Raw genomic sequence first — 55,951 nt, 5'->3', positions numbered from 1 at the left:
CCGATCGTGGGCTCCTCGACGACCATCGTGGAGCTGGGGGCGGGGACCTGCACCAAGACGCGGGTCCTGCTGGACGTGATGGCCGGTGGCGCGGACGCCGATTCCCGGTCGGAAGCGCGGTACGTGCCGGTGGACATCAGCGTCGAGGTGCTGCTCGACGCCGCGCGGTCGCTCGGCGAGGAGTACCCGGGGCTGGAGATCGAGCCCGTGATCGCCGACCTGACCGCGCTCGATCCGCCCCTTCCCGGCGAGCCCGGGCAGCGGCTCGTGCTGTTCCTGGGCGGTACCGTCGGCAACTTCGGCGAGGCGCAGCGCACGGGGTTCCTCCGGATGATGCGCGAGGTCATGGCCCCGGGCGACCGGCTGGTGGTGGGCTTCGACCTGGTCAAGGACCCGGCGCGCCTGGTCTCGGCCTACGACGACGCCGCGGGCGTGACCGCTGAGTTCAACCTCAACATGCTCGACGTGATCGCGCGGACCGTCGAGTGCACGGGTCTGGACCGACGGGATTTCCGGCACGAGGCCGTGTGGAACGCCGGCGAGAGCCGGATCGAGATGTGGCTTCGCGCGGTGCGGGACGTACGGATCGACTTCCCCACGCTGGGTCGCACCCGGACGCTGGCGGCGGGGGAGGGCATCCGCACCGAGATCGCGCGGAAGTTCCACGGCGACGCCCTGATCGACGAGCTCGCCGGCCACGGGTTCAGCCGGGAGGCGCTCTGGGCGGACGAGGGCGGCGACTTCGGGCTGGCCCTCGTGGTGGTCGACTAGGGTCCCGCAGCGGTTCCCGCAGTGGACTTCTCGGTGGACGCGGATGGGGTGTGGCGGGTGTACGAGGTGTGCCGGACGCCCGGCGCTGCAACAATGCCACCGTGCCCGATTCCCTCCCGTCCGAGTCCCTGAAGTCCGAATCGTCCGCTCGCCCGCCCGCGGCGGCCGGGGCGTCCGGCCCCGACGCCGAGGTGCCGACGATCCCGTCCCCGGTCGGTGGCGAGCCGCTCTCGTCCTCCGCCGTCTACGTGGTGGCGCCCGAGGGCGACACCGGGAAGTCGACGGTCGCTCTCGGTCTGCTACGCATCCTCGCCGGAACCGTGCAGAGGGTGGGCGTGTTCCGGCCCGTCACGATCGCCCCCAGGTCGGGCGACGAGGAGCCCGAGCGCGACCGGATCGTGGAGATGCTGCTGCAGCACACCACCGTCGAACTCGACTACTCCGAGTGCATCGGCGTCACCAACATGCGTGTCCACGAGGACCGCGACGCAGCGCTCACGGAGATCGTCGACCGGTACCAGGCCGTCGCCCGGCAGTGCGACGTCGTGGTGATCCTCGGCACCGACTACACAGGTGTGCCCAGTCCGACCGAGTTCGACTTCAACGCCACCCTCGCCGTCAATCTGGGCGCCCCCGTGCTCCTGGTCCTGCGCGGCGCCGACCGGACGCCCCGGGAGATCGGCACCAACGCCCGCCTCACCCTCGACGAGCTGCGTGTCGAACACGCGCACCCGGTGGGGATCGTGGCCAACCGGTGCGACCCCGAGGACCTCGAGGCGATCCGGGCCGAACTCGCGCCCCTCGGACTGCCCGCCTGGACCCTGCCGGCCCAGGCCCTGCTCACCGCACCCACGATGGGTGAGCTGATGCAGGCGGTGGACGGCAGCCTCTACTCCGGGGACCCGGCCCTCATGGACCGCGAGGTCATGGCCGTGATGGTGGGCGGCATGACCGGGGACCGGATCCTGGAGCGGCTGGTCGACGGCATGGTGGTGATCGTCCCCGCCGACCGGACCGACGCCGTGCTCGCGATCCTGGGCGCCCATGCCGCGGAGGGCTTCCCCTCGCTGGCCGGCATGATCTGGAACGGCGGTCTGATGCCGAACTCGGCGATGGCCCGCCTGGTGCACGGGATGCGGTCCACACTGCCGATCGTGTGCACGGACCACGGCACCTACGACACCGCCCGGGTGGCCGCGGACACCCGGGGCCGCGTCTACTCCGGGTCCGGCCGCAAGGTCGAGACGGCGCTGAGCCTGATGGAGAAGCACGTCGACACCGAGGAGCTCCTCGCCCGGCTGCGCGTGGAGACCCCCGACGTGATGACGCCGCAGATGTTCGAGCACCAACTCCTCGAGCGGGCCCGCGCCGACAGGCGCCACATCGTGCTGCCCGAGGGCGACGACGACCGCATCCTCCACGCCGCCGGCCGGCTCCTGCGCCGCGACGTGGCCGACCTGACGATCCTCGGTGATCCGGAGGCGGTGCGGCGCCGCGCGGACGAGCTGGGCATCGACTTGTCCGGGGCGCAGATCCTCGACCCGCGCACCAGTGAGCACGCAGACCGGTTCGCCTCCGAGTACACCGAGCTCCGCGAGCACAAAGGCATGACCCTGGACGTGGCCCGTGACCGCATGCTCGACATCTCGTACTTCGCCACGATGATGGTGCACACGGGGCTCGCCGACGGCATGGTCTCCGGCGCCGCCCACACCACCGCGCACACCATCCGCCCGGCCCTCGAGATCATCCGCACCCGGCCCGGCGTGGAGACCGTCTCCAGCGTGTTCCTGATGTGCCTGGCCGATCACGTGTTGGCGTTCGGCGACTGCGCGGTCGTGCCCGACCCGACCGCCCGACAGCTTGCGGACATCGCCCTGTCCTCCGCCGAGACCGCCTCCCGGTTCGGCGTGGACCCGCGGGTCGCTCTGCTGTCCTACTCCACCGGCGACTCCGGCACGGGGGCGGATGTCGACAAGGTGCGGGAGGCCACCGAGATCGTGCGTGCGCGCATCGCCGAGGCCGCCGCGGACGATCCGGTGGCGGACCTCGTCGTGGACGGGCCACTCCAGTTCGACGCCGCCGTCGACCCCACCGTGGCAGCCAAGAAGATGCCCGAGTCGCCGGTCGCCGGACGCGCCACCGTGTTGGTGTTCCCCGACCTCAACACGGGGAACAACACCTACAAGGCCGTCCAGCGCACCGCCGGCGCCGTGGCGATCGGCCCGGTCCTGCAGGGGCTTCGCAAGCCCATCAACGACCTCTCCCGCGGCTCGCTCGTCGAGGACATCGTCAACACCGTCGCTATCACCGCCGTTCAGGCGCAGAGCACGGCCGTTCAGGCGCAGAGCACCGCCGAGGTCCGGGGGAGCGACTCATGACCCGGGTCCTCGTCATCAACTCCGGTTCCTCCTCCCTCAAGTTGCAGATCCTCGACACGGCGACGGAGACCGAACTGGCGTGGGCGCTGGTCGAGCGCATCGGCGAGCCCACCGGAACCCTGACCGTGCGTCGGAGCGACCTCGCCGGGTCGCCGGCCGGGGAGCGCACCACCGAGGCCGGGTTCGCGGACCACTCCGCCGCGCTCGGCCGCGTCCTCGAGTCGGCCGCCGAGCTCGGTGTGCACCCCATCGATCTGGGTGTCGAGGCGATCGGACACCGGGTGGTCCACGGCGGCCCCGCCTTCCACGCGCCCGTGGAGGTCACGCCCGAGGTGGAGGCGGACATCGAGGAGCTCGAGCTGCTCGCGCCGTTGCACAACCCCGCCAACCTTCGCGGGATCCGGGTGGCCCGTGAGCTGCTGCCGGGCCTGCCCCATGTCGCGGTGTTCGACACCGGGTTCTTCCACACCCTGCCCGCGGCAGCCCACACCTACGCGATCGACAGGGAGGTCGCCCGCAAGTGGGACCTGCGCCGGTACGGGTTCCACGGCACGAGTCACGAGTTCGTCTCCCGGCGCACCGCCGAGATCCTGGGCACGCCGTACGACGAGCTCGACCAGATCGTGCTGCACCTGGGAAACGGCGCGTCGGCCTCGGCGATCTCCGGAGGCCGGGCGGTGGACACCTCCATGGGATTGACCCCGCTCGAGGGCCTGGTGATGGGAACCCGTCCCGGTGATCTCGACCCCGGGCTGATCATCCATCTCATCCGTGACCGCGGCATGTCGCCCGAGGACGTGTCCACGCTGCTCAACCGCGACTCCGGACTGGAGGGACTGTCGGGCGCCCGCGACTTCCGCGAGTTGCTGGGTCGGGTCGATCACGGCGACGACGACGCGACGCTCGCCTACGACGTGGTGATCCATCGTCTTCGCCGGTACATCGGCGGGTACTGGGCGGTCCTCGGGGAGGTCGGCGCCATCACCTTCACCGCCGGAGTGGGTGAGAACGTGGCCAGGCTGCGCGCCGATGCGCTGGCCACCCTCACCACCTGGGGGGTGGAGATCGACCCGGAGGCCAACGAGACCGGTTCCGGCGAGCGCATCATCTCCACCCCGGACAGCCGGGTGGCCGTCCTCGTGGTTCCCACGGACGAGGAACTGGCGATCGCGCGGGCGTGCGACGTGGTTCTCGGACTGGGGGAATGATCAGCGGCCTTTCATTAAATCCGTTTTAGACTTACAGTGAGGGCCGATCCCGGGCTCGGTCCGGGCCTGTAGAAGACGGTCGATGCCTAACCCCACTCCCGCCCCGCATGTCACCGAGCCCTCCCGCGATACGCGGCCCGGCCGGTCGCGGAGTCGACGCAAGACGGGATTCGTCCCGGTTGCGCTCGCGATGGCGCTCACGCTGGCCCTCGGCGGAGCGTCCGTGGCCCGCGCCGTCACCGCCACGCCACTGGACGCCCATACCGCCCTCGAGTTCTCCCTCGACGGCGCCACCTGGTCGGACGCGCCCGACCTGGTCCTGGGTTCGTGGGGCTGCGACCTGGGCGGCGGACCGACCGTCCCGGACCCCGGTGGCGCGATCGGCGGACCGCCCGAGGTCGATCCGTGCAGCATGACGCCCGGAGAGTCGATCGACAGGACCTATCACGTCCGCAACGCCACCGACACGGGACGGACGGGGAGGTACGCGGTCGGCGTCGGCGACTACGTGGTCTCCGATGAGGCCGAGTTCGAGGTGAGCAGCACCATCACCGGCGCCGTCGACGTGCGATCGCAGACCGTCACGCTCTACGGCGCGGACACCCCCCGGGCCGCCGACTCCCCGGCCCCCGGCAGCACAGTGACCTCGCTCGACCTCGCCCCCGGTCAGACGGCGAAGGTCGTCGACGAGGTGGCCGTGCCCCTCGAGGCGGAGAACCACACCCAGCGCCAGAGTGTGACCCCGATGATGTGGGTGTCCTTCTCCGAGACGGTAGTGGTGGACACCGACGGCGACGGCCTGCCCGACAGCGTCGAGGACGAGCTGGGAACAGATCCCGCGGACCCGCTCAACACGCTCCCGGACGGCACGGTGGGGCAGCACTACGGGCCGGAGCGGTTCCTGCCGACACCCCCGCCGGGGACCGAGCTCGACGTGGACACCTCGACCCTCCCGCCGGGCCTGCGTCTGGAGGACGGGGTTCTGGTGGGCACACCCACCCGGGCGGGAACCTTCGACGTCGGGTTCACGGTCACCCTGCCCGGCGGCGGTACCCACTCATCCGTGCGTCGCGTGGTGATCCGGCCCGGCCCGGGCGGCTCCGCGGAGCTGCCCGATCTCGTGGGACCGATCGTGGTCGTCGGGGTGATCGGTCTCATCCTCGCGATTCTCGGGCCCGGGTTCGGGTCCCTGGGCGGGGCGATCGGCGGGTCCCTGGGGGGCGCGGGTTCCGTCCCGGGTTCACCCGCCGACTCGACGACGCGGTCCCCGGAATCGTCCGCCGACCAGAGCGGGGCCAACCAGAGCGGCGTAGACCCAAGCGGCGTGGACCAGAGCGGGGCGGGTCGGGACGGTTCCGACGGGGACGACGACACCGGTCAGGTCGCCGTGGACTCGGTGACACCGCGCGAGGGCTCGCCGTCGTCGGAGTGGGCGCGTGCCAACTCGCAGGTACGCGAGTCCCTCGCCGACACGGGGGTCGGGGCGACCGACCTGCTCCTGTGGGCACTGACGGCCGCCGCGGCCGGAGCGACCCTCATCCTGCTGGCGTCGCTGCGCCGCCGAGACCCGGACGACCCGCCGCGGTGACCTCGACCGGCTGACGAGGGCGGGCCGCCCGCTCAGAACGCCGCCCGCTCAGAACGCCGCCCGCTCAGAACAGGGTGCGGGGCCGGATGCTATTGGCCTGGTCCACCAGGCGGAAGCGCTGCTGACGAGTCTCGGTGGAGCGGGCCAGGGTCCGCAGCACGGTCTCGGCGCCGGACCTCAACCCGAACTCGGTGAACGGCACCCCGCGCATCAACGGTGACGGCGAGGGTTCGTTCCCGGGCAATTGGATCCACGAGAGCGCGGTGGTCAGCACCGTCAGGCGGATCTGGAACGACCTGTGTTCGCCGGCGGACAGGTTGGAGACCCGTCGCGCGGCCTCGCGCAGGTGGGATTCCTCGGTCTTGTCCAGCGGGCGTCCCTGGCACAGCAGCAGTATCGCCGTGAGGTTGGCCAGCGCGGAGTAGCGCGAGTTGGGGGGTACCCGGTCCAGCTCCTCGATCGCTGAGGTCACCTCGCCGCGCCGCTGCAACTGCCGGGCCAGGCCGAACGCGGAGCTGACCACCGACCGGTCGACCGACCACACGGTGCGGTAGAAGTGCTCGCTGGAGCGCGCCCACCGGGCCCGGTCGCCCTCCGGGCACACGTCGAGGATCAGCTCTGCGGTGGCGGCCAGCGCCAGCTTGGGCCCGTTCTCGCCCGGCATGGCCGTGAGGACCTGCTGGAACCTCGGGTACGCGCCGACGGGGTCGCCCTTGAGCAGAGCCACCACGCCGTCGTACCAGACCAGGCGCCATTCCGAGCGCCGCCGGTAGGCGTTCTCCTCCAGCAGGGCCTCGGCCGCCGCGAGGTCGCCGCTCTCGAGATACGCGCGCGCCAGCGACATGACCACGCCCACGCTCTCGTGGGCCTCGGACTCGGAATCGGAGTACAGCTCGCGGAGCGTGTCGATCCGCTGCTCGACGGAGGTGTACGAGGTGGCCGCCAGGATGCGCCCGGCGGGATCGGAGGACTCCATCAGCGGAACGGGCAGCGCGTCGACGAGTTCGGAGCCGGTCAACGTGGTGTCGCGGGCGTGGCCGTCGACGAGGAAGTCCGTCGGTTCCACGGTGTACAACGTGCCGAACGTGGACCGTTGTGGCGAGAACACCGAAGAGAACGCCGGGTGCGGCACCCCGGTGCGCAGTGCCAGGACCTCCCGCAGCACGCCCATCAGCTGACCGGCCATCCCGGTGGCGCTGCGGAAGCGCATGTCGGGGTCCGCGTTGGTGGAGCGCAGCAGGAACCGGTAGAGCGAGTCGTACCGGCTGAACACCGGTTCCTCGACAGGGGAGGGAATCCCGTCGGCGTACCGGCCGTCGACCACCGGGAGGCGGACGATGAGCGAGGCCAGGGTCCGCCCCACCGTGTACAGGTCGGAGGCGATGGTGGGGCCGGTCTCGGGGATCTCCGGGGCCTGGAACCCGGGAGTGCCGTAGATGTGCCCGTAGTCGCCCACACCCGAGACGGCTCCCATGTCGATGAGCTTGACGTGGTCCTCGGTGAGCATGATGTTCTCGGGCTTGAGGTCGTTATAGACCAGTCCCACCGAGTGCAGGTACGACAGCGCCGTGAGGGCCTCCAGGACGTACGCGATCGCCTTCTCCACCGGCAGGACCCGGCCGGGCGCCGATCGTCGCACGTCGCGCAGGCTGGGGCCGCCCACGTACTCCATGACGATGTACCCGCCGTGGGTGGGCGAGGTGGCCCAGTCGTCGTGGATGAAGTTGTAGATCCTCACGATCGACGGGTGGGAGAGCTCGGCCAGGATCTCCCGCTCGGCCACCGCCACCTCCTGCGCCTCCGCCTGGTCGGCGTGGAGCAGTCCCTTGAGCACCACCCACCGGTCGGAGACGTTGTGGTCCACCGCCAGGTAGATCCACCCCATCCCGCCGTGGGCGAGCGCGCCGCGGACCTCGTACTGGTCGGCCACGATGTCGCCTGGTCGCAGTTCGGGTCGCGGCAGACGACCGTCGGAGGCCTCGCACTCCGCCTCGATCTCCTCCGGGGCGAGCATGGCGGAGGTGGGGTCCACCGGGATGATGTACGGCAGGTCCACCAGGCCCTCGGACGCCGGACTCGGCCGGTCCTCGGGCTTGCTGGGCTGCCGCAACCGGAACGGCGCCGACGTGCCGCGGTCGCCGGTGGCGACCTCACCGGTCCGGGCGGAGGGGCGGATGCCGGGTACGGACCGGGTGCGGGACTCGGGATCGTCATCGGTGGAGCCGCCGTCCACGGTGATCTCCCCGGTGGCCACGGGTCCGGTGACGGCGCCCGTCTCGGCCGGCCCGGTGTCCGCTGCCCCGGTGACAGTTGCCCCGGTGTCGGCCGAGCCCGCGGTGTCCTCGAGGAAGCCCGTCATGGACACCGCACCCGTGGCCGCGACGGCGTCGGTGTCCTCCGTCGCCCCCGTCGACTCGACTGCGCCGGTGACCGGTACCGCGTCCGACCGGAAGGTGGCCTGGGTGCCGGCGGTCGGTTCGTCCTCGCGGGGCTCGATGTCCCACCTGCGCTCGCTCATCGAGGTCCCTCCGGCGCGTACTGCGGGGCCGGCATCCCTGGGCTCGGGCCGAGGCCGGAGAGCCACGTGGAGTACATGCGGTTCCACGTGCCGTCCGCCCGGATGCGTTCGAGCGTCGAGTTGACCTGTCGCACCAGTCCGTCGGTGTCGTCGCCGGGGGTCGACTTGGCGATGCCCACCCCGTACGGCTCGGCGTCCAGCTGGGGGCCCACGATCTCGAGGTACGGGTCCTGGGCGGTGATGCCCACCAGGATGGCGTCGTCTGTGGTGATGGCGTCCACCTGGTTCTGTTGGATGGCCACCAGGCAGTCGGCCCAGGTGTTGACCGACAGCACCGTGAGCCGGTCCAGCTTCGACCACAGGCGGGAGGCCGACGTCGTTCCGGCCGCCACACACACCCGCCGGCCCTCGAGGTGTTCGATCTCGGTGATGCCGGAACCCCGGACGGCCAGCACGCGCTGGTAGGCCTGGTAGTACGGGACGGAGAAGGTGATCCGCTCGCGCCGCGCGCAGGTGATGGACATCGACCGGATCACCACGTCCACCTGGTCGTTCTCCAACGCCTCGATCCGGTTGACCGAGGTCAGGGAGCGGAACTCGACCTGGCCGGGATCGCCGAAGATGTCGCGGGCGATCTCGCGGGCCAGGTCCACGTCGAATCCGGTGAGTTGACCGGTGGCCGGGTCCCGGAAGGAGAACAGGTTGGAACCCTGGTCCAGCCCCACGATCAACCGCCCCCGCTCCTTGATGCGGGGGACCCGCTCGGCGGGCGGGGTGTCGTCCGGGCGGAGGCTGAGCAGTGGGTCGCAGGACTCGTCTGCGGTGACCTGGGGCTGCTCGGACGGGCGCTCCGTGCGGATCACGGCCCCCGCGGGCAGCGGCATCACCGCTGACACCTCCGGGATCCCGATGTGATCGGATTCGGTGGTCGCCGGCCCTGCGTCCCGGCCCGGGCCGACGTCGTCGACCCCACACGCGCCACCGGCCGCCAGGGCGGCGGTCAGCATCACCCCGGTCACCGCGCGGGCGGCCCTGCGCCGCCCCGCTCTCCACCGGAACCGCGTGCTCACAGGTACTCCCGGATCCGGGGCGCCACCCCGACGACCACGCCGAACGCGGCGAGCGTGGACAGTGCCATGATCAGGTCCGGACCGTTGGACGACGTGCGTCGGGCATTGTCGATCCGTGTGCGCAACGTGTCGCGGGCCTCCTCGATGGCGTCCTGCATGGACTCGTCGAACTCGTCGAACGCGGCACCGGAATCGCCCTCGGACTGGCCGGTGGAGATCGTGATGGCCCCCTGGTAGTCGCCCTGCTGGTACAGGGAGTCGGCGCGGTTCTGCGCGGCCATCCACTCGTCGAGCGCCTCGATCGCGTCGGTGACCGCGCCGTCGTCGTCCAGGCTGATGCGGCTGCTGGACTCCTCGTCCTCCGGATCGAGGTAGACGGTCAACGTGTCGCGGACGTCGCCGAGGATGGCGGCGCGCTCGCCCGCCGAACCCTCGGGATCGGTTCGTCGCACCAGGTTGAGGGTCTCCTGCGCGCGCACCTTCTGGGCGTTGATGCGCTGCCGGGTGAGCTCGTTCATCGGTGCCGCCCCCTCGGACAGGCCGCGTGCGTTGTTGTTGGCCGCCAGGAACCCGGCGATCATCGTGAGCAGGAAGGTCGCCACCATGAGCACGGAGGCCAGCGCCAGGGCGGGGTTGACCCGCCGCCCCGTGATCTTCCACAGCCACTGCTGCATCAGCACCAGCACGGCGATCGAGAGTCCCAGCAGGAAGAACGACCCCCACGGGGGCGATGACCACTCGTTGTCCGACTCGCCCACCGACGAGGACTGACGGTCGTAGAGGTCGGCGGCCGCGGGCAGGATCGTGTCCTGCATGAGCGTCGAGGCCGATGCCAGGTACGCGGAGCCGACGGGATTGGCCACCCGGTTGTTGGTCCTCGCCGTCTCCACGAGGCCGGTGTAGGTGGTCAACTGGGCGTTGATGTCCGCCAACTGGTTGACCGACACGTCGTCGGAGCGGTCCAGGCCCTGGGAGGCGGCGATGATCGACGCCGACGAGGTGGCGATGGCCTGGAGGTAACGCTCTCTCAGGTCGGGAGGTTCTATCCCGCCGGTGATGAAGGCGGTGTTGGCCGCCGAGTCCGCGATGGTCAGGGAGCTGTACAGCGTCTGCGAGGCGTTCGCGACGGGTTCGACCTCCGCCAGCAGCGTCTCGTGGTGACTCTGACGCTGGGTGATGGTCTGCGACGCCACGATCCCACCGATCAGGACGGTGACGACCGCCAGCACCGCGAACACCGACATCCGCCCCGGTGTGGTGAGGGCGTCGTTCCAGAACCGTGCGGCACGGCGGCGCACCGGCCGGCGGGGATGGAAGACCGGGTCCCGGTCCGCGGAGCCGGTGGAGCCCGCGGTGTCGGATCGGGAATCGGACCCGGACCGAGAGCCGGAGCGTGATCCCGGGCGCGCGCGGGTCCCGTCGGCACCGGGGTCGCCGCTCCGCGTGAGGGTGGGCAGGCCCATCGTGTCTGTCACCTCCCCGGTCCTCTTCCGCCGGAGCCGTCGATCCGGTGGGCGTGTGTCCCAGGTTAGTGAAGTGGCGGGGCGGCGTCGGGCAGACTGGTCGAGGAGTACGCAGTTCCGCCCGATCCGGGGCGGTTCGGGTCCGGTGAGGCGTCCGGTGGAGTGGAGGACCAGTGGCCACGAGTGAGGGTGACGGCAACGGTTGGGTGGTCTCGGCCGGCGGTGATCGGCGGTGGGGCCGCTTCGGTGCGGCGGGTCTCCTCCTGCGTGCGGCCGACCCGGCCGACCCCGACACCCCGCTGGTCCTCCTGCAGCACCGCGCGGTCTGGACCGCCGCCGGCGACACGTGGGCGCTGCCCGGTGGCGCCCGCGACTCCTTCGAGGACGCCCCCCAGGCGGCCCTCCGGGAGACCCAGGAGGAGGCCGAGATCCGGCCCGCGGACGTGGTGGTGCGGGCCGTGCGTGTGACCTCACGGATGCCCGGCACGGTGTGGCACCGGCCCGGCCTGGACATGCGGCACGTGACCGAGATGATGCGACGGTTGCGGCCCGACCAGAAGCACTCCGACGCGCCCGGTGATCGTGGGCGGCCGATCCCCCCGTTGGTGCAGGAGTCGCCCGACTCGGTGGAGTGGACCTACACGACAGTGGTGGCCGACGCGCCCCGGGCACTGGAGACCGTTCCCAACAACGAGAGCCTCGAACTGCGCTGGGTGCCCGAGTCCAGGGTCGCCGAGCTGCCCCTGATGCCCGCGTTCGCCCACGCGTGGGCCAACGGCCTGCGCACCCGGCCGGTCGAGTTGGTGGTCGATGTGGCCAACGTGCTGGGTTCGCGGCCGGACGGGTGGTGGCGGGACCGGGCCGGAGCCACCACCAGGCTGCTCGAGGAGTTGAGCGCGACCATGCCCCGGACCATCGAGCTGACGGACGGCTTCGGCTGGGTGGCCCGGTCCCACGCCGTGATCGAGGGTGCGGCGCGCGGGGCCGAGCACTCCGGCCCGTTCGTCATCCACCGGGCGCCCGGATCGGGAGACGACGCGATCGCGGACCTGGCCACCGAACTGTCCACCGGGCTCGCCGAGCGGGCTCCGCACGAACCCGCCCCGTCCGAACCGGGCGGGACCCGCCGGGTGGTCGTCGTGACGGCCGACCGGGGACTGCGGGCCAGGCTGCCGGAGGACGTCGTCGTCGTCGGGCCCCGCGCCCTTCTCGGGTAGATCCGGCGACGACCGGCGCGCGTTGCTCCCGGCCTGGGTGCACACTGGTGCAATGAATCAGCCCCCCTCGACGCCCGAGATCCTGGTCGGTCCGATGTTGCGGTACGTCGACAGCACGGACGCCACGGTGTGGGTCGAGGTGTCCTCCCCGTGTCGGGTGACGATCCGCGCCGGCGAGCAGGAGGTCTCCGAGCAGTCGTGGGGCGTCCACGGCCACCACTTCGCGATACTGCACCTGCGTGACCTGCAACCGGGCATGGAGACCCCGTACGAGGTGACGCTCGACGGCGCGCCCGCCTGGCCCCTGGACCCGCGGCGCCCCAGCGTCATCCGCACCCCGCGACCGGATGACACGGTGCGGTTGTCGTTCGGTTCGTGCCGCCGCGGCGAGAGCCAGACCCCGGTGGCGCTGCGCAGGATCGGGGCCGACGCCCTGGTGGCGCTCGCTCACCAGATGGCGCACACCCCGCACGACGAATGGCCCGACGCCATGCTGATGCTCGGGGACCAGGTGTACGCCGACATCCCCAGCCGGCAGATCACCGAGCGGCTGGCCGCCCGCCGCCGGGCCGGGGGCGGACCGCGGGCGGTGTGCGCGTCGGCCGGTGACGGGGGAGACCGGGACGTCTCGGGCGAGATCTGCGACTTCGAGGAGTACTCCTGGCTGTACCACGAGTCGTGGCGCGACCCGGACGTGCGCTGGCTGCTCTCGACCGTTCCCAGCTGCATGATCCTCGACGACCACGACCTGCGCGACGACTGGAACTCCTCGTTCGCCTGGCGCCGCGAGATGACGGCCCAGCCGTGGTGGCGCGACCGGGTGGAGGGTGCGTTCGCCAGCTACTTCGTCTACCAGCACCTGGGCAATCTCGCGCCGCGGGACCTGGAGGGCAACGAGGTGTACCGGGCATTGCGGTCTGCCGACTCCGACGCCGAACGTGAGCGGATCCTGGGGGAGTTCGCCCTGTCCGCCGACACCGACCGCCGGACCGCGCAGTGGAGCTTCACGCGCGATTTCGGCCGGGTGCGGGTGGTGATGCTCGACGTGCGGGCCTCCCGGCGTCTGGACCCGGAGGACCGGCGCGTGATGGATCCCGAGGAGTGGGAGTGGACGCGCGAGGCGTGCCTGGGCGGTGAGGTCGACCACCTAGTGATTGGCTCGTCGTTGCCCGCCTTCATGTTGCCGGCGCTGCACCACGTCGAGGGGTGGAACGAGGCCGTGAGCCGCGATCGCCCCGACAAGCCACTGAGCGCCCGGGCCGGGGAATGGGCCCGGTTGACCGTGGATCTCGAGCACTGGGCGGCGTTCCGCAACAGCTTCGACGACCTCGTCGGGCTGCTCACCGAGGTGGCGGAGGGCAGGGGCCGGCCCGCGCCGGCGTCGATCCTCATGTTGGGCGGGGACGTCCACTGCTCATACCTGGAGGAGGTCGAGCTCACCTCGCCGCGCGTGATCGGCTCACCCACCCGGGTGCACCAGCTGGTCATGTCCCCGTTTCGCAATCCTCTACAGAAGTCGATTCGCCTGGTCAATCTGCTCTCGAGGCGCGAACCGGTGCCCTCGTTGACCCGCCGGCTCGCCGAGGCGGTGGGAGTGCGGGAGCCGGAGGTGCGGTGGAAGGTCACCGACGGGATCTGGTTCGACAACGGGGTGATGACCCTGGTGATGCGCGGCCGCCGTGCCACCGTGAAGGTCGAGCACGCGCACGTGGAGTGGCCCGCGGGGGGCCTGGGGAGGGCGCTCACCGTGCTGCCCGGCCTGGCGCCGGACTCCTGGGGGCGGAGAGGGCGACGACGAGGAGGCGATGATCTCGACGCCAAGCCCCGTCAGGTGTTGCGCAGGACCCTGATCAGGGAACTCACCGACTGACTCCGGCTCACGTCAGGTGCGCGCGGAGTTCGCGTGCCGCGGCGGTGGGGTCGGCGGCCTCGGTGACCGCGCGCACCACCACCACCCGTCCGGCGCCCGCGTCCAGCACCTCGGGAAGGTTCTGCCGGTCGATCCCGCCGATGGCGAACCAGGGTTTGTCCGCCGCACCACCCGCCGCGTGGCGCACCAGGTCCAGTCCCGGTGCGTGTCGACCGGGCTTGGTGGGTGTGGGCCACACCGGGCCGGTGCAGAAGTAGTCCACGCGCGGGTCCGCGGCCGCCGTGTCGACCTCCTCGTCCGCGTGGCAGGAGCGGCCGATCACCAGGTCGTCGCCCACGATGCGGCGGGCCCAGTCGAGCGGCAGGTCGTCCTGGCCCAGGTGCAGGACGTCCGCCCCCGATGCGACCGCCACGTCGGCCCGGTCGTTGACGGCCAGCAGCGCGTCGTGGGAGTTGCAGACCTTCCGCATCACCGCCAGGGCCCGCAGTTCGTGTCCGGCCTCGAGGGGGCCGAGTCCGCGCTCGCCGGGGGAGTTCTTGTCGCGCAACTGCACGATGTCCACCCCGCCGGCCAGCGCGGCGGTCGCGTCCCTGCGCAGGGCCGGGAAGTCGCCGGCCCATCCTTCATCCCGGGCCTGCTCGTCGAGGTGCCGGCGCGCGTCGATGCAGAGGTAGAGCCGGGAGTCGGCGAGGCGGGCACGGAGTCGATCGGCGCGAGCTGTCATGTGCGTAACCGTAGGCGATGTCCCCGTTAGGCTGGCCGCCATGACCGCGCCCGCCGACGCCGACGCCGACGTCCGTCCCGCCGCCCGTCGCGTGGCGGTGGTCGGCGGTTCGGTGATCGGTCTGGCCTGCGCGTGGTCCATCGCCAGGACCCGCTCGGCCGGGGAGGTCGTGGTCTACGAGCCCGACGACTCCGGCCCCGACGGCGTGCCCACCTCCGGTGCCGCATGGGTGGCCGGTGGCATGCTCGCCCCCTTCAGCGAGGCCTGGCCGGGGGAGGAGGCGGTGTTCGCGCTAGGCGTGGACTCGCTGCGCCGGTGGCCGGAGATGCTCAGGGCACTCGAACCACACGTCCCGCCCGGTCCGCCCGTGCGCACCGCGGCGCACACGCACATGCTCGCCGTGGACGAGGCCGACGCCCGTGACCTCGACATGGCCATGGACTGGGCCGCCCGCCAGCCCGATCCCACCCGGGACGCCACCGGCTCCGGCCCGGGGGCCGACACCGGGATCACCGAGGCCGACCTGCGCCGCGTCACCCGCCGCGAACTCCGCGAGGCCGAACCGTCCCTGGCCCGGGTCGCCCGGGCCGCTTATCGCATGGGCACCGAGGGGGCCGTCGACAACCGCGTCCTGCTGGCCGCCCTGACCCGCGCCTGCCGCGCCGAGGGGGTGACGTGGGTGCGGGACGCCGTGACCTCGCTCGACGACGTCGATGCCGACCGCATCGTCCTCGCCGCAGGCTCCGGCTCCGCAGAACTGGCGGGACTGCCCGTACGGCCGGTCAAGGGCGAGGTGCTCCGGTTGCGCTCCCGCCCGGGTTGCGAGGACCCGCCCCGCGGGGTCGTGCGGGCGTTCGTGCGTGGCCGGCCGCTGTACCTGGTCCCGCGCGAGGGCGGCCTGGTCGTGGGCGCCACCCAGTACGAACACGGTGACGACCGGCAGGTCACCGTGGCCGGGGTGCGCGACCTGCTCGCCGACGCCGAGACCGTCTTCCCCGGGGTGGGCGAGTACGAACTGGCCGAGGCCATCGCCGGGCTGCGGCCGATGTCTCCAGACAACCTGCCGTTTCTCGGCGCCGACCCCACGGACGCGCGCCTCATCCACGCGACCGGGCACGGCCGCAACGGCATCGCGCTCACCCCGGTCACGGTGGCCGCGGTCTGGGCCGAGCTGCACTCCGTTCCCGTCCCGGCGGTGGCGCGCGCGGCCGCGGTCGACCGCTTCACTCGCGGGTGAGCCCCCGGACCTCGACGGCTACGGTGGAGGCATACGTCACGACCGGGACGTCACGACCGTGAAGCAGGAGGCCCCATGATCGTCACCGTGAACGGAGAGGACCACACGCTTGCCGACGGCGCGACCGTCCGCGCGCTCGTCACCCGACTCGACCTGCCCGAGGAGGGCGTGGCGGTGGCCGTCGACGGCGTGGTCGTCCCCTGCTCCGGCTGGGACGAGACCCCGCTGGGTGCCGGTGCGGAGGTGGACGTCCTCACGGCGGTCCAGGGTGGCTGACGCCACCGGGCCGGCCGAGGTCTTGGACTCGCCACTGGTCATCGCCGGTGAGCAGCTGAGCTCGCGCCTGATCATGGGTACGGGTGGCGCGGGTAACCAGGAGGTCCTGCGGGAGGCGCTGATCGCCTCCGGGACAGCCCTGACCACCGTGTCGATCCGCAAGGTCGATCTACGCCTGGGATCCGACGGGCTCGGGCTGCTCGGGCTGCTCCGCGAGCTCGGAATCCGGCCGCTGCCCAACACCGCCGGCTGCCGCGGGGCCGCCGAGGCCGTCAAGACCGCGCGGCTCGCCCGCGAGGCGCTCGGGACCAACTGGGTCAAGCTCGAGGTGATCGCCGACGAGCGCACGCTGCTCCCCGACGCGCTGGAGTTGGTGGAGGCCGCAGAGGACCTGGTCGACGACGGGTTCGTGGTCCTGCCCTACACCACCGACGACCCCGTCCTCGCGCGCCGGCTCGAGGACGTGGGCTGCGCAGCCGTCATGCCGCTGGGCGCACCCATCGGCACCGGACTGGGCATCTGCAACCCGCACAACCTCGCGATGATCGTCGAGCGCGCCGGGGTCCCGGTGATCTGCGACGCCGGGATCGGCACCGCCTCCGACGCCGCCCTGGCCATGGAGCTGGGCTGTGACGGCGTGCTGCTGGCGACCGCCGTGACCCGCGCCGAGAACCCCCCGCTCATGGCCGCCGCGATGCGGGACGCCGTCCGCGCAGGCCATGCCGCCCGCGCGGCCGGGCGCATCCCCAAGAGGTTCTGGGCGCAGGCCTCCAGCCCGCCGGTGGACTGACCGGCGTACCGCTACTCCGGCCGTGGGACCCGGCGTATCCCGACCCCGCCCATCAGTGCGAGCCCGGTGACCCGCACGACCGGCGCGCCCGCAGGAGCCTGACGCACCGGCCGGGGGTCCGATTTCCATCTGCCCGACTCCTCGCCGAATCCGCCCATCAGACCGAGGCCCTCCACCACGAGTTCGATGTCGTCGGGGACGAGGATCTCGATGCCGCCCCAGACCGCGAACGCCCGGATCGTGCTCACGTGCGACTGCAGGGTGACCTCGCGCAGGTCGATCTCGACACCACCCATGACGGCCACGGCGGTGTGGTCGGCGGGGAGGGTCCAGACGCCCCTTCGTTCGCAACCCCCCATGATCGCCAGTGACGTCGACGGCCCGGTGCCGCCGGTGACCCTGTGCGCAGGCGCCGCGTCGTGGTGTGCGGCGGGACTGACCTCGAAACCGCGGCGGGCGGGGGACAGGTCGCGGGTCAGCTCGGCCAGATCGGACTGGAACAGCGCCGCGTACGCCCGGGTGCTCCGCTCGTCGAACTCGGCGAGAGTGAGCCGGCCCTCCGAGAACGCCTCCTGCAGGAACCGGGCCGTCGCCTCACGCTCGTGATCCGAGGCGCGGATCGACGGGACGTCGGGGCCGGGATCCGGGCGTGAGTCATCCATGACACGAGCCTAGGCCCTACCCCACCTGTACGGGCGCTGAGGAGGAGGAGCACGCGTGCGGCGCCTCGGCAGGCACACTGGGGGTCATGATCGAAGTACGCAATCTCACCAAGCGCTTCGGCGCCGCCACGGCGGTCGACGACCTGAGCTTCACCGTCCGCCCGGGTGTCGTCACCGGTTTCCTTGGACCCAACGGTGCCGGCAAGTCCACCACCATGCGGATGATCGTCGGCCTGGACACCCCCACATCGGGAGAGGCGCTGGTCAACGGCCAGCGCTACCGCGAGCTGGAGCACCCGACGCACACCGTCGGGTGCCTGCTCGACGCGTCCTGGACCCACGCCAACCGGTCCGCGGGCGCGCACCTGAAGTCGATCGCCGCCGCGGGCGGACTGCCCGCCACCCGCGTGGACGAGGTCCTGTCGCTGGTCGGCCTGTCCGACGTGGCCGGACGCAAGGTGGGCGGCTACTCGCTGGGCATGCGACAGCGGCTCGGGCTGGCGACCGCCATGCTCGGCGACCCCGAGGTCCTGCTGTTCGACGAACCCGTCAACGGTCTGGACCCCGAGGGCATCCTGTGGATCCGCCGATTCATGCACGCCCGCGCGGCCGAGGGGCGGACGGTGCTCGTCTCGAGCCACCTGCTGTCGGAGATGGCACAGACGGCGCAGGACCTCGTCGTCATCGGTAGAGGGGTGTTGCGCGCCCAGACCTCGGTCGAGGAGTTCCTCTCCGCCGCCACGTCCACCGTCGTGTTCCGTACCCCGCACGTCGACCAGTTCACCGCCGCCGCGCGAGAGGAGGGCTTCACCGCCACCTTCGACAGCGAGTCCGGCGTGTTCCACGTGGAGGGCCTCCAGGCCCCACAGGTCGGCGAGCTCGCCGCGAGCCTGGGGATCACCGTCCACGAACTGCACGAGAAGCGGGCGTCGCTCGAGGAGGCCTTCATGGCGCTCACCGACCAGGACGTCGAGTACCACGGTCAGGAGACCACCCGATGAACCTGCTGAAGTCCGAGTGGATCAAGGCCACCACCACCAAGAGCGCGTACTGGCTGTACGGCCTCGGCATCGTCCTCGCCCTGGGCCTGGCCGCGATCATCGGCCAGTTCGAGCAGTCCTCGTCCGGTGACCCCATGGTCGGCGCACCCGGCGGCGGCAGCGACCCCCTGTTCGCGATCCTGGGGGTCAGCGCGTTCACGGTGATCCTCGCGTGGATCGCGGCGATAGTCGCCGTGACCGGTGAGTACAGGTACAACACGAACAAGTCCACCTTCCTGGCCGTGCCGTCGCGGTGGCCCGCGGTGCTCGCCAAGACCGCGCTGTTCACCGTGATGTCCATGGTCGTGACCGTGGTCGCGGTGATCCTGTCGCTGCTGGTGGCCGGGGCGCTGTCCGGCCAGGACTCGTGGACCCCGTTCTCCGGCGACGGCCTGAGGTACCTGGCGCGGTTCCCCGTCTACGCCGCGCTCGGCACCATCGCCGTGATGGGTCTGGCGTACATCATGCGCAACGCCGCCGGCACCATCTCGTTGTTCCTCGTGTGGACCCTCGCACTGGAGGGCATGGTCTCTCTGATCCCCCGTGTCGGCGAGGACATCGCGGGGTGGATGCCGTTCGCCAACGGCGACTTCTGGACGCAGGGCGAGTCCGTGCGCGGATTCATCACGTGGGGCGAGTGGCCCGCGTTCGCATGGTTCGCCGCGGTCTGCGTGGCGCTGTGGATCGTGGGCCTGGTGATCACCCTTCGCCGGGACGCCTGACACCGCCGGCGGGTCAGCAGGTCACTGCTGGCTGATCGGCAGGTAGACGCGTCCACCCTGCCCGGTGAACTCCGCCGATTTCTCGGCCATTCCCGCCTCGATCGCCTCGACGGTCTCCATCCCGTGCTCGGCGGCGTAGTCGCGGATGTCCTGCGAGATCCGCATCGAGCAGAACTTGGGTCCGCACATCGAGCAGAAGTGCTGAGTCTTATATACGACCAGCGTATGCCCTGTATATGGCCCGTATTGGCGACGCCATTGGTGTCAGAACCTGTCGCAAACTCTCAGGATCTATCGGAACCTTCCGGAAGTTTGGTGTCACCAGGGTGTCACCGATATCGGGAGTGAAATACGGTCTCAACTGGTGTTAGGGGGACGTGACGGATTCCTGCGAGTTGCTCCCCCGTGGTTTGCTCGGGGAGTGCGGTCGGGGACGATGTGTTCATGAGGTATGCACACCCCCTGCCACGTCTAGGTTGACCAGGCTCGGGACCATCCCTGGCACATCGATAATCGAACTCTCGGGCCGATTCGGCATTGCCGGGGATGTCTACGCAGCGGTCAGCGATGACGGGATGTTCTCCGTGTACGCGCTGGTCCGGATCGACGACACGTCGCGCGAGGTCAGCTCCCCGCTCCGCGATCGTCTTCGCGATGCCGTAGATGAGCGGGTCGAGCTGGCGAACTCGGACGACGAGACGGCCGCAAAGCGCGGCTGTTGGAGAGTCGATCGCCGCTATCGAAGGTCGAGAGTTGGACGTAACGGAAGACCCGCTTTCTTCCGGCCCGACCGTGGCAGTTCTCCACGAGGCGATGGCAGACGGCTGGATCGTCAGCACCAGGGGACGGACCGGTGGCTACTGGCGAACTGACAAACCCTCGTACAAGGATCTCCGTGAGGCTCTGGACGACCTCGAAGGACGGCTGCACTTCGTGCTCAGTTCCATCAGTGGCGTCCGGTCGTTGATCGAGACCCCGTAACGTCACCGCAAATGCAGATCGGGCGCCGTGGCCAGCTCTGCCACGGCGCCCAGATTAAGCCCGGTTAGCCTACTTGGGCTTCTTCGACGGAACGAACCCGAACGGCATCTTCCTGCGCTTCTCGCGCAGATCCGAGTAGTACTCATCCGAATTTCCGGACTTGAGAATCTGGATCTCGCTCCTCATCCGTGCGTCCCCGACGACTTCCCTCTTCGAATCCTTGGACATTTTGGTTCTCCCTTTCCAGGGGTTGTGACCCTCATGCTAGTCGTTCAGTCCGACGCTCCGCCGGGAATCGGATCCACCTCACACTCATAAGCGCAGGCAGCTATGGCCGCCAGGACTCGCATGGCGGGCACGTCGTCTTCTTTGCTGAGATCGCCTGGGCGCAGACAGTCGACGGTCAGCACGCCATGAACCCTGACATCGGTGGACGACACCGGATAGGTGAGGTAAGTCCCATACATCAAGCTCGTGTCGGCCTCCGACTTCACGAACCGATACTGGTTCCGCATCGTCTCGTGCATCGTCTCGTCGCCGTCAACGAACACCCTGCGGGACTTGTCTCCGCGTCCAGAGAAGCAGGAAGGTTCTAGCTTCATCGTGCGGACTCCGCCCTCCTCATGCAGCCGGAACAGATTCGCGCGAGTGCCTTCCGTGACGTTCTCGCCGACCAGAGAGGCGGCGGCCGAGACCACCGAGTGCCGCAGGCTCCCCGCAAGGCTCTTGCGCGTGGCCGGGTCCGAGGTGGCCATCGTCTCCGCGAGGAGTTGAAGCAGTGGGCTCAGCTCTTTGTCGAGGATCTGGTAGCGCCGACGCGACAAAGTGGCGCGATCTTCGGCGTCGGCGGTTTCCCGCCGCTTGCGAAGTCGTTCCCTGATGAACGTTGAGGTGATAGCAAGCAGCAGAGCTACTACGCCGACGACGATCAACGCGATTCGCGCTCTCCCATCCACCAGGCCGCACACGCCGACGAAGATGGCCGAAAGCCCGTACAGGACGGCGACGATCGGCTCGGAGACGTGGTTGTCCACGAATCGGACGAGACGATTGTTCTCGGTCTTGGTACTCACACGCGGAGGATACCGGTGCGCGGACCCACTACCCGCGAGCCCCACCGATCCCTCGGACAGTCGGCGACGTACAAGGCGCAACACTCACAAGGACCACCGTCGGTATGGGGCGCACCCGTGCGAAATGACTGGGGTTGTGATGACGAAAACTCGACCTAACCGACGAGCAGGTCGCCAAGGCCCGCGCCCGCATCGTGGCGGGGGAGGGGCAGTCGCCGATTGCTCGTGATCGTGAGGATGACCGATCAGCGCGCTACCGCGCACTCCAGGGCGTACTAGGTGGAACCGCGAACGCGGCGGACTCAAGCTCTACATCGAGCACATCGATGGCTCAGACGCTTGAAGGCAATAGCTTAGGTTAAATACCTAGCGTATAGGTTCTTCGAGATAATCATCTTGTATTCCTTAACGACGGCTATTAGAGAAAGCCAATGGACCTTGCTGGCTTCTACTTCAGGGGCGAAACGCGAGACGGTACTTTCTGTATCTGATATGTAGTCGAAGATTGTTTCTGGCGGAAGAAGTCCATCCCATCTTTTGTCGCCCGCTAACTTTTGCGAGGTCGTAAACTGCGGCGTTCTATAGAGCCATCGAACTACTCCATTACTTAGGGCGACGTCAGCAATTTGGTTTCCATTAGGGTGTGAAGCAAGAGAATTTTGAATGACAGTGCCGTAGGACTTATGAAAAGGAAGCAATGTCGAGAAAAAAATCGTGGGTATGTCGTAGGAAGACTCCCCTGACTTTAGTATATCTACAATCTTGGCATACTCTTCCGACATTCTCTCGAGGTATGGTACAGACGAATCCTGATTGAGGGCGAACTCGAGAAGATCGGTGTTAGATGGTGCGGGATTGCTGAACCAAACACGTTCACGCCAGAGGGACACGGAAATCTTGGATTCACAAAGTTCCCCTGCGCAGATCTCTAGCCCGGATCGTGCTAAACAAAACTCATCTACCTTATATCGGCGTTCCGGCCATAAGCAGACCTGTTTCCACGAAGTGGCGCCCGATTGGTACCGGAAGATGCTCTGCTTCTCCGGACTTTCCATAGTTGCGTGGACTATTGCGTCCGAGTCGAACGAGCATATCCCGTCCGCATCAATTTTGACTCGTGTTGCACGTTGGACGACGAGTCCCTTGACCCAAACGATAGAATTTCCATTCGTCCTCGCACTTCGAAGCAGGTTTGCAGCGTGGCATGCATAATCTCCGGCATTCGTGATGATTCCTGATACGCCGGCATCGAGAGCCCGGCGAACCACTGGCACAGTTAGCTGATCGCAGATGTATACGGTATTTTCTTCTGGCTTCCCAGTGGAGCATGGGGCCTCCGCCGTCCCCTCGAGGACTGTGTGCCCATGCATGACTATCATGACGGGATGCTAACTCACGCAATCTTGGCAGCCGGCCGCGGTACGCGCATGTACGGACCGTCGGGTGGGAACAAGGCCATGGCTCGTGTCGGTAGTGGCTACCTGATCGACTACGTCTTAAAAGAAACTGAGCGCCTGCGCCCACAGGAAACAATCGTCCTCGTAAGAGTCGGTGACGAGGATACGCCTCGCAGGGTTAGGACGTTAACGACGTCTCCAGTCTCGGTGATCGAGTCCCCCAGTGATGGGACCGGACCAGGAGTCAGAAGGCTGCTTGCTGCCGCTCGCGGCGACAAGATCGCGCTAACGACATGCGATCTCGCAGCTCCAAGAGGCGAGCTCACCAGCTTCTTTGAGAACGTGAAAGCGATGCCTAATCTGGACGCTGAAAGCTGTGTCATAGCAATCTCACCAGTTGACGATCAGGATCCGGTTCCCATCTTCGTGCATCTGAGTGAAGATCGTGTTGTTGATTACGGGAAGAAATCACCACGCAGTCCGGTAGCGTTCGCGGGTGCACGGTTAATGAATCGGGGCTTTGCGGACCTATTGCTGAAGTCTGATGCGGTGTTCGCCACGGATACCGAGATGATGTCGACTATCGTGAAAGAACATCCTGGGGCGTTGCGCGCACAGATGGTGCGCAGCTTGTTCGACGTAGACAATGCTGACGCCCTTCGCCGCGCAGAAGCAATTACCATGTGAGGTCGGCGCGTGTTGTGTCCGGGCGCAGTAAGAATTCGTTACTACTGATCAACTCGTTCAAGTGTTGCATAGGGGATCGCGGTGTTACGCCGCCGATCGGATGCTTGAAGAAGATGGCGAGGTCATCTCGGCGCCCACGGTGATACCCGGCACCCGAGGCCAACATGCGCACAAGGTCAAGTGCCAGTTGAGCCGCAAGAGGCGAGTCTTCGGCCTTCCAATTGATTCGCAATTCGACTGAATTTCCTAGGAAGTCCCGCGCGACAACGCTGTCCCAAGATTCCTTATAGTCGCCAAGTTCGGCTACATAGCGGATATCGATTAGATGTTCGCCCTTCCGCATGCCCGTTATGCTCTCCACAGCGTGTGCCTTATCCGCCTGTTTTGTGGCATCTACACCGGGAAGCATAAGAACGGCTCCATCACGGTTGCCCAAGATATTCGTGCTGTACCAGCTAGCGACGTGCAGGCCTCTCATCTCGAGCGCGGATGCGACGAGTGACTTCAAAAATGTCTGCCCGGTTGATCCATCTCTCCCGGCTAGCTGCGTCCCTGTGTCTCGTGCCATGTTCCAGAGAGGACTCCATTCGAGAGTCTCACTTGGCGTGAAATCGATGAAGGACGCCTTTGCTTGTATCGCGCCAAGGGCGTAAGCGAAGGCGGAAGGGAGTTGATTCGGCGTCGCGGATAGCACCTCCGGCTCCGTCCATTCCGCGATAGGGCGATTGAGTCGCCTGGGAGGCGATGACATACTCATTACAATCACTTGATTTACCGCAAGAGCCTCTTTGAACTCTCGGATCTGACCTGCGATGTGACTCGCTGCCGTTGAAATGCTCTCCCATCCGACTCCGCTTGTTTCGTCGCCGAGAGAGGTATCGGTAGCGCCCCATAGGCCCTGTGTTACCAGCCCCGGCCGTAACAGCACCGAATTGACGCCGCGAACATCCCAACCGGCGAGCACAATTTGGTTTGCGTTCGGGAAATGTTTTGGATCGAAAATCTTTAGCGAGCTGATACCGTAATCCACATCTTCATTCACGGCGCTAAGATGCTCTAGCGCGCGGCTAATCGCGACCCCGTTATTGCCCGATAGTCCGACGATGAGTAAGCCAATCCTACTCCGTCCGTCCTCTGACCCAACACTCAATTCAATATCTCCCTATATGGTGCAGACGATGGTTGAGCTTGAAGCAAGAGTAACGTGCCTTCCTCGTTTAGGCACATTTCGAGCTCCCAGGCTTGCAAGCGCGGAAGTGCGGCGAATGCCGAAGCAAGTTCGTGGATCGCAGCCAAAACTCGGGCGGGCTGCACCCCGATGGATGCGACGTTCGTCGTGAATTCCCCCTCGCCCAGAAAAATGCGTCCTGTCAACTGAACATTTGCGCCGCTTGAGACATGCGAGGTGCTGTCGGCGATTGCGACGCGGATTACCTCTTGGTTGGGCCAGTAGTGGGCGATTGCGCCTGCTGACTGCGCGACCAAGGGCTGGACAATCGTCGGGTAGGTTTCGACCATCGTGGCGACCTTGTGTGCATACTGGTACCACTCGGGGCGGTGCACGACGAGCGATTCGACGGTTCCAGATGTTGTTTCCACTGCATGCGCTTCGAATTCACCAGCTAAACTGGGCCGAAAGATGACGGCCTCGGAATCTAGGTTTGGGAAGAATTTCGGCGTAGTAGAGAGGAAAAAGGTCTTCGGAGTAAGGAATCCTGCCTTTTCGAGCACCGCAATTCCGATGCGCTTGTCCCCTCCTTCAATCTCCTGAGCCATCGATGTGCTCGACGTAGAAGGTCTTCACGGCAGTGAGTACATCGTGCGACGTTTCGGTGTCACGCAGTGTAATCGCTCGCGGCCAGTCCTCGTCCACCCAGGTCGTCCCGAAGTTTTCAGTCGGTTCTGCAAATCTAGGGAAGAAGTGGAAGTGAATGAAGGGGTCTTTCATCATAGCTGCGACCACGTTCACCCGATCGGCGCCGAGCGGCCCTAGAGCTGCATGCTCGACTTTACCGAGTACGTTGATCAACTCCACTGCAGCTTCGGTGCCGACCTCGTCGAAGTGCGCGTACGGAGCAAGGGGAAGGACGACCAGGTCGCCAGGGGTGAGCTGTTTTCCGCGTACAGTTACGATCCAATGGTCGAATCGAGCGACCATAAGCTCGTTGGGCGAGAATTTGGCCAAGTGTGACACGTCAACCGCTCTCTTCTACTTGGTAAAGCTCGGCGATGAAGCCGAGTATACGCTCCAGACTACGGTTTTCCGTGGGCGTTCGCTCCCACACGAGCTCGAAGTCTCTGTGGAACGCGCCGGCGAACTCCTCGTGGAGAACGGCGAAGGCGTTGAGTCGATCCCGATCGTTGCCCGAGATGGCTTCGTGCATGACAATTGCACGCCCATCGATGACCTCATACTTGAACGGAATACGTTCAGACGTGAATGCAACCAGATAGTTGTCTGGATAGTTTTCTATGCACTCGCGCCAAAGGTGCAAGCTCTCTACTAGGTCATCGCGGGAAAGCGTCACATCTTTTCCGTGGCGCCCATGCAGGAGGTAGTTTCTTAGATCGTCCGCGATGTAGATCTCCCGTACGATGGTGCCGCTCGCAAGGTTGTCGTAGAATGTCTTGCGCCGTAGTATGTGTTCTTCGACGTATGGCTCTATCATTGAACTCCCACGCCCGAACCGCTGTAGCGCAATCTGTTCTATCGCGCGGTCCGATTTGAACACTACCGAGAGGCGTTTTGGGAAGCTATCGATTCTTCTGGCAGAGGACTCCAATTCTCCAATTAGGTCGCGGTACGCCGACGGTGATCTACTTATGCGGAACTGGTTATTCTTGAAATCGGACGCTGTGAGGTCATCGCGCGTTGGACTGCTGCTCACTTCTTGATGAGAATTCAGCGGCGGAGAGCTTGTCGGCGGCGACAGGGATAGAAGCGCGCGTGCGAGAATTTCAAACACTTGTTCTTCTATCCCGCCACGTCGTCGCACTGACTCCGCCGATAGATTGTAGTGGGCCGCGAAATGCTCGCGTCTGTACCCGGAATTCTTGGTGTCGTAGTCCGGGTGAAGACCCAAGGAAATGCCGATTCCTCGCTCGTGAGGTCCATCAAGACGTTTCATGCCTCTGACGAGGGTTTCACGGAGTCGTGCCTTGCGATAGTTCTGCTGCACGTCAGGAAATAGCCGTTGTATCAACACCTCAAGCGACTTAATTCGTTCTAGAGGAACGCCTGCGACACCCAGTCTCCGAACCAACTTCAGCTCGGTAACTAGTTCATCCACCTCGATGAAGGCGCCCATGCGTTCCTCTCTCGCATGCCCCGAATCTTCGGATACCAGATTCTTACCAGGCCCGAGCGGAACGCTACCAGGCTGCTGCCGGTTTCCCTGAAGTTCCCACGGATCCTTCTCTGCACGCACGTTAGTTCGAGCCTGTAATGGACTCATCGATTGAACCAGCTCTCGGAGGGGAAGAAGCCGTGGTGGAAATACTCCCAGGGGGTGGCGGTGTAGTGGATCGCTGGATTCCCCATCTTCCGCCCGCAGTGCGGGCGAGCCTCGCGGCCCGCTCTGCCGAGGTATGCGTTACGTTCACTGATCACCGTTTGCCACCTGGCACTTATCCCGTGGCTGGCCGTATCGGAGTTGAGAACACCGAACAGGGCCTACATCTGTTCGTCGACCGCAGTCACACCTACGTGGGTGACGACGCCGAGGTCGCCGAATGGCTCCAGCGTGGGGAGCGGGTGTTCCCTGACCTCAACGCCGCTCTCGCATGGCTCGAAGACGTCGCGCCCGCTTCAAATGTGAGCACTTCCGACCCGATTCATTCGGGGGCGCAGGCTCGGCCTAGTTCGTCGGCACCGAGTGAGGTGACGTCGCTCAGCAACGTTCCCGTCGAGGGTGAATGCGTGCGGCGGGTGTCGGAGATCGATTTTCGCAATCAGCTGCTCGCTCGCGTAGCGGGCCAGGACTACGCGGTGTCGCGTCTCGGAGCGAGGGTGGCTCGTCATGTCAACAAGCCCTTCCCGAGGCGGCCAGACTCGACGGTCCTGATTGGCAAGACCGCTGTCGGCAAGACAACTGCGGCCGAGACGATCCCGGAGGCGCTGACCTCACTCACCCGCAAAGAGTGGGAGTTCATCCGCCTCGATATGGGGGAATTCTCAGAGAAGCACTCCGTGGCGCGCCTGATCGGAACTCCTCCCGGCTACATCGGCTACGGGGACGAGTGCCTGGCGAGCCGTCTGGCGCGGAACGGGGACGTGGTGGTGCTGTTCGATGAGATCGAGAAGGCACACCCCGCTGTGCTGTTCACGATCATGAACCTGCTCGACAAGGGTCGGCTGGACACGGAGAGATACGGGCGGGTGCGCGCCACTAAGGCTGTTCTCCTGTTCACTTCGAATCTCGGGGCGGACGAGATCGGCGGAGACGTCCGGGATGATCTGGAGGGTCGATCGCATCTACTGCGGCACGGGCTCGCCCCCGAGCTCGTCGGCCGGTTCAGCGAGATCGTCACGTTCACGGAGCTCAGCCCGGAGGCTCTGGTGGAAGTGACCACTCGCTCGGTGATGACGGTGGCGGCGGACTACGGCGTGCGCGTCGAATGGATCGCTCCCGAGTATCTGGGGGATGTGCTGCGACGGATGCGCGGGAATCGGCTGGGCGTGCGTGCCATTGAGTACCTCGTCGATGCCGACCTCGGAGAACAGTTTGCCGATTTCGATGCGGAGCGGGCGCAAATCTACTATCAGGGCGCAGGTGTCGTTTGCGCGATCACCGATCCCCATGAGCGTGACCGCGATCCGGAAGTCGGAGGCGACGGATCATGACCGGCCTGCTCGTCATCCCGCTCATCGCCGTCGGCGTGCTTTTGTACTTCGCGGTTCCCCGGGGTGGCACCGTGACCGGATACACCAGCCTGCTGCCGGGGCAGAGGTTCGTCTACCAGCGCACTAGCACTTTGCCGTTGCTGTGTGTATTGCCGACGACGACGATCCACTGGCACGGTCAGAAGTTCGTCTTCGCGCTCGTTCGGATGGCGAACGGAGTCTGCCGTGCGTACATCATCCAGCAGCCTAACTACATGGGTCGCTTGACTGGACTCGGCTCGACACACCGGCTGACCGACACGTTCGGTCGCGGCTATGTCTGTTGGGAGCCCGAGCCACGCGACGCCAACCAGATGTCCGGCGCCCTCGCCCTGTGGGTGGCCGCGACCTGCCGGTACCGCGAATCGGGAGTGTTCCCGAACGCGCGCCAGGCAGCCGAAGAGCTGAATCGTTCATGAGTACTCGATCAACCGGATCGGGCGTGGACGGATCGGAGACACAACAAGGAGGTGATGAGCATGTGTAACACCGCGTTCAGCGGGGATGAGATCCCTGCAGGTGGTTTCCACGGTGGGGATGAGATCCCTGCTGGTGGTTTCCACGGTGGGGATGAGATCCCTGCTGGTGGTTTCCACAGCCGCTGATAGCGGCTCACGCTGAATACCCAGCGTGCCCAGTGTACGGCCCGGGTGGGTGCATTGGCCCGGGCCGTACACCCCTCTCGATCTCACCAGCGCACTGAGGGGAAAAGACGATGGCCTTCGAGATCAAGAACACCTGCTACACGACCCTGGACCGTCAGGCTACGTTTCGCTTCGACTTTGTGCAGGTATCCGCTCACGAGTGGCGGGTCTACATCACAGAGCAGCCGTCATACAACGGCCGACCCGACGGAACACACCCGTCCCACCGGCTGACTGACGCGCGTGGTCGGTACATCTGCTGGGTACCCGCGCCGACAACACTAGATCAAGCCAAGGGCGCCGCTCGTGCCTGGGCAGACGCGACGTGGGACTACATCCTCACCGGGGTCTTCCCCGCACCCGGTCCAGCGCGGGAAGTGCCGGACCTCTCTTCATCCGCGACATGGGCGCTGCGCGATCACGTTGGCCTCATCACCGAGGCTCCCGCGCCCATCCAGTACGCGCAGCCTGCTCCCCGTCAAGCTCCACGCCCCGCGTCGGCATACGAACCGATGCATGTTCATCCCTCTCGGCCAACCGGCCTGAGAGGCCTGTTCTCGAACCGGAGGAACAATCAATGAAGCGCACACGACACTCTAAGTCGGCGCGGCGGCCGATTTTCCGCGCTCCCGAGCGCCGTCTACCACAACCCGCCGCGGACGCGACGGGGCAGCAGATTCTCCCGTTGGATCCGTGGCAGCTGAATAAGCCCGCCCCGCTTGTGTTCACCGCGCCGGTGTGGCGAAGTCTCGAGAGCACGATCGGCGCGGCGTCGGCCGAGACAGGCGGGCCGCTTGGCGGCACCCGCGGGTCAGGGGTCATCGAAGAGTTCTACCCCGATGAGACATCGGACCGCACGGCCGTCACCTACTACCCCGACTTCCAGGCGGTGAACACTCTGCTGCGCGACACGTGGAACCCCGCCGGGGTCAACCTGCTCGGCTTCGCCCACAGCCACCCGCGTGGTTCGCTTCGCCCCTCGCGCCCCGACCTCGAGTACAGCGCTAGGATCATGCAGGGTATCCCGGAACTCGATCAGTTTGCGCTTCCGATCCTGCAGACGGTGCCTGACACAGGGAGATTCTCCGTCTGTGGCTACGCCTCCGTCCGGAAGAGCGGCGGCACCGAACTGGTGGATCTGGACGTGCATGTCCTGCCTGACGTTCCGTGCCAGTTCGCGCCGAACCTTGCCTTCCAGCGAGTGAACGGCGCGTACGATCTGCACGCTATGGCTCGCGCCCGGATCGTCGCCGTCGGCTGCGGTGGCAGCGCGGCCTTCCTTGAGGACATGGCTCGCGCCGGAACTGGCGAGTTCGTGCTCGTCGATGACGACATCGTCGAGATGCCGAACCTCGCGACCCAGCAGACTTACCTCAGTGCCATCGGGAGCCCGAAGGTGGAGGCGATCGCGAAGCGTCTAGCCGACATCAACCCCGACGTGCGGGTGTGGACCGTGCAGGCGAATCTCGAAGCACTCAGCGATGCCGCAGTCCGTCGGCTCGCGGTCGGATGGCTCCCGGGCTCTATCTACCCCTGCCCGGCTGCGAGTGTGCTCTGCGCCTTCACCGACAGCTTCGACGCGCAGGCCCGGGTACATCGCCTCGGCCTGCATCTGGGCGTGCCGGTCGTGGGTGGGATCGTGTACGCGGAAGGACGCGGAGTCGAGGTAACGTTCGCGGCCAGCGGCGCGACCCGAGCATGCATCCGGTGCGCGCAGAGCTCCCGCTACGCGGCTTACCTCGATCATGGGTACAAGAACGATGTCGGTTCAGCGGGCGCACCCATCTGGGCGACCTCGCGGCTAAATGCGCTCAAGCTCCCGATCGTGCTCGGGCTTCTGCACACACAGTCCAGGGTCGCTGACGCGGAGCACCCGGCAACACGGCGATACCGTCGACTGTTGTCCTCGTTCCAGGACCGGAACCTCGTCCTGGCGAGTCTGGACCCTGACATCCACGAAACCCTCGGACTGCGGCAATTCGCAGTAGGACAGAGTGAAGGCGAGGACGTAGTCAGCGGAAGCGATCCCGAGACGGTCCTCTGGCGAACCCCAACACCGGACGACGGCGAGGACGGTGGTGACCGCTGCCCGGACTGCGGCGGTACCGGCGACCTCTCCAACAGCATGGGACGGTTCACCTCGACCGTGCCGATGCCGAGGAGCTTCGGCGAGCACCGCTATAGCGAGCCGGTCAAGAAGCACGTAAATACGTAAGCCGACACAAGGGCTTGTCAAGCGCGCTCACCTTGGGCGAAGAATGGAGAAGAAAAGATGGCAGTCACAGCATCCACCGCCCGGACTGGAGAGTACACCGAACCCCACAAATGCCGCGGTTGCGAACGCGCATTCTGGGGAAAGCGATCCTGGAACGGCGTCACCGTCACCTGCCCGCACTGCAAGACCCGCAACTGAGTCAATATGCTGGTGGCCGCGACGACGCACGTGACGTCGTCGTGGCCACCGGTTTGTGCCGTCCTGGTACGAAGTACCGGATAGTGCATCCCACATTCAGGCCAGGCGCCCAAAGGGTCACAGCGGTTCAGTCCAAGGTGGGGTCAAGGCCGCACAGTGTATCCAGCGGCTGCCGAGCTCGCTCACGTGACTCACTGGTCAACGCCGAATGTGGGCCCCCGATCAGCGACCTCACGCCTCTGGCATGAACCAGCACCGAGAATGTCACAACACGACCTCCACCCGCCGGTGTTGCACCGAGCACTGGAATCCGCCCTGCGAGGTCACCAGCCTCATCGCAACAACCAAGGGCGCCCCACCAGTAAGGGCTCCCTGCCGCGATCGGTTCGCCGTCACAGGCCTCTCGCAGCGGGGAGTCCGCCCCATCGACAGGAACCCCATGGACATCCCCTGCGAGCGGGAGACGGCCCTGCTCACCTCTTTCGCCTCCCCACCCAAGGGGTCGCGTCCGGTCGACAGCCGCGGCGAACTGATCACCAACCTGCCGTGGGTCTGGTCCTCCGAGCGCACCCCGTCCGCGGCGATGACCGCCACCCAGGCTGAGCGTGTCGAGGGACGCCAGCCCTACCGGCCCGTCGGATACATCTACCTCGTGGCAGTCGGCGACACCCCGACCATCTACCGGTCCGGATACACCACCGACCCCCGCAGTCGCCTGGCCGACTACCGCAAGAACACCGGGACATTCTCGTACCCCACCGGGAGCGTCGGGCCGCGGGAGTACTTATCGGCCTGCATAGTGGCCACCCAGACCACCGAGACCACCGCCCAGAGGCTGCTGCCCCGCTCGGCGTTGTGGAGGGGAATCTCGCGGAACGCGGCCTCTGACCCCCTCGCCGCCGAGAACGGCTTCGGTGCCTCGATGACCGCCCGGCGCGACTGGGCCGGGGCTCGTATCCGCGCATCGTCGGTCCGGACCCTGGAGCGAGCACGCGGCGTCGGGGGGTTCCATCCTTCGCGTTACCTCGACCTGGAGCCGGTCGAGACAATGACAGGTATCCCCGCAGCCGTGCTCCGGGGAACGGCCGTCCCGGTCATCTCCGCCGACTGGCTCCGGCGATGGATGCCAGTGCACCCCCAGACCACCGTCTGCGGCGTCGTGGATGGCATCGCGGACGAGTGGCTGACCCTCGGCGATCCCACCGAGTTGCTCTCCGCCCCGGTGCCGGCCGGACCGGTGGCCACCGCGGGGGCGCTAATGACGGCTGGGCTCGTCACCGATGCAGTGGTGTCAGGGCTTCGCGCTTCACTGATAGCTGATGCTCGCGCCCTCGGCACCGACATCCGGGGTTACGACTCCGATCACCTCACCACCTGAAAGGGCAGAACACATGACCACGAGAACGGAGAACTCCGAGTTCCTCACGGTGCCGCAGGCGGCGCGCGAAAAGGGCATCGGTGCGACCTCGCTTCGGGCGTGGATCTACGCCGGGCACCTCAAGACCACGCGCACCGGCCGCCAGGGCTGGCACCGGATCCGCCGCAGCGACCTGGACGCATTCCTCTCACGGCCCGAGCTGCCGAGGTGTTCATCATGAGGGGACAGGGAAACCGCATGTCAAGCATGACCAACGAGGGGACAGACCACATGCTCAAAAATCTCGACCACGATCAGAGGTTTCTCCGCGCGGTCAGTCTCTCTGGCTCGGATGGAACCGCGATCGCGGCGATCGTCATGCGCGGTGGGCTTCCGATGATCAGCCTCGGCGGGTCGTTTGGGTCGGTCACCCTCACCGCCGCGCAGACCGCCGCGCTCAGCGACCAGCTCCGGGAGTGGGCGACACTAACCGCCGAGGCGGAGGCGCTCACCGCGCAGGATCGGTATTCAGCCGAGTGCGCCTCGGAGGACGCCGCGGTGCTCCGCCGCGGGATCGCCCAGCGGGTCGAGCGGATGATCGCGCCCGAGTCCGGGAAGGTCTATCGGCCTACGGCCGCCGAGGTCGGACGGCGGGTGCTTCACCCATGATCTTCGAGTACCTCGATGAGAACACCGCCGCAGAGTCATACGAAGAGCTGCACGCCGCGATCGAGTTCGTGCTCGAACTCATGGAGAGCCGCGGCCTGTGTCCCTGCTGCGCCGATGAGGCCCTGAGGGACGTGCGCTTCCAGTTCCAGGCTGCGGTCCTGCACCCGCTCTACATCAGAGGAGACGTCGCTGACCTGGCGCAGCGGTTCGCAGACATGGAGGTCTGTCAGGTGACGAAAGCTCTCGCGCACCCCTAGGGTCAGACCACGGTGGATGATCGAATGCGAAATGCGGGAGGGACGCACGCACAACAAGCCCCCGGCCTACTGGTCGGGGGCTTGTTGTTTATGCGCTTGGTGTCACTGTGGTGTCACGAGCCGTTTTCGGGGCCTTCGAGGGGCGTCAGGGACGTGTCAGGTTTCTCGCGTCCCGGGGTCTGTTTAGGCATCAGGATCGCACCTCGGACACCGGGAGGTAGACCCGACTTTCACCTGCCCTGAACTGGTCAGATGCATCCTTCATGCCCTTCTCGATAGCCTCTATAGTGGTCAGTCCGTGCTCCTCGGCATAGGCCCGTATGTCCTGCGAGATCCGCATCGAGCAGAACTTGGGTCCGCACATCGAGCAGAAGTGGGCGGTCTTGGCCGGCTCGGCGGGCAGCGTCGCATCGTGGTAGGCCAACGCGGTGTCCGGGTCGAGGGCCAGTGCGAACTGGTCCCGCCAGCGGAACTCGAACCGTGCGGTGCTGAGTGCGTCGTCCCTGGCCTGCGCGCCCGGGTGGCCCTTGGCCAGGTCCGCCGAGTGCGCGGCGATCTTGTAGGTGATCACGCCGGTCTTGACGTCGTCGCGGTCCGGAAGGCCAAGGTGTTCCTTCGGGGTGACGTAGCAGAGCATCGCCGTGCCGGCCTCGGCGATCCTCGCGGCCCCGATGGCGGAGGTGATGTGGTCGTAGCCCGGCGCGATATCCGTGGCCAGCGGCCCGAGCGTGTAGAACGGCGCCTCCTCGCACCACTCCTCCTCGAGTCGCACGTTCTCGACGATCAGGTGCATCGGCACGTGTCCCGGGCCCTCGATCATCACCTGGACGCCGTGGCGCTTGGCGATCGTGGTGAGTTCACCCAGTGTGCGGAGCTCGGCGAACTGCGCCTCGTCGTTCGCGTCGGCGATAGATCCCGGACGGAGCCCGTCCCCGAGGGAGAAGGTCACGTCGTAGCGCGCGAGGATCTCGCACAGCTCGACGAAGTGGGTGTAGAGGAACGACTCGCGGTGGTGCGCCAGGCACCACGCCGCCATGATCGAGCCTCCGCGCGAGACGATCCCGGTGACGCGCTTGGCGGCGAGCGGGACGTACCGCAGGAGCACGCCCGCGTGGACGGTCATGTAGTCCACGCCCTGCTCGCACTGCTCGATGACGGTGTCCCGGTAGAGTTCCCAGGTCAGTGCGGTCGGATCGCCGCCCACCTTCTCCAGTGCCTGGTAGATCGGCACGGTCCCCACGGGGACGGGGGAGTTCCGCATGATCCACTCGCGGGTCTCGTGGATGTCCCGCCCGGTGGACAGATCCATGATGGTGTCCGCGCCCCACCGGGAGGCCCACACCATCTTCTCGACCTCCTCCGCGATCGAGCTGGTGACCGCGGAGTTGCCGATGTTGGCGTTGATCTTGGTCACAAAGCGCTTGCCGATGATCATCGGTTCGCTCTCCGGATGGCGGTGATTGGCGGGGATGACCGCACGACCGGCGGCCACCTCTGCTCGCACCACCTCGACGTCGATCCCCTCGCGCGCGGCGATGAAGCGCATCTCCGGGGTGATCAGACCCGCTCGGGCCCAGGCCAGCTGGGTGCGCACCGAGGTGGAGTCCTCCGTCGAGGCGGGGACGGCATCTGGATGGGACCAGCCCTCGCGCGTGGGCGGCAGCCCCACGGCGAGGTCGTGGCACGCCTGCGCGTCGGGGTACTCCGTGTACGGGCCGGAGGTGTCATAGACATCGAACGTCGTGTCGTTGGTCAATGCGATCCGGCGGACGGGCACGCGCAGGGTGCTGCCCTCCGCGGGGACCTCGAGGTAGGACTTGCTGCTGGAATGGATGGGACCGCAGGTCACGGCCTCGATCGAGGTGGTGTCTGCGCTGGTGGTGGACGTGTTTCTGCCCATGATGTTCACTGCTCCCTACGCCGGCATGACCCGGACAGGTTCGACGGTCGACGACCCGGCTGGTCGTCCTCTCAGCCCGCGCTCCGATGCGGACTCCCGTGTGGATGAGTATGGAATTGTGCGGGGCGAGCGTACCCCGGCGAGTAGCATCAGGGGTGGAACACACCCTGCCGAAGGAGTCCCATGTCCCGAGTAGAGTCACTGGTGTTGGTCCACAACACCGATAGAGACCGGTTCGAGTTGTGGGACGGCGAGACGTTCATGGGCCTGGTGGGGTACGAGAAGGACGGCGAGGTCTACATCCTTCTCCACACCGTCATCGAGGAGCACTTCGGTCAGCAGGGCATCGCCCGCCTCCTGGTCAGTCTGGTCCTCACCCGCATGCGTCTGGACGGGAACAAGATCCGCCCGGTGTGCAGCTACGTCCGCCGCTTCCTCATCCGCTTCCCCGAGTACCAACTCCTCGTCGCCCCCCGCTGACGTCGGTGGGACAGGCCCCGAGCCCCACTCCGATCACCCGCCGCGATCTCGCCCGCCTTCGCCTGGCCTCCCAGCGGCTCGTGGGAGAGCGCTGCACCTCGCCCGCCGAGGCGGTGCGATGGATGGCGTGCATGCAGGGACAGGACCTGCCCGGCGTGCTCGAGTCGGTCGCGCTGCGCTCACTCGGCCCGGCCGGCCGGCCCGCCACGATCAGCGAGGTCCGCGACGCTCTCGCCGACGGCTCCGTGGTCCGCTCGTGGCCCATGCGCGGCACTCTTCACCTCGTGCCCGGCGAGGATCTCGGGTGGATGGTCCGGTTGGCCGCGGGGCGGTCGCGCTCCACTCACATCGCGCGGCTCGCCGCGCTCGGGGTCGACGACGACGAGATCGACCGCGCCCAGCGGGTCCTCATGGAGGAGATCGCAGGGACACGTGTCCGCACCCGTGCCCAGCTGCAGGATCGCTGGATGATGGAGGGGATCGACGTCTCCGGCGGACGCGGCTATTACCTGCTGTACCTCTTCGTCGTCGACGGGCTCGTCAGCCAGGTCGACGGCGAGGGGGGCGACGGCAGGGGATCCGACGTCGTCGTACACGGCTTCGCTCATCACGAGCGCTGGCTGGCAGCGCACGGGGTCGCGCCGCGCACTCCCACCCGCGAGCACGCCGTGGCGGAGTGGCTCGAGAGGTTCCTGCGTTCGCACGGACCCGCGCGCGCCGAGGACTTCCGGCGCTGGACCAGCCTCCCGTTGCGAGATGTCCGCCCCGCTCTGGAGACCGTGTCCGAGCGACTCGAGGCGGTCTCGTTCGACGGCGCCACCTACTGGATGGACCCGGGCGCGCCCGATCGGCTCGCCGCGGCGGGCCGTTCCGCGGACTCCGTGCTCCTGCTGCCGGGCTTCGACGAGTACCTTCTCGGCTACGGCGACCGGTCCCATGCGGTGGCTCTCGATCACGCCCGGTTGATCGTTCCCGGCAACAACGGTGTGTTCCGGCGGACGGTGGTGCACAGGAGCAGCGTGATCGCCACGTGGAGAATAGTGGGATCGGGGGCGCGTCGTCGCATCGAGACCACCCCGTTCGCGCCGCTGTCCGGGGTGCAGTCGACGGGGATCGGCCGGGCGTTCCGCAGACATCCCCACTGACGGGGTGCACCCGCCGCGAGGCGGCCCCGGAGGACCTCGCTCCGGGGATACGATTCGGTCATGACGACCCCGAACTATCCCGGTTCCTCTTCCGACTCCCCGTACGGGGCGGGCCCATCGAACGGACAGGAGTCCGGCTATTGGCAGGACTCGTCCTACGGGCAGAGCACGCCCTCGTACGGCCAGAACGCCGCCTACGGCGCTCAGGACACCGCGGCGTTCACCGGCTCCTCCGTGTCCGCCCGGCCCGGCCCACCGTCGAACGTCGGGTGGGCGGTGGCCTCGATCGTGTGTTTCTGGCCGCTGGCGTTCGTCGCCATGACCCGCGCGCTGGACGTCTACCCGCTATGGGCGGCAGGCCGACACGCCGAGGCTGAGGCCGCGAGCGCCTCCGCCAAGAGACTCGGGGTCATCTCGATCGCCATCGTCGCGGCGCTCGTCGCGCTCTACGTCGTGTTCATCTTCGTGATGGTCGGCCTGGCCTCCAGCGGATTCTAGGCCCGGCGGGGGCCCGCCGACCTCAGACCAACCCCAGGCGCGGCGCCTCGATCGCGGGGCACGTGTCCATCACCACGTCGAGTCCCGCGTCCTCGGCCCGCCGTGCCGCGTCCTCGTCGATCACGCCCTGCTGCAGCCAGACGGCCTTCGCCCCCCGGGCGATGGCCTCGTCCACCACGCCACCCGCGAGCTGCGAGTTGACGAAGACGTCCACGACGTCGATCTCGCCGGGCACCGACGCCAGATCCGGGTACCCCTGCTGACCGTGCACCGTCTCCGCCTTCGGGTGGACCGGCACGATCTCGTGGCCGAGGTCCCTGACGTACGCTGCGATCCCGTACGCGGTACGCCCCGTGTTCGCGGACAGGCCCACCACGGCCCACCGGCCCTTCTCCGCGAGTAGGCGTGTGATGACGGTCGGATCATTCGTGTGGCTCATACCCAGTGCAATGCATGGCGTCGCGCAGACATTCCCCACCAGCACTCAGATCTCCGTGGGATCAGCCCGCCGGAATCCTTGCTCGGAGTTCAGTCCCCGACGGCGTCCTTGCCGCGGCGGACGATCTTCGGGTCCGGGTCGAACACCACCTGCGGGTCCTTCTCGGGGTAGTCGAACTGGTTGAGGAAGTGACGCATCGCGTTGATGCGGGCCCGCTTCTTGTCGTTGGACTTGATGGTGGTCCAGGGCGCCCAGTCGGTGTCGGTGCGCCGGAACATCGCCTCCTTCGCGGCGGTGTACTTGTCCCACTTGTCCAGCGACTCCAGGTCCATGGGGGAGAGCTTCCACCGGCGGACCGGGTCCAGCTGCCGGATCGCGAAGCGGGTCTTCTGCTCCTCCCGGGTGACGGAGAACCAGAACTTGGTCAACCCGATGCCGGAATCCACGAGCATCTTCTCGAACATGGGCGCCTGCTCCATGAACGACTCGTACTGCGCGTCCGTGCAGAACCCCATCACCCGCTCGACGCCGGCCCGGTTGTACCAGGACCGGTCGAACATCACGAGCTCGCTACGGGTGGGCAGATGGCTGACATAGCGCTGGAAATACCACTGGTACAGCTCGGTCTCGGTGGGCTTGATCAGCGCCACCACCCGGGACTGGCGCACGTTGATGTACTCGGTGAACCGCTTGATGGTGCCGCCCTTGCCGGCTGCGTCCCGGCCCTCGAACACGATCACGTGCCGGTGACCCGATTCGGCCTGCCAGTTCTGGAACTTGAGCAGTTCGATCTGCAGCAGGTACTTCTCCACCTCGTACTGGTTGCGGTCCATCCGGTGGTCGTACGGGTAGTTCTCGCGCCAGGTGTCCACGGCCCGGCCGTTGATGTCGATCAGGTCGGGGTCCTCGCCCTGGTCGTCGCGGACGGTGAAGCCCTCGGCGCGCAGGCGGTCGATGTAATGACGGAGTTGGAAGGTGGACATCGGTGGGGACTCCAGGTGGCGGTGTCAGGCGAGGTCGACGACGACGGGGGCGTGATCAGAGGCGCCCTTGCCCTTGCGTTCCTCGCGGTCGATGAAGGCGCCCGTCACGCGCGCCGCCAGCTCCGGCGAATGGAGCTGGAAGTCGATGCGCATGCCCTGCTTCTTGGGAAAGCGCAGCTGGGTGTAGTCCCAGTAGGTGTAGACACCCGGCCCGGGGGTGTACTCGCGGGTCACCTCACGGAAACCCGCGTCGTCGAAGGCGGCGAAGGCCCGGCGCTCGGGCTCCGATACGTGGGTCTTGCCGGTGAAGACCTCCATGTCCCAGACGTCGTCGTCGTGCGGCGCCACGTTCCAGTCGCCCACCAGGGCCAGCTTCGCTGCCGGGTCGGCGGCCAGTTCGGCGGCCGCGTGGTCGCGCAACCGGGCCAGCCACTCGAGCTTGTACGTGTAGTGCGGGTCCGCCAGCTCGCGGCCGTTGGGCACGTAGAGGCTGTAGACGCGGACGCCGTCACACACCGCCGAGATGGCGCGCGCCTCCGGGTCCTGCGTGACCTCGGGGTCCTTGTGAAAGCCCGGCATGTCGTCGAAGCCCAGCCGGACGTCGTCGAGTCCGACCCGCGAGGCCACGGCGACGCCGTTCCACTGGCTCAGCCCGTGGTGGGCGACCTCGTACCCGATCTCCGCGAACGCCTCGTGCGGGAACTGCTCGTCCTTGCACTTGGTCTCCTGCATCGCCAGGACGTCGACGTCCGAGCGTTCCAGCCAGGCCACGACGCGGTCCCGTCGAGCCCTGATCGAGTTCACATTCCAGGTGGCCAGGCGCATGGCCCGCAGTCTATTACCCGCGTGCGGTCCCCGCGGAGCGCGGAGTCGAACCCTCGACGACGACGAGGTGACGCAGCGAATGGTGCGGGGCCAGCCCGAGCTTGGCCCACAGGCCGCGACCGGCGACGTTGTCCGCGAACACGTGGAGGTGACACTCCTGCGCGCCCAGCGACAGTCCCCACTCGACCAGCGCGCCGGTGACCACCTCGGCGAGCCCGCGGCGGCGGTGGGCGTCCGCGGTCTGTACGGACGAGACCGCGATCCGGGGCGTCCCGTCGGGCCCCGAGGTCACGGCGCCCCGGGCGATCGCGGCCAGCTCGCCGCCCTCGACGTACCTCGCGAACACCACGTGACCGCCGGGCCCGGGCTCGCCGCTGTCCGGTCCCTCACCGATCAGACCCGCGGTGGCGAGCATCGCGGGCCGGACCCGGTCGGGGTCCAGACCGGCGGTGGCGTGGTAGAGCGCCAACCAGTCGTCGTCCGGGTAGTCGGCCAGCACCACCTCGGAGCGGGAGACTGTGGGGACCTCCGCGTCCACGGCGGCGAGCAGTTCGCGGCTGTCCGCGGTGCACAGGAGGAGCTCGCGGTCGGCACTCACCCGCGCGGGATCGACCGGCTCCCCGTCCAGCATCATCCGGCCGGCGTCGACCAACCGGTCCACGGCCACCAGTCGCAACGGCAGGCCGCGGTCCGCGTACCACTCCCGGACGCCGTCGAGCTCGGTGCAGCTGGCCCACGGCAGCACCGGCACCGCCGAGTCACCGCGGTAGGACCAGTCGTCGCCAGCCCGGCAGAACCAGCCGTCGACCAGCTCGTACTCGGTCCCCGGCCACGCCAGCGCGCCCGCGTACTCGTGCTCCCGGATGTCGCGGGCCCGGACCGGCCGGGCGGGGAGCACCTTGAGCACGGCGATGTCGGCGTCGGGGATCCGCACCTCCTCGCCCGACTGCCGGCGGACCACCAGTTCGGGCTCCAGCTCCGTCACGTGCCCGATGACGTCGGTGTACAGGTGACTGCTCTGTCCCGCCTCCAGGTGGCGACGCACGACCACCCGCTCGCCCACCTCCACCCGTCTGCCGGCGTTCCACCGGGACCGGTCGGCCAGACCCCGGTCCTGCTCAGCCATGGAAGGGCACGGCCTCGTCGTCGTCGTTCCCGTCCGGCCCGTCCCACCCGTCCTCGTCTTCCTCGTCGGCGAACGGGTCCGGGTCGGTGGTCGGGTCCCAGCTCAGGCCGGGCACGCCCCACCCGGCGTCGCGGATGTGGCGCTTGGCGGCCTTGCGGTTCCGGCCGATGAGGTGGTCGGTGTAGAGGTATCCGTCCAGGTGGCCGACCTCGTGCTGCAGGCACCGCGCGAACAGGCCGTAGCCCTCCACCGAGACGGGCTCGCCGTTCTCGTCGGTGCCGGTCACGCGCGCCCACCAGGCGCGTCCCCGCGGGAAGTTCACCCCGGGGACGGACAGGCAGCCCTCGAGGTCGTCCTCCGGGTCCGGCATGGTCTCCGGGATCTCGGAGGTCTCCAGAACCGGGTTGACGATGCAGCCCCGTCGGTTGAGCCAGCCGCCGCGGGCCTCGACGTCCTCGCGGGAGACGCCCTCGCCGTCCTCGGTGTCCAGGTCGGGGCAGTCGTAGACGAACACGCGCTTGCGCACCCCCACCTGGTTGGCGGCCAGGCCCACGCCGTTGGCGGCGTCCATGGTGTCGAAGAGATCCTGCACTAGTCCGCGCAGCTCCTCCGGGGACTCCGTGACGGGTGCGGTGGGGGCGTGGAGGGCGGGATCGCCGAGGATGACGATGGGCAGGACGGCCATGGCAGGAGATCCTAGTGCGCGCCTGGCAGAGTGTCGGATCCGTGTGGTTCACTACGGGGGAATCACAACCGTGTGATCCGGACACCCGCCCGGTACACCGACTCCTCAGGAGGCGCGCGCATGGGTCGAGCAGCAACCGCGGCACGCGAGGTGCAGGTCGAGGCCGAGAAGCAGGACGCCGCCCACCTGCACGCCGCCGACCCCGTCCTCTCCGACCGGGACCAGGCCATGCTCGAGTTCGAGCGGCAGTGGTGGAAGTTCGCCGGCTCCAAGGAGGAGGCGATCCGGCAGAAGTTCGACATGTCCGGCACCCGCTACTTCCAGATCCTCAACGACCTCATCGACCGCCCCGAGGCGCTGGCCGCGGACCCGCTGCTCGTCAAGCGTCTGCGCCGCATGCGCAGCAGCCGTCAGAAGGCACGCGCGGCGCGCAACCTGGGAATGCGTCTCGACTGACCTACACTCACCGGCGTGAGCACCCAGTCCGAGACCTCGCAGTACGACCCCTCCGGCCCGGGCGCGCCCGGTGGCGGACCCGGAGGCGGCCCCGACCCGGACGAGCCGACCGGCCCCCCGTACCGGGCCATCGCGATGGTCCTGCTGGCCGCGGTCGTCCTGGCGATCGGCATCGGACTCGTCCAGCTGTTCGGCGGGGACGACGAGACTCCGACCGCGACCGATGAGGAGACCTCGCAGGTCGAGCAGACCGAGCAGCAGGGCCGGGGCGACGAGCAGGGCCGGGTGGATGAGTCGGGCCAGCCCGGCGACGCCCCCGCCGGCCAGGACCCCCAGGGCGCCCCCGACGGTCAGGCCGCCACCGGTGCGCCCGGCCAGCCCGCGCAGCAGCCCACCGGTCAACCTCCGGCGGGCGAGCCCGGTGCCGCGCCCGCCGTGACCGCGGTGCCCGTGCAGGTGTTCAACAACAGCAACGTCACCGGACTCGCCGGCCGGACAGGGGAAGCCCTCCGCGAGTCCGGCTTCGCCGTCGGTGATGTGGCGAACCTGCCCTCGAACCAGCCGGTCGTGGCGGAGTCGACCGTGTACTTCGGGAACGGCGCCGGTGAGCAGCAGGCCGCCCGGGCCATCGCCGACCAGCTGGGCATCCCCGCCCTGCCGCGACCCGCGGACCTGGAGGTCCAGGCCCCCGGCGTGATCGTGATCGTCACCCAGGACCTGAACCGCTGACGCCCGGGGATATGATGAGCCCACGCACCCCGCCCCGCGGGACCCGTGCTCACAGCGCCCTGCAGCTTTCCGAGATCGAAGGAGCCCTCATGGCCCCGCGTCAGACCGCCCGCCGCCTCCTGGTCGCGGTTCCCGCACTCGCCCTCGCATTCGCGGTGACCGCGTGCACCCCGCCCAACGAGGAGCCGGCCGACCCCGACGCCCCCTACACGCTGCCCACCTACACCGGTGACGCCGAGGCCGAGGAGTCCGCCGACGAGGTCGAGGGCGAGATGGCGGGCGCCGAGGGAGAGGTCGGCGAGGGCGAGGCCATGGGGGACGAGGGTGCCGCTACCGTCACCACCACGGTCGTCGTGGAGGTCCCCGCCGGGGAGCCGGGCCAGAACGTTCCCGCCGCTCCGCCGGCACCCTGATCCCGCAGTAGCCGGCGCCCCCACCGGGGACGCGACCCCGGCACTCCCGCGCCGCGCAGCCCGCACGAGCCCCGCCCCCCGCTGAGGGAGGTGGGGCTCGATTCGTCCGCTGCCCGCTGCCCGCTGCCCGCCGCCCGCCGCCCGTCTGCCGCCCGCCGCCCGCTGCCCGTCCGCTGCCCGCCTACAGCCGCTCCCGGGGATGCACTCGCGCGTGTACCGCGGTGCGCGCGTGAGTACATGGGGAGGGGCGGCTGCGGTCCGGGCGTACATCCGCGGGAGCGGATGCTAGGGCGTGTTCTTGCGGTTGGCCTCGCTCGCCTGGAATTTCTCCAGGACCGGTGCTTCGTGGGTGATGGTGCCGTCCTCGACACTCTCGTGATAGGCCAGGTTGCCGACGCGGTTGGCGATCACGGGCGCGGTGCACACGGCCACGATCCCGGCCAGCAGGAGCATCCCCAGGTCGATGTGGGGGAAGATCCGGACGCTCGCGCCGAACAGTACGAGTACCAGGCCCAGCACCTGCGGTTTGGCGGCCGGGTGCATCCGGCTGAGGGTGTCGCGGAAGCGCACCAGGCCGATGGCGCTGGCCAGGGTGAGCAGGGCTCCGGCGAGGACGAACAGCGCGGAGACGATTTCTCTGAGGTCGTCGGTCATAGGAGGGCCTCCTCGTGGGACAGTCCCTTGGTGTCGTTGACGCGGAACCGGGCCACGGTCACCGATCCGAGGAAGGCGACGAGCGCGAGCGCCACGAGTGCGGCCGCGGCGGTGGTGTCCTTGGTCCAGGCGATGTAGACGCCCACGCCGGACTGGGCGATCGCGGCCAGCATGTCCAGGGAGATCATCCTGTCGAGGGTGTTTGGCCCGCCGATCAGGCGGATCATGGTGGTGAACAGCGCCAGCGTCAGTGCGACCACCGCCGCGCTCCACAAGAGCAGGGACAGACTCATCGGGGCTCCTCGGTGTCCGGGACGCGGCCGCGGTATTCCTCGGCCGGGGCGCAGTAGTGCTCGGGGCTGGGCTTCCAGTCCTCGGGTCGTTCGAAGGCCCGCTGGTACAACTGCTCCACGTGTGCGGTCTGGCGCCGGAACTTCTCCACCGCCTCGGGACTGCTGGTGTCCAGGACGTGGACGTAGACGTACCTGGCGGCGGGGTCGACGCGCACGACGATCCCGCCGGGCATGAGGTTGAGGGTGTTGACGGCCAGGGCCAGGGTGAAGTCCGACCTCAGCCGCATCGGGGCCCTGAGTACCGCCGAACGGGGTGGGGCCTTGGGGCGGACGGACAGCCACGCCACGGCGAGCGACGAACGCACGAGATAGTAGGCCACCACGATCACCAGCCATGCCGTGGACACCGGCCGGACCAGGCCCTCGACGGGCACGCGGGGCAGCGGGAGCAGCACCATCACGAGGATCGCCACGATCACACCGGCCACGATGGTGCCGATCTCGACCGGGCCCCATAGCATGACCCAGGCGATCGTCAGCCACAGCATCATGAACAGGCGGGATCCTAGTACCCGGGGCTCGAGCCGCATCCTCCGGATCATGTCAGCGCACCCCCGTCACGGAGTCGACGTAGCGTTCGGGCGTGGAGTCCGCGGGGACGGTATCGAGGTAGTCGCTGCGCTGCATCAGGCTGTCGGCGGCCCGGTCGGTGACCCCGAGCAGCGGGCCGGCGAACACGGTCATCAGCAGGGAGACCACGATGAGGGCCATGGTGGGCGCGAGCATGCTCAGCGGCATCCGGCCCACCTCCTCGCGCTCGTCGAACTCCACGTACTCGTCGGAGGGCAGCAGCGCCAGCGGCTTGGCCAGGGCCAGCGCCCCCTCCGGGGCGTCGGCACGGGGCCGCCAGAACGCCTTGGACCACACGCGGACCACGACGTAGAGCGTCAACAGACTGGTCACCATGGCCCCGGCGATGAGGACCCACATGAGCGGGCCTCCGACCTCGGCGCCGGCCTGCACCACCGCGAGTTTCCCGATGAAGCCGGAGAACGGCGGGATCCCGCCGAGGTTGAGGGCGGGGATGAGGAAGACGACGGCGAGGACCGGGCTCGCGACGGCCAGTGACCCCAGGCGGCGCAGGGAGGACGACCCGGCCTGCCGTTCGATCAGTCCGACCACCAGGAACAGGGTGGTCTGCACGATGATGTGGTGGCCGACGTAGTAGATGGCCGCGCTGAGCCCGTACCCGGTCGACAGGGCGATGCCGAAGATCATGTACCCGATGTGGCTGACCAGCGTGAAGGACAGTATTCGTTTGATGTCCGACTGTGCGATCGCGCCGAGTATCCCGACGACCATCGTGAGCAACCCGGCCACCAGCAGGACGCCGTCCATGGAGCCGCCGGGGAAGACCAGGGTGTGGAAGCGGATGATCGCGTAGACGCCGACCTTGGTCAGCAGTCCCGCGAAGACGGCGGTCACGGGGGCGGGCGCGGTGGGGTAGGAGTCGGGCAGCCAGGTGGAGAGCGGGAAGACGGCGGCCTTGATGCCGAACGCCACCAGGAAGACGGCGAAGATCGTGTTCCGCAGTCCGTCCGGGACCTCGGCCATCCGTACGGACAGTTGTGCCAGGTTGAGCGTGCCCGTGGCCGAGTAGGTCAGCGCGATCCCCAGCAGGAACACCATCGAGGACACCATCGACACGACGGTGTAGGAGACCCCTGCGCGGACCCGCTCCTGGCTGGCGCCCAGCGTGAGCAGGACGTAGGACGCCGCCAACAGCATCTCGAACCCGACGAACAGGTTGAACAGGTCGCCGGCGATGAACGCCGCGTTCAGTCCCGCGGCCAGCGCCAGATAGGTGGGCAGGAAGATCGAGGTGGGCTGGTCGCCGTCGCCGTCGCGCACACCCTGACCGACGGCGTAGATGATCACCGTCAACAGCACGACGGCCGACACGCAGAGCATGAGCGCGCTCAACCGGTCCGCGATCAACGTGATCCCCACGGGCGCGTCCCAGCCGCCGACCTGCACCGTGTGGACGCCGTGCTGGTCGGTGAGGACCAGCAGGACCCCCGCGATCACGAGCACCACGGTCAGGGTGATGATCGTGATGATGTTCTGTACGCGGGGTCGGCGGGAGACCACCAGACACAGGGCCGCGGCGAGCAGCGGGATCAGGACGACGGACGGGATGAGGTAGCCGAACAGCTCGGGGGGGATCATCGATGGTCCTCCTCGCCGTTGCCGGGCCCGCCGTCGTCGGGGTTCTTCTTCCCCCGGCGCGCGCGCCCTCCGGTCTCGGTGGGTGCACGGGACCTGGTCTGCGCACGGGCCTCGGCCTCGGCCTCTGCTTCCGTCTCGGCCTCCGCCTCCTCGAGGTCTTCGTCGTCGTAGTCGACGTGGTCACCGAGCTCGGTGGGTTGACCCGTGGCGTGGTCGTCGGACAGGTCGCGGTCGGGAGCGGACCAGGCGTCCGCGGGCGAGCGCTTGGCGATCTTGGTGTCCTCGGCGTCGTCGGCCACCTCGTCGGCGGTGGTGAACTGGTAGGAGCGGTAGGCCAGCGCCAGGATGAAGGCCCCGACGCCGGCGGTGATGACGATCGCGGTGAGGATCATCCCGTGGGTCAGCGCGTCCGAGTCGGCGGCGGCCTCCGGGCCCCGGGCGCGGCCCCGGATGGGCGGGCTGCCGGGTGGCCCCCCCGCGGCCAGGATGAGCAGGTTGATGCCGTTGGAGAAGATCATGATCCCGAGCAGGATCTTGATGATCGCGCGCTCCAGCAGCAGGTAGACGCCGGTCGCGCAGAGGATCCCGGCGAGCAGGAGCAGTCCGAAGTCCGCGGTCATGGCGTCCTCCCGCCGGTGGTGCCCCGGTTCTCGGCGGCCTCCGGGCGTGCGGCGCGACGGGCGGCGCGGTACTCGGCGAGGTCGGACCGCGCGCCGTCCGCGTCCACGCCCGCGACGCTGCGCAGCGCGGCCGTGGACGGCAGCGCGGTGGCGTCCACGTAGACGGCGCGGAGCTCGTCGAGGTCCTCGGTGTCCAGGTCGAGTCGGGCACCGAGGCTGCGGAGGATGTCCAGGACGAGTCCGACGACGATGAGGTACACACCCGCGTCGAAGAGCAGCGCCGTGACGAACTTGACCTCGCCGAACACGGGGAGCGTGGCCTCGAACGTCGCGCTCGACAGGGCGGGTGCCCCGAGGAACATGGAGGCGGTCGCGGTGCCGGCGGCCAGCAGGAGCCCGACGCCGAGGATCCGGCCCGCGTCCACCGGGATGGCCTCACCGAGTTCGTAGCGCCCGCCCGCGAGGTAGCGCAGTACCAGGGCCAGTCCCGCGACGAGGCCGCCGGCGAATCCGCCTCCGGGGTTGTTGTGTCCGGCGAAGAAGAAGAAGAGGCTCAGGACCATCATCGTGGGGAAGACGAGCCTGGTGGTGACCTCGAGGACCAGCGACCGGGCGCGCGGGTCGCGCACCGTGGCGCCCACGAGCCAGCGGCCGGGGGTGGCTCCCGGTGCGTCGATGACGATCCGGGCGGCCTCGACGCCCCGCCGGCCGGAGCGGGTCTTGTCGACGTCGGCCAGTCGCGGACCGGAACCGTAGCGGCGGTTGCGGAACACGAGGCTGGCCACGCCCGTGGCCGCGACCAGCAGGACGGTGATCTCGCCGAGGGTGTCCCATGCGCGGATGTCGACCAGGGTGACGTTAACCGCGTTAGCGCCGTTGCCGATCTCGTAGGCGATGTCGGGGAACACGGTGGACACGGCGGGGTCCTGCCGCGCGTTGATCGCGTAGGCGCCGGTGACCACCACGAGCAGGCCCACCCCGATCCCGAGCCAGGCCCGCACTCTGCGGAAACCGTTCGAGAGCGGGACCTCGGCGGGCATCGTCCGGAGGACCAGGACGAAGGCGACCATGAGGAGCGTCTCGACCAGTGACTGAGTGAGTGCGAGGTCCGGTGCGCCGTGGAAGGCGAAGATCACCGCGAGCCCGTATCCGGTGACCGACATGCAGATCACCGCGGCGAGGCGGTTGCGCAGGACCGTGGCGGCCACGGCGGCCAGGGCCATGGGGATCATGACGATGAGCACGACCGGGTTCGCGGACAGCTCCATCCGCAGGCCCTCGCGGGTGCCGGCCAGGAGCGAGACGAACGGGAACACCACCAGTGTCACCAGGATGATTCCGAGGGTCAGCGGGAGTGAACCGCGCTGGATGCTCGCGGTCAGGCGCAGCGAGAGGACGTCGAAGAACTTCAGGACCGCGTCGTAGATGCGGTCGGCGTTGCCGAGTGCCGGCGACTCGAACTGCATCCTCTCGACCGTCCGCTGCGCCACGTACAGCAGCGCGCCCAGCACGTAGACCACGAGGGTGAGCGCGAGCGGGACGCCGATCCCGTGCCACAGACCCAGGTGGTAGTCCTCCCCGCCGCGCCACGGACTGCCGGGCGGGAACGCGGCGTCGACGTACCGGGCCACCTGGATCTCGACCGGCGCGTTCCACAGTCCCAGTACCAATCCGGACGCCGCGAGGACGGCGGGGACGGAGAGGAACAACGCACCCGCGGGGCGGGAGGCGGCGACGGCGGTGCTGATGCCGCCGGGGAAGGACCGCTTGGACCGGAACGCGCCCATGACCAGGCGCGCGGTGTAGGAGAAGGTGAGGACGGACCCCGCCACGAGCCCCGCGGTGACGACCAACGACGGCATCCCGTGCAGTCTCTCCTCGGACAGGACCGTGGCGAACGCCGCCTCCTTGCCGACGAACCCGAGGAAGGGCGGGAGCCCGGCCATCGAGGCGGCGGCCAGGGTGAACACGAGCGCGAGGGCGGGGCGTCGGCGACCCAGCCCCGACAGCTCCCGGATCTCGCGGGTGCCGGTGGTCTTGTCGATCACGCCGACGGACATGAACAGCGCCGACTTGAACAGGGAGTGCGCCAGCAGCATGGTCAGTCCGGCGAGCATCGTGTCGCGCGAGCCGATCCCCACCAGGACGAGGAGGAAGCCCAGTTGACTGACGGTGCCGAACGCCAGCACGAGTTTGAGATCGGTCTCGCGCAGGGCACGCCACCCGGCCATCAGTAGCGACACCAGGCCCAGCACGATGAGCGGGAGTTGCCAGGTTGACGAGCCCGACAGTCCGGGGGTCATGGCCGCGACGAGGAAGACTCCCGCCTTGACCATGGCCGCGGAGTGCAGGTACGCGCTCACCGGGGTCGGGGCCGACATGGCGCCGGGGAGCCAGAAGTGCAGCGGGGCGATGGCGGATTTGCTGCCCGCTCCGACGATCACCAGGACCAGCGCCCAGTGGACGAGGGTCCCGGACGGCGGCTCCGCGACGACGTCGCTGATCAGGTAGGACCCGGCGGCCTGGCCGAGGATGACCAGCCCGACGAGCATCGCCAGTCCGCCGAGGGTGGTCACGAGCAGCGCCTGGGTGGCCGCGCGCCGGGCGGAGGCCCGCGCCGCGTAGTGGCCGACGAGCAGGAAGCTCAGGACGGAGGTGATCTCCCAGAAGATGTAGAGGAGGATCATGTTGTCGGCCACCACCAGGCCGAACATGACACCGGCGAAGGCCACGAGCTCTGCGGCGAACAGGTGCAGCCGGGGTTCGTCGTCCTTGAAGTACCACGTGCAGTAGACCAGGACGAGTGCACCCACACCGAGCGCGATGAGGGCCAGCAGCGCGGACAGCGCGTTCATCCGCAGATCCACCGCGAGGTGGATGCCGGGCGCCCACTGGATCGATTCGGTGGGGACGCGGTCGAGATTGGCGGCCACCCACACCGCGCCCGCCGCGGGTACCAGGGCCAGGGCGAGGAAGGCGCGTCGGCCGAACCGCAACACCAGCGGGATCGCGATCAGGGCGGCCGCGGCGTGGGCTGCGAGGATCGCGATCACCGGCGGCTCCTCTCTTCGCGACGACCGGACGATGACACGCGGACACCCCCGCCGGTCTCGACGGGTGCCGGTGGTCGACCGAGGTCAGGGTTCGGTGATCACTTTACAGAACGCGGCTCGGCCGGCCGTCGTCAGCGCAGGTGCAGCAGGGTGGCGGCGCTCAGCAGGGCGGCGATGGAGGCCTCCGCCGGCGATTCGCCGAAGCCCAGCGCCCACGTGCCGCGACGGCCGCTCGTGGCACGCAGGATGGTGCACCAGGACTCGGTCCGGCCGAAGGTCTCACCCTCGTACTGGTGGAACCGCTCGATCTCCACGCGGGCCCCGATCCGGCCCAGCATCTCGGACATGGCGGTGAGGTCGCCGCAGGATTCGGTGGTCAGGCGGTGGGCGGTGAACTCGCCCGGCGCGGAGGGATCCCGGGTGGCCAGGATGGCCTCGTACGCGGTGATCCCGCGGCCCAGAGGTCGACGGGAGAGATCGGCCAGGTGGAAGTGGTCGGTCGACGGCGCGTAAGTGTCGACCAGGGTCCGCCAGTCCAATCCGGCGGCCGCGTCGGCGAATCCACGCGGCAGGCGGCGGCCGAAGCGGCGTCCGAACGGGCAGGAGGTGGCCGCTGTGGTGGAGAGGGCGGGTGCGGTGGTGTTCATGGTGTTCTCGTCTCAGATGTCGGTGCGGGGACCGACGGGAGAGGGGTAACCACGCAACGGGGGTGCCGGTCTGTCAGGCCCCGTTACGTCCGGTTACTACGAGAATCTTCCGCATGGCGAGCAACTGTAGTCGGGGTGGGTGCGCCACGGCAAGGCGGTGTGACCGGGTTCCCGCGCTAGTTCTCACGCCGTTCGGCGTACAGGCGCAGACCCTCGACCTGGTCCGGGTCGAGTGAGGGTGGGACGACCCGTCGTGCTCGGGCCACGTCCTCGGCGGTGACCTCTGCGGCGTCGATGTCGCGGCGCATGGCGGTCAGCGCCGATTCCCTCAGCAGCGCGGCGCAGTCCGCGGCCGAGTAGCCGTCCAGGTCCCCGGCGAGAGCGGTCAGGTCCACGTCGTGGGCCAGCGGCACGCTGCGGCCGGCGGCCCGGAGGATGTCGGCACGCGCCTCGGCGTCGGGCGGGGGGACAAAGACGAGTCGTTCGAGCCGCCCCGGCCGCAGCAGTGCGGGGTCGATGAGCTCGGGGCGGTTGGTGGCGCCGAGGATCACCACGTCGCCCAGCGGCTCGGCACCGTCGAGCTCGGTGAGCAGCGCCGCGACGACACGGTCTCCGACCCCGGAGTCCCCGGACTGGCCGCGGCGCGGGGCGAGCGCGTCGATCTCGTCGAGAAAGACCAGCGACGGTGCCGAGTCCCGGGCCTTGCGGAACAGGTCCCGGACCGCCTTCTCCGACGAACCGACCCACTTGTCCATGAGTTCGGCGCCTTTGACCATGTGGACCGTCAACCGTCCGCTCGCCGCCAGGGCCCGGACGACGAAGGTCTTGCCGCAGCCGGGCGGGCCGTAGAGCAGGACCCCGCGCGGGGGTTCTACACCCAGTCGCTCGAATGACTCGCGGTGCTGGAGCGGCCACAGGACGGTCTCGGTGAGAGCCTGGCGCACCTCCTCCATGTCGCCCACGTCGTCGAGGGTGATCGAGCCCAGGCTCAGTTCCTCGGTCCCCGAGCGGGACAGCGGCCGGATCACCGCGACGGCCCCCATGAGGTCGTCCTGTTCCAGGCGGGCCGTGGGGGCGTCCCCACCACCGTCCCCACCACCGTGGCCGCCACCGTTGGTAGCGCGTCCGGCGGCGCGCAGTGCGGCCTCGCGGGTCAGGGCCCGCAGGTCCCCCGCCACGTAGCCGGGGGTCCGGTCGGCGACCGCGGCCAGGTCCAGGTCCCCCGTGGGCACGTCCCGCAGGAGCACCCCGATCAGGGCGGCGCGTTCGGTCGACCCGGGGAGCGGTAGATCCAGGACGCGATCGCAGACGTCGGGTTCGCGGAGCCTGGCGTCGGCGTCCTCCGGGCGCACGCACGTGGCCACCAGCACCGACCCGGGGTTGGCCACGACGGATCGCAGTCGGTCGAGCACCAGGGTCGACACCGGCTCGGTCTGCGCGGGCAGCAGCGCGTCGACGTCGGTGACGAGCAGGATCCCCCCGTTCTCGCGGCACCTCTCGGCCGCGGCCCGGACGGCCTCGAGTCGGCCCGCCGGGTCCAGGGAGCCCACGGACGGGCCGTCGAGCACCTCCAGACGCCTGTCTCCCGCGACCGATCGCACCAATGTGGCCTTGCCGACGCCGGGCGGCCCCGCGACCAGGACACCGAGGTGCGGGGAGGCGCCCAGCGTGCGCAGCAGTTCGGCCCGGTCCAGGGCCAGTGCGAGCCACTGCTCCAGCACTTCGGCCTGGTGGGCCACCCCCACCAGGTCCTCGCGGGCGACCGCGGTGATCGCCGCCCCCGGAGAGGCCTGCCCGCCGCCGGGCGCGGATGCGCCTGCGCCTGCGCCCGCGGATGAGTGACCGGCGGGGGCCGCAGGGCTCGTCGTCGTACCCGCCGCCCGGGCGGATCCCCTCGCGCCCGAGGCGACCACCGCGGTGGTGGGCTGGACCGACACGACCCCGTCGGGCACGGTCGCGGTGACGGTGAGCAGCACGGTGCTCCACTGCATGCCGATGGTGTTGCGCAGGGTGCGTGAGGTGTCGGCGGTGGGGAAGTCCGGGCCGAGGTCGCGGGGCATGAGCGTCACGGAATCGCCCACGCGGACGACCTTGCCCAGCAGCGCGGACCGCAGCACGCGCTCGGCCACACCCCTGCCGGCGGGGGGCAGGCCCTGCACTTCCACCGACTGCGCACCCGTGACCTGGGCGGCCCGGACGGTCACCCGGGCGTCCTCGCCGAGCCCGCAGTTGGCGGCGACGACCTCGTCCACCACCAGCACCCCGCTGGGGGCACCCGGGGCGGTCTCGGCCACCACGGCGGCGGTGGTGCGGGCGCCCACGATCTCGATCGCGTCCCACTCGCGCATCCCCAGGGCGAGGATCACCTCCGGGTGCGCGCGGACGATCCCTCGGCGGGAGTCGGCCGCGGACGCCGAGAGACGCAGGGTCAGATCCAGGTCCGGGCGGGGGTTCACGCGTGCGAGCGTATCGCCGATCCCGTCACCGCAGCGCGCCGCGTACCGCGTTCCACGCCACCGGGATCTGTTGGGAGAAGTACGACCAGTTGTGCATGCCGGTGGGCAGGTGGTCGATCCGCGCCGGGATTCCCAGCGCGCGCAGTCGCCGGTCCGCGGCCCGCGTGCACTGGCCGGTGGCCTGCTCGAGTGCCATCCCGGCCACGAAGTTGGCGGCGTCGTTGTCGTAGTCCTCCCAGTCACCGGGGCCCGCCACACCGGTGCCGGACGAGAGATAGATGGCCTTGCCGCGCAGATTCTCGGCGCCCACCATCGCGTCGTGCGCGGCCCACTGCTCGTTGCCGGGCTCGCCCCACATGTTGGTGAGGGTGGCTCCGCGGCTCTCCACGGTGTAGCGGGTGAGGATCTGGCCGAGCGCGTCGGTGGAGTAGCAACCCGAGACGCCGAACACCGCCTTGTACAGGTCCGGGTGACGGGTCGCCATGGTCAGGGCGGCGCCGGCGCCCATCGAGATGCCGCCGATGCCGCGGTTGCGGTTGGTGCTCACCTCCGGTTCGAGGAGGTTCGGTAGATCCCGGGTGATGAACGACTCCCACTTGCTGATGCCCAGAACCGGGTCCTGCTCGTTCCAGTCGGCCCACATCGAGCCCTGGCCGCCGGTGGGGATGACGAGGTTGACGTTCTGGTCCGCGAACTGCTCCGCGGCTCCCCACTGCATGAAGCCGCTGGGAAGCTCGGAGCCGACGCCGTCCAGTAGGTAGAGGAACGGCGCGTCGGGGGTGGTCGCGCGGTAGACCTCCACAGTGATCCCGCGCTTCATGTCGGCCGAGTCGATGAGCCATCGTTCGTAGCGGCCGTCGACATCCCTGGCCACCACCTCGGTCTCGGTGATGAGTGGGTTGGGTTGCGGTGCCGGCGGAGGCGAGCCGGCGAACATGTCCGGGGTGAAGCCGAGGCGATTGGCGACGCCCATCATGGAGGACCCGGAGGAACCGGGGAGAGTGCCGAAGTAGAGGAGCTGACTCAGGCTCTCGGGCGAGATCGTGCCGAGCGCGCCGTTGGCGATCTGTTCCGGGCTGATCGACCCAGGGAGTCCCTGGGCCTGGGAGGGGGCGGGAAGCAGGCCCACCGCCACGGTGGCGGCGGTGACGGTCGCCAGTAGGGCGCGGACCGCCCGGTGCGGAACGCGTCGACGACGGGGCTGGGAGACGACGGTCGCGGCGCCTGCGAGGGCTGAGGCTGACAGGGCTGACATGGCGGCTCCTCGGATCCGGCAACCGACGGCGGGTAGCCGCCACTCACGCCACTATCGCGTCTCGGCATCACACTGTTACCGGCAGTTCCTGGTATTGGCAGTTCCTGGTACCGGCGGTTCGCAGGGCGGAGCAGACCCGGTGGTCAGCGCAGGCGCTGCAGGAACGCGGCCTCGGCGAGCGCGATGCGCTCGATCTCCCGCGGATCCACGCTCTCGTCGGGGGAGTGGATCGCGGCGGCCGGGTCCTCCACCCCGAACAGCGCGATGCTCGCCCCGGGGTGGGCCTCGCGCAGCGCCGTACAAAGGGGGATCGATCCGCCGGAGCCGACCTGCGCCACCTCGGCCGCACCGTATGCCTGTGCCAGGCACTCCGACAGCAGGTCGTGCACCGGGTCCGAGCCGCCGGCGGGAACCGTGCTGAACGGGTGCCCCACCGTCTCCTTCTCCACCCTCACGCGCGCGTTCCAGGGCCGGCGCCGCTCGATGTGGGCCGCCAGCAACTCCTGTGCCTCGAGGGGGTCCGTCCCGGGCGGTACCCGCAGGTTGACCAGGGCGCGGGCGCGGGGTTGGACGGCGGCGATCGCACCCTCGACCGGCGGGCAGTCGACGCCCAGCACGGTGACGGCCGGGCGCGACCACACCAGATCGGCGACCGGTGCCGCCGAGGACGGGTCCACCCCGTCGAGGATCCCGGCGTCGGAGCGGAACCGGCCCTCGGGGTAGGGCTGACCGGTCCACCGCCCCGTGAAGTCCAGGCCGTCGACGGTCGTCGCGCCGGTCTCGGGGTCCCGGAGCGAGGCCAGGATCGAGATGAGCGCGCCCAGGGCGTCGGGGGCCGCGCCCCCGAACTGGCCGGAGTGCACCCCGGCCTCGAGGGTGTCGACGACGACGACGAGGTTCGCGATCCCCCGCAGGCTGGTCGTGAGCGTGGGGACGCCCGCCGAGACGTTCCCCGAGTCCACGATGAGGATCGCGTCGGCGGCCACCAGGTCGGGCCGTGAGGCCACGAGATCGTCCAGGCCGCCTCCGCCGGTCTCCTCGGAGCCCTCCACGACGAGCCTGATCCCCAGGCCGTCCAGCGGGTCCGTGGATCCGGGGGCCTCGTCGTCGTCGATCCCACGGCCCCCCGGTGCGCCCGACGCGGCCTCGGAGAGGGCGGCGAGGGCGC

At 68.4% G+C, this 55,951-nt stretch carries 54 protein-coding genes, 1 pseudogene and 1 riboswitch (2 of these 56 cut by a window edge); of the genes and pseudogenes, 26 read left to right on the top strand and 29 right to left on the bottom strand.

Annotation, left to right across the window (positions count from 1 at the left end; genetic code table 11):
* The 4 genes from egtD to NJE57_RS04635 form a co-directional block, all read left to right on the top strand.
* Nucleotides 1-771, top strand: the 3' portion of a protein-coding gene (gene egtD, locus NJE57_RS04650; protein ID WP_319027232.1) for an L-histidine N(alpha)-methyltransferase. Its footprint begins 222 nt before the window's first position; 771 of the gene's 993 nt are visible here — the last part of the coding sequence; its start codon lies beyond the left edge, outside the window; the stop codon is at nt 769-771.
* A gap of 191 nt (nt 772-962) precedes the next feature.
* Complete coding sequence (gene pta, locus NJE57_RS04645; protein WP_319027525.1) at nt 963-3,152, top strand: phosphate acetyltransferase; 2,190 nt, start codon at nt 963-965, stop codon at nt 3,150-3,152.
* Nucleotides 3,149-4,360 (top strand): acetate kinase, encoded by a 1,212-nt coding sequence (locus tag NJE57_RS04640; RefSeq protein WP_319027231.1) that lies wholly within the window; start codon nt 3,149-3,151, stop codon nt 4,358-4,360. Before pta ends, NJE57_RS04640 begins: the two co-directional genes overlap by 4 nt.
* A gap of 82 nt (nt 4,361-4,442) precedes the next feature.
* Nucleotides 4,443-5,948: a thrombospondin type 3 repeat-containing protein gene (locus tag NJE57_RS04635; protein ID WP_319027230.1), complete on the top strand. Its 1,506-nt coding sequence runs from the start codon at nt 4,443-4,445 to the stop codon at nt 5,946-5,948.
* Between the two features lie 64 nt (nt 5,949-6,012).
* Here the strand turns inward: NJE57_RS04635 and NJE57_RS04630 are convergent, their stop codons facing one another.
* From NJE57_RS04630 to NJE57_RS04620, 3 genes are read right to left on the bottom strand one after another with little or no spacing between them, the layout of a single operon-like run.
* Nucleotides 6,013-8,466: a serine/threonine protein kinase gene (locus tag NJE57_RS04630; RefSeq protein WP_319027229.1), complete on the bottom strand. Its 2,454-nt coding sequence runs from the start codon at nt 8,464-8,466 to the stop codon at nt 6,013-6,015.
* Nucleotides 8,463-9,473, bottom strand: a complete 1,011-nt coding sequence (locus tag NJE57_RS04625) for a glutamate ABC transporter substrate-binding protein (RefSeq protein ID WP_319027524.1) — start codon at nt 9,471-9,473, stop codon at nt 8,463-8,465. Before NJE57_RS04625 ends, NJE57_RS04630 begins: the two co-directional genes overlap by 4 nt.
* Before the next feature lie 59 nt (nt 9,474-9,532).
* Nucleotides 9,533-11,011 carry a hypothetical protein gene (locus NJE57_RS04620; RefSeq protein WP_319027228.1) on the bottom strand — a complete coding sequence of 493 codons (1,479 nt, stop codon included), beginning with the start codon at nt 11,009-11,011 and terminating at the stop codon, nt 9,533-9,535.
* A gap of 161 nt (nt 11,012-11,172) precedes the next feature.
* On the opposite strand from NJE57_RS04620, the gene NJE57_RS04615 reads away from it, so the two are divergent.
* Together NJE57_RS04615 and NJE57_RS04610 are read left to right on the top strand one after the other, a co-directional pair.
* A complete protein-coding gene (locus tag NJE57_RS04615; RefSeq protein ID WP_319027227.1) occupies nt 11,173-12,216 on the top strand; it encodes an NUDIX domain-containing protein in 1,044 nt (347 codons plus the stop codon).
* 52 nt (nt 12,217-12,268) lie between these two features.
* Nucleotides 12,269-14,086, top strand: coding sequence for an alkaline phosphatase D family protein (locus NJE57_RS04610; protein WP_319027226.1), 1,818 nt, complete (start codon nt 12,269-12,271; stop codon nt 14,084-14,086).
* A gap of 7 nt (nt 14,087-14,093) precedes the next feature.
* Here the strand turns inward: NJE57_RS04610 and thiE are convergent, their stop codons facing one another.
* A complete protein-coding gene (gene thiE, locus NJE57_RS04605) occupies nt 14,094-14,810 on the bottom strand; it encodes a thiamine phosphate synthase (RefSeq protein ID WP_319027225.1) in 717 nt (238 codons plus the stop codon).
* Between the two features lie 40 nt (nt 14,811-14,850).
* On the opposite strand from thiE, the gene NJE57_RS04600 reads away from it, so the two are divergent.
* From NJE57_RS04600 to NJE57_RS04590, 3 genes are all read left to right on the top strand, one after another.
* The gene (locus NJE57_RS04600) at nt 14,851-16,047 is read left to right on the top strand and encodes an FAD-dependent oxidoreductase (RefSeq protein WP_319027224.1); all 1,197 of its coding nucleotides are present in this window, start codon (nt 14,851-14,853) and stop codon (nt 16,045-16,047) included.
* Nucleotides 16,048-16,122: 75 nt separating this feature from the next.
* Complete coding sequence (gene thiS, locus NJE57_RS04595; protein ID WP_319027223.1) at nt 16,123-16,323, top strand: sulfur carrier protein ThiS; 201 nt, start codon at nt 16,123-16,125, stop codon at nt 16,321-16,323.
* Nucleotides 16,316-17,113 carry a thiazole synthase gene (locus tag NJE57_RS04590; protein WP_319027222.1) on the top strand — a complete coding sequence of 266 codons (798 nt, stop codon included), beginning with the start codon at nt 16,316-16,318 and terminating at the stop codon, nt 17,111-17,113. Before thiS ends, NJE57_RS04590 begins: the two co-directional genes overlap by 8 nt.
* A gap of 11 nt (nt 17,114-17,124) precedes the next feature.
* Here the strand turns inward: NJE57_RS04590 and NJE57_RS04585 are convergent, their stop codons facing one another.
* Nucleotides 17,125-17,775: a DUF1707 domain-containing protein gene (locus NJE57_RS04585; protein ID WP_319027221.1), complete on the bottom strand. Its 651-nt coding sequence runs from the start codon at nt 17,773-17,775 to the stop codon at nt 17,125-17,127.
* Between the two features lie 86 nt (nt 17,776-17,861).
* Between NJE57_RS04585 and NJE57_RS04580 the strand changes: the two genes are divergently transcribed.
* Together NJE57_RS04580 and NJE57_RS04575 are read left to right on the top strand one after the other, a co-directional pair.
* Complete coding sequence (locus tag NJE57_RS04580) at nt 17,862-18,776, top strand: ATP-binding cassette domain-containing protein (RefSeq protein WP_319027220.1); 915 nt, start codon at nt 17,862-17,864, stop codon at nt 18,774-18,776.
* The gene (locus tag NJE57_RS04575) at nt 18,773-19,537 is read left to right on the top strand and encodes an ABC transporter permease (protein WP_319027219.1); all 765 of its coding nucleotides are present in this window, start codon (nt 18,773-18,775) and stop codon (nt 19,535-19,537) included. The genes NJE57_RS04580 and NJE57_RS04575 overlap by 4 nt, the downstream gene beginning before the upstream one ends.
* A gap of 21 nt (nt 19,538-19,558) precedes the next feature.
* On the opposite strand, the pseudogene NJE57_RS04570 reads toward NJE57_RS04575, so the two are convergent.
* Nucleotides 19,559-19,747: pseudogene (locus NJE57_RS04570) on the bottom strand (phosphomethylpyrimidine synthase); the annotation flags it as partial.
* Between the two features lie 582 nt (nt 19,748-20,329).
* On the opposite strand from NJE57_RS04570, the gene NJE57_RS04565 reads away from it, so the two are divergent.
* Nucleotides 20,330-20,518, top strand: coding sequence for a hypothetical protein (locus NJE57_RS04565; RefSeq protein ID WP_319027218.1), 189 nt, complete (start codon nt 20,330-20,332; stop codon nt 20,516-20,518).
* 69 nt (nt 20,519-20,587) lie between these two features.
* Here NJE57_RS04565 and NJE57_RS04560 read toward each other — a convergent pair whose 3' ends face one another.
* The 3 genes from NJE57_RS04560 to NJE57_RS04550 all read right to left on the bottom strand — a co-directional run bounded on the left by NJE57_RS04560 (nt 20,588) and on the right by NJE57_RS04550 (nt 22,970).
* On the bottom strand, nt 20,588-20,746 hold the full coding sequence (locus tag NJE57_RS04560) for a hypothetical protein (protein ID WP_319027217.1): 159 nt from the start codon (nt 20,744-20,746) through the stop codon (nt 20,588-20,590).
* A 44-nt stretch (nt 20,747-20,790) separates the two neighbouring features.
* Nucleotides 20,791-21,591 carry a hypothetical protein gene (locus NJE57_RS04555; protein ID WP_319027216.1) on the bottom strand — a complete coding sequence of 267 codons (801 nt, stop codon included), beginning with the start codon at nt 21,589-21,591 and terminating at the stop codon, nt 20,791-20,793.
* A 353-nt stretch (nt 21,592-21,944) separates the two neighbouring features.
* Nucleotides 21,945-22,970, bottom strand: a complete 1,026-nt coding sequence (locus NJE57_RS04550; protein WP_319027215.1) for a hypothetical protein — start codon at nt 22,968-22,970, stop codon at nt 21,945-21,947.
* 6 nt (nt 22,971-22,976) lie between these two features.
* Here NJE57_RS04550 and NJE57_RS04545 point away from each other — a divergent pair, with 6 nt between their 5' ends.
* A complete protein-coding gene (locus NJE57_RS04545; RefSeq protein WP_319027214.1) occupies nt 22,977-23,675 on the top strand; it encodes an NTP transferase domain-containing protein in 699 nt (232 codons plus the stop codon).
* Here NJE57_RS04545 and NJE57_RS04540 read toward each other — a convergent pair.
* The 4 genes from NJE57_RS04540 to NJE57_RS04525 all read right to left on the bottom strand — a co-directional run bounded on the left by NJE57_RS04540 (nt 23,665) and on the right by NJE57_RS04525 (nt 26,983).
* Nucleotides 23,665-24,717: an inositol-3-phosphate synthase gene (locus NJE57_RS04540; protein WP_319027213.1), complete on the bottom strand. Its 1,053-nt coding sequence runs from the start codon at nt 24,715-24,717 to the stop codon at nt 23,665-23,667. The two genes, NJE57_RS04545 and NJE57_RS04540, sit on opposite strands and share 11 nt — an antisense overlap.
* A 104-nt stretch (nt 24,718-24,821) precedes the next feature.
* Nucleotides 24,822-25,451 (bottom strand): hypothetical protein, encoded by a 630-nt coding sequence (locus NJE57_RS04535; protein WP_319027212.1) that lies wholly within the window; start codon nt 25,449-25,451, stop codon nt 24,822-24,824.
* Entirely contained in the window at nt 25,435-25,860 is a 426-nt protein-coding gene (locus NJE57_RS04530) for a hypothetical protein (RefSeq protein WP_319027211.1), read from the bottom strand. Before NJE57_RS04530 ends, NJE57_RS04535 begins: the two co-directional genes overlap by 17 nt.
* Before the next feature lie 10 nt (nt 25,861-25,870).
* Nucleotides 25,871-26,983, bottom strand: a complete 1,113-nt coding sequence (locus NJE57_RS04525; RefSeq protein WP_319027210.1) for a hypothetical protein — start codon at nt 26,981-26,983, stop codon at nt 25,871-25,873.
* Between the two features lie 326 nt (nt 26,984-27,309).
* Between NJE57_RS04525 and NJE57_RS04520 the strand changes: the two genes are divergently transcribed.
* The 7 genes from NJE57_RS04520 to NJE57_RS04490 all read left to right on the top strand — a co-directional run bounded on the left by NJE57_RS04520 (nt 27,310) and on the right by NJE57_RS04490 (nt 33,897).
* Nucleotides 27,310-28,518: an AAA family ATPase gene (locus tag NJE57_RS04520; RefSeq protein ID WP_319027209.1), complete on the top strand. Its 1,209-nt coding sequence runs from the start codon at nt 27,310-27,312 to the stop codon at nt 28,516-28,518.
* Nucleotides 28,515-28,976, top strand: coding sequence for a hypothetical protein (locus NJE57_RS04515; RefSeq protein WP_319027208.1), 462 nt, complete (start codon nt 28,515-28,517; stop codon nt 28,974-28,976). The genes NJE57_RS04520 and NJE57_RS04515 overlap by 4 nt, the downstream gene beginning before the upstream one ends.
* Before the next feature lie 802 nt (nt 28,977-29,778).
* Nucleotides 29,779-31,416, top strand: a complete 1,638-nt coding sequence (locus tag NJE57_RS04510) for a ThiF family adenylyltransferase (RefSeq protein WP_319027207.1) — start codon at nt 29,779-29,781, stop codon at nt 31,414-31,416.
* Nucleotides 31,417-32,053: 637 nt separating this feature from the next.
* Nucleotides 32,054-32,992: a hypothetical protein gene (locus tag NJE57_RS04505; protein ID WP_319027206.1), complete on the top strand. Its 939-nt coding sequence runs from the start codon at nt 32,054-32,056 to the stop codon at nt 32,990-32,992.
* Nucleotides 32,993-33,005: 13 nt separating this feature from the next.
* Nucleotides 33,006-33,212: a helix-turn-helix domain-containing protein gene (locus tag NJE57_RS04500; RefSeq protein WP_319027205.1), complete on the top strand. Its 207-nt coding sequence runs from the start codon at nt 33,006-33,008 to the stop codon at nt 33,210-33,212.
* A gap of 17 nt (nt 33,213-33,229) precedes the next feature.
* A complete protein-coding gene (locus tag NJE57_RS04495; protein ID WP_319027204.1) occupies nt 33,230-33,640 on the top strand; it encodes a hypothetical protein in 411 nt (136 codons plus the stop codon).
* Nucleotides 33,637-33,897 carry a hypothetical protein gene (locus NJE57_RS04490; protein ID WP_319027203.1) on the top strand — a complete coding sequence of 87 codons (261 nt, stop codon included), beginning with the start codon at nt 33,637-33,639 and terminating at the stop codon, nt 33,895-33,897. The genes NJE57_RS04495 and NJE57_RS04490 overlap by 4 nt, the downstream gene beginning before the upstream one ends.
* 190 nt (nt 33,898-34,087) lie before the next feature.
* Here the strand turns inward: NJE57_RS04490 and thiC are convergent, their stop codons facing one another.
* Complete coding sequence (gene thiC, locus NJE57_RS04485) at nt 34,088-35,797, bottom strand: phosphomethylpyrimidine synthase ThiC (RefSeq protein ID WP_319027202.1); 1,710 nt, start codon at nt 35,795-35,797, stop codon at nt 34,088-34,090.
* A riboswitch (TPP riboswitch) is annotated at nt 35,793-35,907 on the bottom strand. Its footprint overlaps the gene before it by 5 nt.
* A 73-nt stretch (nt 35,908-35,980) precedes the next feature.
* Between thiC and NJE57_RS04480 the strand changes: the two genes are divergently transcribed.
* Genes NJE57_RS04480 through NJE57_RS04470 form a run of 3 tightly spaced genes read left to right on the top strand, consistent with a single transcriptional unit; the run spans nt 35,981 to nt 37,920 of the window.
* Nucleotides 35,981-36,277: a GNAT family N-acetyltransferase gene (locus NJE57_RS04480; protein WP_179523462.1), complete on the top strand. Its 297-nt coding sequence runs from the start codon at nt 35,981-35,983 to the stop codon at nt 36,275-36,277.
* A 5-nt stretch (nt 36,278-36,282) separates the two neighbouring features.
* On the top strand, nt 36,283-37,422 hold the full coding sequence (locus NJE57_RS04475) for a winged helix DNA-binding domain-containing protein (RefSeq protein ID WP_319027201.1): 1,140 nt from the start codon (nt 36,283-36,285) through the stop codon (nt 37,420-37,422).
* A gap of 60 nt (nt 37,423-37,482) precedes the next feature.
* Nucleotides 37,483-37,920 (top strand): CD225/dispanin family protein, encoded by a 438-nt coding sequence (locus tag NJE57_RS04470; RefSeq protein WP_319027200.1) that lies wholly within the window; start codon nt 37,483-37,485, stop codon nt 37,918-37,920.
* Nucleotides 37,921-37,942: 22 nt separating this feature from the next.
* Here NJE57_RS04470 and NJE57_RS04465 read toward each other — a convergent pair whose 3' ends face one another.
* The 5 genes from NJE57_RS04465 to NJE57_RS04445 all read right to left on the bottom strand — a co-directional run bounded on the left by NJE57_RS04465 (nt 37,943) and on the right by NJE57_RS04445 (nt 41,978).
* Nucleotides 37,943-38,359 carry a CoA-binding protein gene (locus tag NJE57_RS04465; RefSeq protein WP_319027199.1) on the bottom strand — a complete coding sequence of 139 codons (417 nt, stop codon included), beginning with the start codon at nt 38,357-38,359 and terminating at the stop codon, nt 37,943-37,945.
* 89 nt (nt 38,360-38,448) lie between these two features.
* The gene (ppk2, locus tag NJE57_RS04460; RefSeq protein ID WP_319027198.1) at nt 38,449-39,342 is read right to left on the bottom strand and encodes a polyphosphate kinase 2; all 894 of its coding nucleotides are present in this window, start codon (nt 39,340-39,342) and stop codon (nt 38,449-38,451) included.
* A gap of 24 nt (nt 39,343-39,366) precedes the next feature.
* The gene (locus NJE57_RS04455; RefSeq protein WP_319027197.1) at nt 39,367-40,167 is read right to left on the bottom strand and encodes an exodeoxyribonuclease III; all 801 of its coding nucleotides are present in this window, start codon (nt 40,165-40,167) and stop codon (nt 39,367-39,369) included.
* A gap of 13 nt (nt 40,168-40,180) precedes the next feature.
* Nucleotides 40,181-41,293 (bottom strand): GNAT family N-acetyltransferase, encoded by a 1,113-nt coding sequence (locus tag NJE57_RS04450; RefSeq protein WP_319027196.1) that lies wholly within the window; start codon nt 41,291-41,293, stop codon nt 40,181-40,183.
* On the bottom strand, nt 41,286-41,978 hold the full coding sequence (locus NJE57_RS04445; protein ID WP_319027195.1) for a peptide deformylase: 693 nt from the start codon (nt 41,976-41,978) through the stop codon (nt 41,286-41,288). The genes NJE57_RS04450 and NJE57_RS04445 overlap by 8 nt, the downstream gene beginning before the upstream one ends.
* A gap of 120 nt (nt 41,979-42,098) precedes the next feature.
* Here NJE57_RS04445 and NJE57_RS04440 point away from each other — a divergent pair, with 120 nt between their 5' ends.
* The 3 genes from NJE57_RS04440 to NJE57_RS04430 all read left to right on the top strand — a co-directional run bounded on the left by NJE57_RS04440 (nt 42,099) and on the right by NJE57_RS04430 (nt 43,576).
* Nucleotides 42,099-42,434 (top strand): DUF3263 domain-containing protein, encoded by a 336-nt coding sequence (locus NJE57_RS04440; protein WP_319027194.1) that lies wholly within the window; start codon nt 42,099-42,101, stop codon nt 42,432-42,434.
* 15 nt (nt 42,435-42,449) lie between these two features.
* Entirely contained in the window at nt 42,450-43,163 is a 714-nt protein-coding gene (locus NJE57_RS04435) for a LytR C-terminal domain-containing protein (RefSeq protein ID WP_319027193.1), read from the top strand.
* Nucleotides 43,164-43,252: 89 nt separating this feature from the next.
* Nucleotides 43,253-43,576, top strand: coding sequence for a hypothetical protein (locus NJE57_RS04430; protein WP_319027192.1), 324 nt, complete (start codon nt 43,253-43,255; stop codon nt 43,574-43,576).
* A gap of 285 nt (nt 43,577-43,861) precedes the next feature.
* On the opposite strand, the gene NJE57_RS04425 is transcribed toward NJE57_RS04430, so the two are convergent.
* The 10 genes from NJE57_RS04425 to NJE57_RS04380 all read right to left on the bottom strand — a co-directional run.
* Nucleotides 43,862-44,230 carry a cation:proton antiporter gene (locus NJE57_RS04425; protein WP_319027191.1) on the bottom strand — a complete coding sequence of 123 codons (369 nt, stop codon included), beginning with the start codon at nt 44,228-44,230 and terminating at the stop codon, nt 43,862-43,864.
* Entirely contained in the window at nt 44,227-44,523 is a 297-nt protein-coding gene (locus NJE57_RS04420) for a monovalent cation/H+ antiporter complex subunit F (RefSeq protein ID WP_319027190.1), read from the bottom strand. Before NJE57_RS04420 ends, NJE57_RS04425 begins: the two co-directional genes overlap by 4 nt.
* Complete coding sequence (locus NJE57_RS04415; RefSeq protein WP_319027189.1) at nt 44,520-45,113, bottom strand: Na+/H+ antiporter subunit E; 594 nt, start codon at nt 45,111-45,113, stop codon at nt 44,520-44,522. The genes NJE57_RS04420 and NJE57_RS04415 overlap by 4 nt, the downstream gene beginning before the upstream one ends.
* A gap of 13 nt (nt 45,114-45,126) precedes the next feature.
* Nucleotides 45,127-46,752, bottom strand: a complete 1,626-nt coding sequence (locus NJE57_RS04410) for a Na+/H+ antiporter subunit D (RefSeq protein ID WP_319027188.1) — start codon at nt 46,750-46,752, stop codon at nt 45,127-45,129.
* Nucleotides 46,749-47,372, bottom strand: coding sequence for a Na(+)/H(+) antiporter subunit C (locus NJE57_RS04405; protein WP_319027187.1), 624 nt, complete (start codon nt 47,370-47,372; stop codon nt 46,749-46,751). The genes NJE57_RS04410 and NJE57_RS04405 overlap by 4 nt, the downstream gene beginning before the upstream one ends.
* Nucleotides 47,369-50,425 (bottom strand): Na+/H+ antiporter subunit A, encoded by a 3,057-nt coding sequence (locus NJE57_RS04400; protein ID WP_319027186.1) that lies wholly within the window; start codon nt 50,423-50,425, stop codon nt 47,369-47,371. Before NJE57_RS04400 ends, NJE57_RS04405 begins: the two co-directional genes overlap by 4 nt.
* A gap of 131 nt (nt 50,426-50,556) precedes the next feature.
* Nucleotides 50,557-51,072 carry a hypothetical protein gene (locus NJE57_RS04395; RefSeq protein ID WP_319027185.1) on the bottom strand — a complete coding sequence of 172 codons (516 nt, stop codon included), beginning with the start codon at nt 51,070-51,072 and terminating at the stop codon, nt 50,557-50,559.
* A gap of 176 nt (nt 51,073-51,248) precedes the next feature.
* On the bottom strand, nt 51,249-53,528 hold the full coding sequence (locus tag NJE57_RS04390; RefSeq protein WP_319027184.1) for an AAA family ATPase: 2,280 nt from the start codon (nt 53,526-53,528) through the stop codon (nt 51,249-51,251).
* 25 nt (nt 53,529-53,553) lie between these two features.
* Nucleotides 53,554-54,783 carry an alpha/beta hydrolase family protein gene (locus tag NJE57_RS04385; protein WP_319027183.1) on the bottom strand — a complete coding sequence of 410 codons (1,230 nt, stop codon included), beginning with the start codon at nt 54,781-54,783 and terminating at the stop codon, nt 53,554-53,556.
* Between the two features lie 143 nt (nt 54,784-54,926).
* Nucleotides 54,927-55,951, bottom strand: the 3' portion of a protein-coding gene (locus tag NJE57_RS04380; protein WP_319027182.1) for a M20/M25/M40 family metallo-hydrolase. It continues 445 nt past the right edge of the window; 1,025 of the gene's 1,470 nt are visible here — the last part of the coding sequence; the start codon falls outside the window, past its right edge; it ends in the stop codon at nt 54,927-54,929.

Source organism: Dietzia sp. PP-33, assembly GCF_033790845.1.
Classification (GTDB): domain Bacteria; phylum Actinomycetota; class Actinomycetes; order Mycobacteriales; family Mycobacteriaceae; genus Dietzia.
Note: the sequence above shows the minus strand (reverse complement) of the source record. Positions and strands in the feature narration are given on the sequence as shown.

What these genes read in the sequence shown, in the direction of transcription:
- NJE57_RS04395 (WP_319027185.1), bottom strand. Translation starts at nt 51,072, where the DNA reads ATGAACACCACCGCACCCGCCCTCTCCACCACAGCGGCCACCTCCTGC.
- NJE57_RS04480 (WP_179523462.1), top strand. Translation starts at nt 35,981, where the DNA reads ATGTCCCGAGTAGAGTCACTGGTGTTGGTCCACAACACCGATAGAGAC.
- NJE57_RS04410 (WP_319027188.1), bottom strand. Translation starts at nt 46,752, where the DNA reads ATGATCCCCCCCGAGCTGTTCGGCTACCTCATCCCGTCCGTCGTCCTG.
- NJE57_RS04550 (WP_319027215.1), bottom strand. Translation starts at nt 22,970, where the DNA reads ATGATAGTCATGCATGGGCACACAGTCCTCGAGGGGACGGCGGAGGCC.
- thiS (WP_319027223.1), top strand. Translation starts at nt 16,123, where the DNA reads ATGATCGTCACCGTGAACGGAGAGGACCACACGCTTGCCGACGGCGCG.
- NJE57_RS04490 (WP_319027203.1), top strand. Translation starts at nt 33,637, where the DNA reads ATGATCTTCGAGTACCTCGATGAGAACACCGCCGCAGAGTCATACGAA.
- NJE57_RS04470 (WP_319027200.1), top strand. Translation starts at nt 37,483, where the DNA reads ATGACGACCCCGAACTATCCCGGTTCCTCTTCCGACTCCCCGTACGGG.
- NJE57_RS04420 (WP_319027190.1), bottom strand. Translation starts at nt 44,523, where the DNA reads ATGAGTCTGTCCCTGCTCTTGTGGAGCGCGGCGGTGGTCGCACTGACG.
- NJE57_RS04575 (WP_319027219.1), top strand. Translation starts at nt 18,773, where the DNA reads ATGAACCTGCTGAAGTCCGAGTGGATCAAGGCCACCACCACCAAGAGC.
- NJE57_RS04625 (WP_319027524.1), bottom strand. Translation starts at nt 9,473, where the DNA reads ATGCTGACCGCCGCCCTGGCGGCCGGTGGCGCGTGTGGGGTCGACGAC.
- thiE (WP_319027225.1), bottom strand. Translation starts at nt 14,810, where the DNA reads ATGACAGCTCGCGCCGATCGACTCCGTGCCCGCCTCGCCGACTCCCGG.
- NJE57_RS04450 (WP_319027196.1), bottom strand. Translation starts at nt 41,293, where the DNA reads ATGGCTGAGCAGGACCGGGGTCTGGCCGACCGGTCCCGGTGGAACGCC.
- NJE57_RS04535 (WP_319027212.1), bottom strand. Translation starts at nt 25,451, where the DNA reads ATGGCTCAGGAGATTGAAGGAGGGGACAAGCGCATCGGAATTGCGGTG.
- NJE57_RS04560 (WP_319027217.1), bottom strand. Translation starts at nt 20,746, where the DNA reads ATGTCCAAGGATTCGAAGAGGGAAGTCGTCGGGGACGCACGGATGAGG.
- NJE57_RS04465 (WP_319027199.1), bottom strand. Translation starts at nt 38,359, where the DNA reads ATGAGCCACACGAATGATCCGACCGTCATCACACGCCTACTCGCGGAG.
- NJE57_RS04385 (WP_319027183.1), bottom strand. Translation starts at nt 54,783, where the DNA reads ATGTCAGCCCTGTCAGCCTCAGCCCTCGCAGGCGCCGCGACCGTCGTC.
- NJE57_RS04525 (WP_319027210.1), bottom strand. Translation starts at nt 26,983, where the DNA reads ATGGGCGCCTTCATCGAGGTGGATGAACTAGTTACCGAGCTGAAGTTG.
- NJE57_RS04440 (WP_319027194.1), top strand. Translation starts at nt 42,099, where the DNA reads ATGGGTCGAGCAGCAACCGCGGCACGCGAGGTGCAGGTCGAGGCCGAG.
- NJE57_RS04545 (WP_319027214.1), top strand. Translation starts at nt 22,977, where the DNA reads ATGCTAACTCACGCAATCTTGGCAGCCGGCCGCGGTACGCGCATGTAC.
- NJE57_RS04580 (WP_319027220.1), top strand. Translation starts at nt 17,862, where the DNA reads ATGATCGAAGTACGCAATCTCACCAAGCGCTTCGGCGCCGCCACGGCG.
- ppk2 (WP_319027198.1), bottom strand. Translation starts at nt 39,342, where the DNA reads ATGTCCACCTTCCAACTCCGTCATTACATCGACCGCCTGCGCGCCGAG.
- NJE57_RS04405 (WP_319027187.1), bottom strand. Translation starts at nt 47,372, where the DNA reads ATGACCGCGGACTTCGGACTGCTCCTGCTCGCCGGGATCCTCTGCGCG.
- thiC (WP_319027202.1), bottom strand. Translation starts at nt 35,797, where the DNA reads ATGGGCAGAAACACGTCCACCACCAGCGCAGACACCACCTCGATCGAG.
- NJE57_RS04630 (WP_319027229.1), bottom strand. Translation starts at nt 8,466, where the DNA reads ATGAGCGAGCGCAGGTGGGACATCGAGCCCCGCGAGGACGAACCGACC.
- NJE57_RS04455 (WP_319027197.1), bottom strand. Translation starts at nt 40,167, where the DNA reads ATGCGCCTGGCCACCTGGAATGTGAACTCGATCAGGGCTCGACGGGAC.
- NJE57_RS04495 (WP_319027204.1), top strand. Translation starts at nt 33,230, where the DNA reads ATGTCAAGCATGACCAACGAGGGGACAGACCACATGCTCAAAAATCTC.
- NJE57_RS04415 (WP_319027189.1), bottom strand. Translation starts at nt 45,113, where the DNA reads ATGCGGCTCGAGCCCCGGGTACTAGGATCCCGCCTGTTCATGATGCTG.
- NJE57_RS04585 (WP_319027221.1), bottom strand. Translation starts at nt 17,775, where the DNA reads ATGGATGACTCACGCCCGGATCCCGGCCCCGACGTCCCGTCGATCCGC.
- NJE57_RS04505 (WP_319027206.1), top strand. Translation starts at nt 32,054, where the DNA reads ATGGACATCCCCTGCGAGCGGGAGACGGCCCTGCTCACCTCTTTCGCC.
- NJE57_RS04635 (WP_319027230.1), top strand. Translation starts at nt 4,443, where the DNA reads ATGCCTAACCCCACTCCCGCCCCGCATGTCACCGAGCCCTCCCGCGAT.
- NJE57_RS04430 (WP_319027192.1), top strand. Translation starts at nt 43,253, where the DNA reads ATGGCCCCGCGTCAGACCGCCCGCCGCCTCCTGGTCGCGGTTCCCGCA.
- NJE57_RS04600 (WP_319027224.1), top strand. Translation starts at nt 14,851, where the DNA reads ATGACCGCGCCCGCCGACGCCGACGCCGACGTCCGTCCCGCCGCCCGT.
- NJE57_RS04610 (WP_319027226.1), top strand. Translation starts at nt 12,269, where the DNA reads ATGAATCAGCCCCCCTCGACGCCCGAGATCCTGGTCGGTCCGATGTTG.
- NJE57_RS04640 (WP_319027231.1), top strand. Translation starts at nt 3,149, where the DNA reads ATGACCCGGGTCCTCGTCATCAACTCCGGTTCCTCCTCCCTCAAGTTG.
- NJE57_RS04515 (WP_319027208.1), top strand. Translation starts at nt 28,515, where the DNA reads ATGACCGGCCTGCTCGTCATCCCGCTCATCGCCGTCGGCGTGCTTTTG.
- NJE57_RS04500 (WP_319027205.1), top strand. Translation starts at nt 33,006, where the DNA reads ATGACCACGAGAACGGAGAACTCCGAGTTCCTCACGGTGCCGCAGGCG.
- NJE57_RS04510 (WP_319027207.1), top strand. Translation starts at nt 29,779, where the DNA reads ATGAAGCGCACACGACACTCTAAGTCGGCGCGGCGGCCGATTTTCCGC.
- NJE57_RS04425 (WP_319027191.1), bottom strand. Translation starts at nt 44,230, where the DNA reads ATGACCGACGACCTCAGAGAAATCGTCTCCGCGCTGTTCGTCCTCGCC.
- NJE57_RS04445 (WP_319027195.1), bottom strand. Translation starts at nt 41,978, where the DNA reads ATGGCCGTCCTGCCCATCGTCATCCTCGGCGATCCCGCCCTCCACGCC.